The organism is Chitinophaga deserti, from assembly GCF_003149455.1.
In the GTDB taxonomy this organism is placed as follows: Bacteria; Bacteroidota; Bacteroidia; order Chitinophagales; family Chitinophagaceae; genus Chitinophaga; species Chitinophaga deserti.
Genome location: NZ_QFFK01000003.1, coordinates 576716 through 634386, shown reverse-complemented (window position 1 = coordinate 634386; position 57671 = coordinate 576716). Strand labels below are relative to the sequence as shown.

General features: G+C 50.0%; 45 protein-coding genes (2 of these 45 running past the window's edge). 26 read left to right on the top strand and 19 right to left on the bottom strand.

Going from position 1 to position 57671, the window contains the following annotated elements; all coding sequences use genetic code 11:
* Both DEV76_RS09795 and DEV76_RS09790 read left to right on the top strand, forming a co-directional pair.
* Positions 1–466, top strand: partial view of a sodium/sugar symporter gene (locus DEV76_RS09795; RefSeq protein ID WP_109697693.1) — the final stretch only. The gene continues 1163 nt to the left of window position 1, outside the view; 466 of the gene's 1629 nt are visible here — the last part of the coding sequence; its start codon lies off the left edge, out of view; its stop codon occupies positions 464–466.
* Between the two features lie 193 nt (positions 467–659).
* Positions 660–1565, top strand: a complete 906-nt coding sequence (locus DEV76_RS09790) for an OmpA family protein (protein ID WP_109697692.1) — start codon at positions 660–662, stop codon at positions 1563–1565.
* A gap of 93 nt (positions 1566–1658) precedes the next feature.
* Here the strand turns inward: DEV76_RS09790 and DEV76_RS09785 are convergent, their stop codons facing one another.
* Positions 1659–2183, bottom strand: coding sequence for a GNAT family N-acetyltransferase (locus DEV76_RS09785; RefSeq protein ID WP_109697691.1), 525 nt, complete (start codon positions 2181–2183; stop codon positions 1659–1661).
* 209 nt (positions 2184–2392) lie between these two features.
* A complete protein-coding gene (locus DEV76_RS09780; RefSeq protein WP_109697690.1) occupies positions 2393–4177 on the bottom strand; it encodes a hypothetical protein in 1785 nt (594 codons plus the stop codon).
* A gap of 145 nt (positions 4178–4322) precedes the next feature.
* Here DEV76_RS09780 and DEV76_RS09775 point away from each other — a divergent pair, with 145 nt between their 5' ends.
* Together DEV76_RS09775 and DEV76_RS09770 are read left to right on the top strand one after the other, a co-directional pair.
* Positions 4323–4748, top strand: a complete 426-nt coding sequence (locus DEV76_RS09775) for a 6-pyruvoyl trahydropterin synthase family protein (protein ID WP_109697689.1) — start codon at positions 4323–4325, stop codon at positions 4746–4748.
* A gap of 28 nt (positions 4749–4776) precedes the next feature.
* Positions 4777–5229, top strand: coding sequence for an RrF2 family transcriptional regulator (locus tag DEV76_RS09770; RefSeq protein ID WP_157962803.1), 453 nt, complete (start codon positions 4777–4779; stop codon positions 5227–5229).
* Between the two features lie 8 nt (positions 5230–5237).
* On the opposite strand, the gene DEV76_RS09765 is transcribed toward DEV76_RS09770, so the two are convergent.
* The 8 genes from DEV76_RS09765 to ric all read right to left on the bottom strand — a co-directional run bounded on the left by DEV76_RS09765 (position 5238) and on the right by ric (position 12556).
* Positions 5238–6005, bottom strand: coding sequence for an ABC transporter permease subunit (locus DEV76_RS09765; protein ID WP_109697687.1), 768 nt, complete (start codon positions 6003–6005; stop codon positions 5238–5240).
* Positions 5974–6711, bottom strand: coding sequence for an ABC transporter ATP-binding protein (locus DEV76_RS09760; protein ID WP_232826917.1), 738 nt, complete (start codon positions 6709–6711; stop codon positions 5974–5976). The genes DEV76_RS09765 and DEV76_RS09760 overlap by 32 nt, the downstream gene beginning before the upstream one ends.
* On the bottom strand, positions 6699–7925 hold the full coding sequence (nosD, locus tag DEV76_RS09755; protein ID WP_109697686.1) for a nitrous oxide reductase family maturation protein NosD: 1227 nt from the start codon (positions 7923–7925) through the stop codon (positions 6699–6701). The genes DEV76_RS09760 and nosD overlap by 13 nt, the downstream gene beginning before the upstream one ends.
* Positions 7922–8335: a nitrous oxide reductase accessory protein NosL gene (locus DEV76_RS09750; RefSeq protein ID WP_157962802.1), complete on the bottom strand. Its 414-nt coding sequence runs from the start codon at positions 8333–8335 to the stop codon at positions 7922–7924. Before DEV76_RS09750 ends, nosD begins: the two co-directional genes overlap by 4 nt.
* Complete coding sequence (locus tag DEV76_RS09745; protein ID WP_109697684.1) at positions 8332–8919, bottom strand: hypothetical protein; 588 nt, start codon at positions 8917–8919, stop codon at positions 8332–8334. The genes DEV76_RS09750 and DEV76_RS09745 overlap by 4 nt, the downstream gene beginning before the upstream one ends.
* 59 nt (positions 8920–8978) lie before the next feature.
* Complete coding sequence (gene nosZ, locus DEV76_RS09740; protein WP_109697683.1) at positions 8979–10958, bottom strand: Sec-dependent nitrous-oxide reductase; 1980 nt, start codon at positions 10956–10958, stop codon at positions 8979–8981.
* 29 nt (positions 10959–10987) lie between these two features.
* Positions 10988–11488: a cytochrome c gene (locus DEV76_RS09735; protein WP_109697682.1), complete on the bottom strand. Its 501-nt coding sequence runs from the start codon at positions 11486–11488 to the stop codon at positions 10988–10990.
* Between the two features lie 324 nt (positions 11489–11812).
* Positions 11813–12556 (bottom strand): iron-sulfur cluster repair di-iron protein, encoded by a 744-nt coding sequence (gene ric / locus DEV76_RS09730; RefSeq protein WP_109697681.1) that lies wholly within the window; start codon positions 12554–12556, stop codon positions 11813–11815.
* A gap of 650 nt (positions 12557–13206) precedes the next feature.
* On the opposite strand from ric, the gene DEV76_RS09720 reads away from it, so the two are divergent.
* The 7 genes from DEV76_RS09720 (at position 13207) to dapA (ending at position 20039) form a co-directional block, all read left to right on the top strand.
* Positions 13207–13770: a Crp/Fnr family transcriptional regulator gene (locus DEV76_RS09720; RefSeq protein WP_157962801.1), complete on the top strand. Its 564-nt coding sequence runs from the start codon at positions 13207–13209 to the stop codon at positions 13768–13770.
* A gap of 68 nt (positions 13771–13838) precedes the next feature.
* Positions 13839–14684 (top strand): acyl-CoA thioester hydrolase/BAAT C-terminal domain-containing protein, encoded by an 846-nt coding sequence (locus DEV76_RS09715; RefSeq protein WP_109697678.1) that lies wholly within the window; start codon positions 13839–13841, stop codon positions 14682–14684.
* 61 nt (positions 14685–14745) lie between these two features.
* Positions 14746–16050, top strand: coding sequence for a hypothetical protein (locus DEV76_RS09710; protein WP_109697677.1), 1305 nt, complete (start codon positions 14746–14748; stop codon positions 16048–16050).
* A 30-nt stretch (positions 16051–16080) separates the two neighbouring features.
* Positions 16081–17343 carry a kynureninase gene (kynU, locus tag DEV76_RS09705; RefSeq protein ID WP_109697676.1) on the top strand — a complete coding sequence of 421 codons (1263 nt, stop codon included), beginning with the start codon at positions 16081–16083 and terminating at the stop codon, positions 17341–17343.
* Complete coding sequence (locus tag DEV76_RS09700) at positions 17340–17963, top strand: SGNH/GDSL hydrolase family protein (protein WP_109697675.1); 624 nt, start codon at positions 17340–17342, stop codon at positions 17961–17963. The genes kynU and DEV76_RS09700 overlap by 4 nt, the downstream gene beginning before the upstream one ends.
* Positions 17964–18111: 148 nt before the next feature.
* A complete protein-coding gene (locus tag DEV76_RS09695; RefSeq protein WP_109697674.1) occupies positions 18112–19065 on the top strand; it encodes an acetyl-CoA carboxylase carboxyltransferase subunit alpha in 954 nt (317 codons plus the stop codon).
* Positions 19066–19157: 92 nt separating this feature from the next.
* Positions 19158–20039, top strand: a complete 882-nt coding sequence (gene dapA, locus DEV76_RS09690) for a 4-hydroxy-tetrahydrodipicolinate synthase (protein ID WP_109697673.1) — start codon at positions 19158–19160, stop codon at positions 20037–20039.
* A 534-nt stretch (positions 20040–20573) separates the two neighbouring features.
* Here the strand turns inward: dapA and DEV76_RS09685 are convergent.
* The 3 genes from DEV76_RS09685 to DEV76_RS09675 form a co-directional block, all read right to left on the bottom strand.
* Positions 20574–21395 carry a DUF3575 domain-containing protein gene (locus tag DEV76_RS09685; RefSeq protein WP_157962799.1) on the bottom strand — a complete coding sequence of 274 codons (822 nt, stop codon included), beginning with the start codon at positions 21393–21395 and terminating at the stop codon, positions 20574–20576.
* A 111-nt stretch (positions 21396–21506) separates the two neighbouring features.
* Positions 21507–22415, bottom strand: a complete 909-nt coding sequence (locus DEV76_RS09680) for a ribonuclease Z (protein ID WP_109697671.1) — start codon at positions 22413–22415, stop codon at positions 21507–21509.
* Between the two features lie 17 nt (positions 22416–22432).
* Positions 22433–22807, bottom strand: coding sequence for a hypothetical protein (locus tag DEV76_RS09675; protein WP_157962798.1), 375 nt, complete (start codon positions 22805–22807; stop codon positions 22433–22435).
* Between the two features lie 257 nt (positions 22808–23064).
* Here DEV76_RS09675 and DEV76_RS09670 point away from each other — a divergent pair, with 257 nt between their 5' ends.
* The 7 genes from DEV76_RS09670 to DEV76_RS09640 all read left to right on the top strand — a co-directional run bounded on the left by DEV76_RS09670 (position 23065) and on the right by DEV76_RS09640 (position 35038).
* Entirely contained in the window at positions 23065–25596 is a 2532-nt protein-coding gene (locus tag DEV76_RS09670; RefSeq protein WP_109697669.1) for an ATP-dependent Clp protease ATP-binding subunit, read from the top strand.
* 278 nt (positions 25597–25874) lie between these two features.
* Entirely contained in the window at positions 25875–27677 is a 1803-nt protein-coding gene (locus DEV76_RS09665; protein WP_109697668.1) for a hypothetical protein, read from the top strand.
* 65 nt (positions 27678–27742) lie between these two features.
* Positions 27743–29353 carry a hypothetical protein gene (locus DEV76_RS09660; RefSeq protein ID WP_109697667.1) on the top strand — a complete coding sequence of 537 codons (1611 nt, stop codon included), beginning with the start codon at positions 27743–27745 and terminating at the stop codon, positions 29351–29353.
* Between the two features lie 13 nt (positions 29354–29366).
* Entirely contained in the window at positions 29367–30959 is a 1593-nt protein-coding gene (locus DEV76_RS09655) for a T9SS type A sorting domain-containing protein (protein ID WP_109697666.1), read from the top strand.
* A gap of 88 nt (positions 30960–31047) precedes the next feature.
* Positions 31048–31737 carry a (d)CMP kinase gene (gene cmk / locus DEV76_RS09650; RefSeq protein ID WP_109697665.1) on the top strand — a complete coding sequence of 230 codons (690 nt, stop codon included), beginning with the start codon at positions 31048–31050 and terminating at the stop codon, positions 31735–31737.
* A 573-nt stretch (positions 31738–32310) separates the two neighbouring features.
* The gene (locus DEV76_RS09645) at positions 32311–34260 is read left to right on the top strand and encodes a tetratricopeptide repeat-containing sensor histidine kinase (RefSeq protein ID WP_109697664.1); all 1950 of its coding nucleotides are present in this window, start codon (positions 32311–32313) and stop codon (positions 34258–34260) included.
* A gap of 16 nt (positions 34261–34276) precedes the next feature.
* Entirely contained in the window at positions 34277–35038 is a 762-nt protein-coding gene (locus DEV76_RS09640) for a LytR/AlgR family response regulator transcription factor (RefSeq protein ID WP_109697663.1), read from the top strand.
* Between the two features lie 255 nt (positions 35039–35293).
* Here the strand turns inward: DEV76_RS09640 and DEV76_RS09635 are convergent, their stop codons facing one another.
* From DEV76_RS09635 to DEV76_RS09625, 3 genes are all read right to left on the bottom strand, one after another.
* Positions 35294–36520: a 4-hydroxy-3-methylbut-2-enyl diphosphate reductase gene (locus tag DEV76_RS09635; RefSeq protein ID WP_109697662.1), complete on the bottom strand. Its 1227-nt coding sequence runs from the start codon at positions 36518–36520 to the stop codon at positions 35294–35296.
* 278 nt (positions 36521–36798) lie between these two features.
* A complete protein-coding gene (locus DEV76_RS09630; RefSeq protein ID WP_109697661.1) occupies positions 36799–38487 on the bottom strand; it encodes an ATP-binding response regulator in 1689 nt (562 codons plus the stop codon).
* Between the two features lie 72 nt (positions 38488–38559).
* Positions 38560–39459, bottom strand: a complete 900-nt coding sequence (locus DEV76_RS09625) for a rhomboid family intramembrane serine protease (protein ID WP_109697660.1) — start codon at positions 39457–39459, stop codon at positions 38560–38562.
* Positions 39460–39644: 185 nt separating this feature from the next.
* Here DEV76_RS09625 and rpsA point away from each other — a divergent pair, with 185 nt between their 5' ends.
* The 5 genes from rpsA (at position 39645) to DEV76_RS09600 (ending at position 50694) form a co-directional block, all read left to right on the top strand.
* Positions 39645–41543, top strand: coding sequence for a 30S ribosomal protein S1 (rpsA, locus tag DEV76_RS09620; protein ID WP_109697659.1), 1899 nt, complete (start codon positions 39645–39647; stop codon positions 41541–41543).
* A gap of 1041 nt (positions 41544–42584) precedes the next feature.
* Positions 42585–45764: a SusC/RagA family TonB-linked outer membrane protein gene (locus tag DEV76_RS09615; protein WP_109697658.1), complete on the top strand. Its 3180-nt coding sequence runs from the start codon at positions 42585–42587 to the stop codon at positions 45762–45764.
* A gap of 15 nt (positions 45765–45779) precedes the next feature.
* Positions 45780–47315 (top strand): SusD/RagB family nutrient-binding outer membrane lipoprotein, encoded by a 1536-nt coding sequence (locus tag DEV76_RS09610; RefSeq protein ID WP_198652000.1) that lies wholly within the window; start codon positions 45780–45782, stop codon positions 47313–47315.
* Positions 47316–47605: 290 nt separating this feature from the next.
* The gene (locus DEV76_RS09605; protein ID WP_109697656.1) at positions 47606–50032 is read left to right on the top strand and encodes a TonB-dependent receptor; all 2427 of its coding nucleotides are present in this window, start codon (positions 47606–47608) and stop codon (positions 50030–50032) included.
* Between the two features lie 200 nt (positions 50033–50232).
* Positions 50233–50694 (top strand): hypothetical protein, encoded by a 462-nt coding sequence (locus tag DEV76_RS09600; protein WP_109697655.1) that lies wholly within the window; start codon positions 50233–50235, stop codon positions 50692–50694.
* A gap of 402 nt (positions 50695–51096) precedes the next feature.
* Here the strand turns inward: DEV76_RS09600 and hxpB are convergent, their stop codons facing one another.
* Positions 51097–51756 (bottom strand): hexitol phosphatase HxpB, encoded by a 660-nt coding sequence (gene hxpB / locus DEV76_RS09590; protein ID WP_109697653.1) that lies wholly within the window; start codon positions 51754–51756, stop codon positions 51097–51099.
* Between the two features lie 1148 nt (positions 51757–52904).
* On the opposite strand from hxpB, the gene DEV76_RS09585 reads away from it, so the two are divergent.
* From DEV76_RS09585 to DEV76_RS09575, 3 genes are read left to right on the top strand one after another with little or no spacing between them, the layout of a single operon-like run.
* Positions 52905–55022 (top strand): HEPN domain-containing protein, encoded by a 2118-nt coding sequence (locus tag DEV76_RS09585; protein WP_109697652.1) that lies wholly within the window; start codon positions 52905–52907, stop codon positions 55020–55022.
* Between the two features lie 30 nt (positions 55023–55052).
* Positions 55053–55829, top strand: a complete 777-nt coding sequence (cobA, locus tag DEV76_RS09580) for a uroporphyrinogen-III C-methyltransferase (RefSeq protein ID WP_109697651.1) — start codon at positions 55053–55055, stop codon at positions 55827–55829.
* 17 nt (positions 55830–55846) lie between these two features.
* Positions 55847–56431: a precorrin-2 dehydrogenase/sirohydrochlorin ferrochelatase family protein gene (locus DEV76_RS09575; protein ID WP_109697650.1), complete on the top strand. Its 585-nt coding sequence runs from the start codon at positions 55847–55849 to the stop codon at positions 56429–56431.
* 54 nt (positions 56432–56485) lie between these two features.
* Here DEV76_RS09575 and DEV76_RS09570 read toward each other — a convergent pair whose 3' ends face one another.
* Together DEV76_RS09570 and DEV76_RS09565 are read right to left on the bottom strand one after the other, a co-directional pair.
* A complete protein-coding gene (locus DEV76_RS09570) occupies positions 56486–57103 on the bottom strand; it encodes a DUF4386 domain-containing protein (RefSeq protein ID WP_109697649.1) in 618 nt (205 codons plus the stop codon).
* Positions 57104–57197: 94 nt separating this feature from the next.
* On the bottom strand, positions 57198–57671 hold the 3' portion of the coding sequence (locus tag DEV76_RS09565; protein ID WP_109697648.1) for an acyl-CoA thioesterase. It continues 48 nt past the right edge of the window; 474 of the gene's 522 nt are visible here — the last part of the coding sequence; the start codon falls outside the window, past its right edge — the gene reads right to left on this strand; the stop codon is at positions 57198–57200.

Below are 57671 nucleotides of genomic sequence, written 5' to 3'. Positions count from 1 at the left end.
GGTGCGTGCGGGTAAATGGGCGGTGATTGTTTCCATGCTCATTGCGGCTGTGGTAACCCCGGCCCTGCGATCGCTCGATCAGGCATACCAGTTTATTCAGGAGTATGTAGGATTTATTTCTCCGGGTGTGCTGGCCATTTTCCTGCTGGGCTTTTTCTGGAAACGCACCACGGCTGCTGCAGCACTTACGGGCGCATTGCTTACCATTCCCATTTCAACCATATTGAAATTCCTCCCGGTATGGACCAGCGGAGCTTTCCCCGATTACCCTTTCCTCGATCGGATGTCGATCACATTCGGATTGCTGCTAGTGGTGATGGTGGTGATGAGCCTTTTACAGCCTAAATCAGTAGCGCGGCCCACAATCGAGATAGACAAGGAGATGTTCCGGACCACCACCGGCTTTAAAGTGGCGGCGCTGATTATTATAGGTATACTGGCTGCACTGTACACGGTGTTCTGGTAGGGTGGCAGGTGCTCATTACCTGACAAAAGTCATGTTTAAGACGATTACTGTTGCTATATAGCGTTGTATCACGGAGTGTGGTAACACATTACCACGGTTGAACATTTCTTTAGCATTGATTGTTAGTATCATAGGTGCCGGAATTATTCTGGTACAACCTTTGTAACAGTATGAGTCTTAATACTTTTGTTATATGAGAACGATAGCTATATTATCATCAGTTTTTGCATTGGCCGTATTAGGAACAGGCTGCGTAAGCAATAAAAAATTTGCTGCGCTGCAAACCAGTTATGGTGAATTGCAAAACGAGCACAGGGCATTGGATGGGAAGTATCAGACAGCTCAACGTGAATTGACAGGCGCTACCACGCGTGTAAGTAGTTTGGAAGAGCAGATCGCCTCTCAGAAAGCAGGCCTTCGGTCACTGCAGGCCGCCCTTGATAAATGTCTGAACTCTACCAGTCAGGGTAATGTAAACATCTCCAAACTGGTAGATGAAATCAATGCCTCCAACAAGTACATACAGCATCTGGTGAACACCAAGAACAAGAGCGACTCGCTCAACATGGTGCTGACCAACAACCTGACCCGTTCCCTTAGCCGCGAAGAGCTGCGTGATGTGGACGTACAGGTACTGAAAGGGGTGGTGTATATCTCCCTTTCCGACAAGATGCTGTACAAATCCGGCAGCTATGAGATTTCCCCGGTTGCGGGTGAAACCCTCAGTAAGATTGCCAAGATCATTAAAGACTACCGCGATTACGATGTGCTGATCGAAGGTAACACAGACAATGTGCCCATCAGTCAGAAGAACATCCGCAACAACTGGGACCTCAGCGCCCTGCGTGCTTCTTCCGTGGTACAGTCGCTGCAAACGACCTATGGTGTAGATCCTAAACGTTTGACCGCTGGCGGCCGTGGTGAGTACAATCCCATTGCTTCCAACGACAGCGATGATGGTAAGGCACGTAACCGCCGTACCCAAATCATCATCACACCGAAGCTCGACCAGTTCATGGAGCTGATCGATAAAGCTCCGGAAAGTACAGAAGCCCCTGCCGGCCAGCCCGCGCAACCTGCGCAGCCTGCCCAGCAGTAAGCAAACTTCACTTAAGAAATTAAAAGCCTGTGCGTGATGCACAGGCTTTTTTTATGGTAAGAATTAATATGGATTGTTGTACATGCCATTAGGCTATAACAAGAGCCGGAACCCAAACACAGGCAGGCTGCCCTGCAGGAAATCAAGATCCTCTGACCGCCGGAAGTCCATTTTCTCATACATCTTCCAGGCGGTTTTCATGGACTGCGTTGAGTGTATAATAACCTGGCTGCGTCCCTGTTCCCGCGCTCTGGAGATACAGGATTCCACCAGCAGCTTTCCTATGCCCAGTCCACGGTATTCGTGATCCACGGCAAGGAGGCGGAAACCAGCGGCATCAGTTTCCATTGTGGCGCTGCCCCCGGAGCCATATTGCTTCATATCCCCGAAGTAAACAACAGCCCCGCCAATCTGCCCTTCTGCATCGAGTGCCAGTATCAAGGAGGCGCCGGGCCGTGAACAGAATTCGCCCACATTCACCAGCATGGCATAATAGGCCGGCTGCTCAGAAATGCCGGGGAAGCCTTCGAGCGATGAATAGACTGATACCATGAGTTGTCCGGCAGCTTTCTCCTCTCCGGGACGGGCATCTCTGACGGTGAATATTTCTTCCTGCATAACTGGGAATTATTATCTGTATGCAATTTGCGCTTTGTTTTCCGGAAACAGCACAGGGGGCAGACCGGGTGGCCGAATTTGGGACTGAAATGTAAATCTATTTAATTCAGGAAGCTTAAGCCCTGCATAGTAGGATGACAGGAAGGGGAAGGCCTTGCTGCACTGGCGGCAAGGCCTTTTTTCATGGTATAGGGATCATAGGCAGGTAATCACAGGATAGCAGCAGGTATGGTGCATTTTATTTCTTCCAGTTGAGATTCGGCCTCGTTCAGCATTGGAGCGAAGTTTTCGTCGCGGATAATGCCTTTGTTGTGCATGTCACGGTAATAGGCTATGCCTTGCAGGAGGTTACTGTGAAAGCCGTCCAGCTGCCTGGATGTTTTGACATCATTACAGTTTCGCCGTTGTTCTGCGAGGTAAGTGATGTACAGGCGCAGCTCATTGATGAACATGTGCGGACGGTTGGGTGCTTCAATCACATTGGTTCGCCCGTAAATGTGATCCGTCATTTCCTGCAGGGAAACCACTTTACTGAAAAAGGCAATATTAGGACCAGGGCATATGGTAATGGAACGCTGGTTTTTAACGAGCGTGGTATTGTAGACGTGCGCGGCTGCATTGCTGAGGCCGGTGCAGAGGCATTCTTTGCTGAAAAGCAGCTTTGTCTGTGCATTGTATTCTGCTTCGGGGAGCTGTGCCTTCTGCAGCTGGTTGAGCTTCAGGCGCTGGTATTGAATGGAGGCGGTGCAGATGGGGTGTTCGGTAAACTCTGTGTTGAAAGACAGGTGTTTTTCCGTACAGGGGCTGCCCGGTTTGCCATCACGGATACGCTGGAGGCGTTCTGTTTCGCCATCCAGGCCTTTGAGGTAATGGAACCTAACACCCATGGGAGAGTTATTACTCAGCTCCACATCTTCCGCTTTGGCTTTACTGAGCTTTTCAAGGGTGCTGTCATCTACCGTGGTAGCTTCCGGCACGAGAAGGAAAGGGGTACCCCAGCCCGTGGTGCTAAGTTGATAGTATTCCCGGAGCATGGTGTGCTCGGCAAAGGTGCCGATACCGCCCTGTGCGGAAATTAACATCGCCGGTGGTTCTGCAGGAACAGGAGCGCCCCGCTTACCAAGTGCATCGCTATAAAGCTGGAACAGTGCGCTGGTAAGTTCATTCTTTCCGGCGCGGAACTCTTCGAGTATTGGGCCCATCAGCATACCATCAGTTGCAAATGCATGTCCACCGCAGTTAAGGCCCGATTCAATGCGGAACTCACTTACCCAGATGCCCTTCTTGGCAAGGAACTTACCCTGTATAAGTGCGGATCGGTAATCACTGACCTTCACGATCACCTTTTTACGGAGCACGCCGTTCTCGTCTGCATCAAAGTCCCGGCACTTTTCAAGGTAACTGTATAAGCGGGGATTCATACCTGCGGAGAATACAATGGAGGAGCCTGTAAGATTACTGTTGGCATAGCCACGCAATGCTGCCACAGCATCGGAACCATCTTCCAGCAGGTTGCCATCAGCACCGTAGTTATTCTTATCGGTTTTGGTCATGATGTTCACATCAATGCTTCCCGGTTGTATGAGGCTGCGCAGCTTCGCTTCGATAGTCGACCGCGAGTCTGCATTATTTGTGGAGGTAAACTGCAGGTATAGCTGCTTCAGTGTACTTTCTTCCGGCAGCATTTCAAAATATTTAACGATTTCCGACCCTGTTTCAAAAGCCGCAGAACGTAACTTTTCGACCTGCTCCTGTACCATGCGGTTCACCAGGTTGAGGTAATCAGTGATGCGCCGGGCGCGGTAGTCTTCTTCTTTGGTAGAAATCGGTTCATAAGGCTCGTTGCGCTCCGTGTAGTAATGTTTGCGCATCATCTCGATCAGGCGGTCTTCAATGATGGATATTACTGAGGAAATACCGAAACGGGCCACTTTAACCGGACTGTCGATTGTGTAAGCCAGCCCCATTACAGGGATGTGAAATTGATGCACCATAAAATCGGATTGTTGAAGGAATGCAGCCTGCCGCCTGTGTTTGGACGAATGCTGCTGAATGATGTTTGCTTCGGTTTGGCAGTGTAAAGTTATTGAAAAAAGATAAAATAGTCTTTATTTATTTAACTTTGCAGAAAGAAAATAAATGATACAGGTAACTAAGATTTTCCGCTTTGAAACGGCACATGCCTTACATGGTTATAACGGTGCCTGCAGGCATATTCATGGGCATTCGTACCAACTGCATGTTACGGTTCGGGCGGAGGCGGAGCCGGAGCGGTATTTCCCGGCGCCGGGCATTTTATTAGACTTCCGTGATCTGAAAGAACTGGTGAACAACGCCGTCATCCGCCGTCTCGATCACCGGCTGGTAGTGTCTCCTGATTTCCTGGCTGCACATCCGGCAGAGTCTGAAGAGGAGAACCTGGTGGTGATGGATGCCGAGCCTTCTGCCGAGAATCTGCTTATTTTCATCCGCAACAGCATCCGTGAAAAGCTGCCTGCAGGTGTTTTATTGGCCCGGCTCCAGCTGTTTGAAACTGCCGATTCGTATGCGGAATGGGTTTTATGATTATTTTGCAGTCAAATCGCAACTATTTATGCTTTCAAAATCTGCGGAATATGCGCTCCGGGCTACCATTTACATTGCGTTGAAAGGCTCGGAAGACAATAAGCTCGGGATAGATGAGATCGCTACTGCGATTGATTCTCCCCAATCTTTTACCGCTAAGATCCTGCAGCTGCTGACAAAGAACAACGGCGTGGTGAGCTCCGTACGTGGCCCTAACGGCGGGTTTTACCTGACAGACGCCGCCCGTAAACTCCCCGTACGCGCTGTGCTGGAAGCGGTAGGGGAAGATGGTATTATCACTAAATGTGTGCTGGGCCTTAAAGAATGCTCAGAATCGAGGCCATGCCCCATGCATGAACAATACCGCTATATCAAGGCCCAACTACGTCAGATGTTTGAGAAAACCACCATCCAGGATCTTGCCAACGAATCCGGTAAAGGAAAGATCGTTATCAATAACCGGCAGATCAAAACCAAATAATACAGCGGTTACAGGTCTTTCTTCCGGAATATCCGCAATGCCAGCATTAAGGGGGCCACTATCCACAACAGCATACATACCACGGAGTAGATACTGCCCGCAGATGATCCCAGGAAATCTTTGAACAATGCCCCGGAATATCCCATCAGCACCGCCACATCCAGCTGCAGCAGCATAAGGATGCGAGCCAGATCTACCGGGTTCAGGCTTATCATACCCACCACCGCTTTCTCAATCGGGTAATCACTGAAGGAGAAAATGAATGCCATCATCAATCCGTCGAACAGCAGGGTAAAGAACAGCGAAACAATAATGGCTGCCCCAATGCCACGGGTCTTATCCCGGGAAATGACGAATATCAGTAGGCCGATGGAGGTAAAGATGAAAGTCAGCAATACACCGGTCAATATCAGTACAAAAGAAGCCCCTATAGGTAACAACACCATCAGCGGAGCGCCCACCCCCACTACAAATGCGGCGGAAAGCGATAATGCCATCCCGGCATATTCTGAAAGCAGGATGCCTGTACGCTTCACCGGCTGTGATAACAGCAGTTCAATGAACTCCAGCGAGTTAAAAAAGTAAATGGCGGAAAACAAGGTGGTAATCACCGGAACAAACAATAATGTGATGTTCAGCAGGCTCAGCAAGCCTTTGGCACTGTTCCCATCCAGCCCCAGCAGGGTGAAAGACAGAATAGCCAATACCGCGGTGTATACGAGTATAGACCTGTTTTTCAGCAGATCAAGAAATACATATTTGCTTACTGTCAGCATTGGTCAGAATATTAGCGATGATTTTATTCAGTTTCTTTTCTCCGGTGCGTTCCTGTAATTGCCCGATGCTTTCATGGAACATCAGCTTCCCGTCCTGCAGGTAAATGATGTGGCTGGTCAGCCCGTCGAGGTCGCTTAGTACGTGTGAGGTAATCAGCACCAGTTTGCCCCGTTCACATTCCGCGGCGATCTTATCTTTCAACAACTCGTTAGCCACCGGGTCCAGCCCTGCGGTAGGCTCGTCGAGGATGTAGATGTCGGGGGAGAAGAGGAATGCGATGCACGCGCTCACCTTCTGGCGCGTTCCGCCGGAAAGGGTGCGCATCTTCTTCTGTTTGATTTTGTCTATCCCGAAGCTATGGTACAGCTCTTCGTCGTAGTTCGTTTGCTCTTTCCGGATGTCTTTGATCATATGTATCACCTGCTCAATGGTCATATTATCCGGGTAACGCCCTATCTGGGGCATATAGCCGATGTTGGCGCGATAGGCCGGATTATTACGGATGAGCTGGCCGTTGATAGTGATAGACCCTTTCTCGGGGATCACCAGGCCAAGGATGGATTTAATAAGGGTGGTTTTTCCTGAGCCATTGGGGCCGAGAAGCGAAACAGCCTGTCCTTTTTCCAGATGAAGGTCTATTCCGTCGAGCGCTCTGAACTTGCCAAACGATTTGGTAAGATTATCTATCTGGATCATAGTTTCCATTTTTTCATTTTAGGTGTGTCGTCCCGCAGCTGGTCGGGGATGATGGACGGCATTATTTTTTCGGCTTGATCGATAATGTTGGTCAGGAAGCTCCGGTAAAGGATCATGGAAGTGGGGATCTTTTCCGAAAGGATGGAATAGACGCTTACGGGGTGGTAAGGCACATCACCTGTACCATCTTTGTTAAGGTCGTATCCTTCGTATTTATCCCAGTAATTGTTGCGGTAAGTGTTCAGCATCAATGTGCCGTTGGTAGCCACATCAAAAGAATTCTCCCGGAAGTTGTTGTTTTCGATGGTATTGGATTCGCAGCTGGCCTGTACGCGCATGGCCCAGCCGTTGGCGGTAAAGGCATTGGCCATAATATGAATCCGGTTACTGCCTTCCATGAAAATGCCGATGGTGTTGTGGGCAAAACGGTTGAATTCGATCCTGCTGTCGGAGATATCTTTCAGCAATATTCCGTATGAGGCATCTCCCCAGTGTTCTTCAAAGTTGTTACTGACCATCACCACATGTTTGGAGTACATCACCGCAACGCCTGCCCCATTGTGCCGGAAAGTATTGCGGATGTAAGTGTCGTTGTGGGAAAACATGAAGTGCAGGCCATAACGCACGTTGTTTTGGGAATTGTTACCGGTGATAACTGACCCGGTTACGAATTCGAAATAGATACCGTCGCGGTGCCCGGAGATGTTATTAGCCCTGATTAGCAGGGAGTCCGACTTCCAGGCATGTACACCATTGCCGGATTGCAGCTCGTCTGTAGCGGAAGACTTTATCTCGTTATTGGTAATGATACAATTCCTGCTGTTCTGGAGATAGATGCCGTAGGTGGTGTTGATGACGCGGCAATTAATGACCGTAACCCGGGAAACATTCTGGAGGCGGATGCCTGCCATATCTACCATGCTGCTGCGGCCTGTCTGCTGAACGGTAATGCCGGATATACTGACCCGGTCTGCCGCTATGATGAACAGCTGGTGTTTGTCTTCCCCGTCGAATACGGGATAGTTTTCCCCGATAATGGTAACGGAGGTGCGCACAACGATGTCGTGCTGCTTGTAAATACCCGGGGCGATAAGTATCGTATCGCCGGGGCGTGCCCTGTCCAGGACATGCTGCAGGAGGCTGTCTGGCCCGGTGCGGATCACCGTGGCAGAAACGGCCGCCGGCAGCATGAGGAAGGACAATATGGTGAGGATGCGTATCATGGCAGGGTTTCCCAGGTGAGCAATTCGAGGCCGAGACTGTCTTTAAGCGCAGCGGCATCTTCCACCCCTGCAAATGCAGGGAGGTTACCCGCCATGGGACTTTTAAAATTTTCGTGGTGAAGGAAAACGGCAGTAGTGGCGTTCAACGGCTCCGCTTGCTTACCGGTATAATCATTCACGAAGATCATACTGCCGGGGATCTCCTGAGTGAATGCCCTGAGGCATACGATATCGTCAAACTTGAATACACGGCCTTTCTGATTTACAATCTCTGCGGAAAAGCGCTTGTCCATAATGGTCATCTTACAATGTGCGCAGGCATCTTTCCCGTAGGCGATGGGTTCGTACCCGCGTTTGCAGGAGGCTGCTGCGAAGAGTAAGAGCATCAGCCCCGTTATATAGATCTTCATAATTTGTATTTTGCCGCACGACGCCATTCGTAGACAGTCATGCCGGTGAGCAATAAAGCCGCTACAATAAAGAACCATCCGCCGATATCGGGTTGAGACAGGGCTTCGAAATTCAGCATCTTTTTATAACCGATCAGTGGTGGCTGATAAGCCATGCCGGGTACTTTGATGGGAGCGGTGGGGTCCAGGTTATGCCCGTAGTCATATTCCCATTTCCAGAAATCGTACATGGATACTGCGGCGATGAGCAGCAGCAGGCCGGTCCACATATAGAAGAGAGACCTGCGGTTGAAGATCAGCACCAGTATTCCCAGCCCGCAAAAGATCCCCAGGGCTATGGGCATGTATACAAATTCCTTAAAATCGTTTTTGTGGATGGTTTTCATGCCGATATAGTGGTTCAGGCCGTTGATGATTTCTACATCGCCTTTCACATCGTTGATCCAGATATTCATGGAAATACCTTCCGGGTATTGCGGCGCTGCAAGATCGATCCGCCACATGGGCACAAACCAGAGCATCAGAATACAGCCGATGGCTACTACGATACTCACTTTAGCGATTGCGCTTAATTTTCTGTTCATAACTGCAGGTAATAAAGAAAGCAGCACGCCCCGTAGGACGTACTGCTTCGGGTATAGAATTACTTAGCTGCCACCGCCCTGGTGGTATCCTCGCCGCCGGTGTGCCATTTCAGGGGCACATTGCTGCCTTTGGGAGAAACTCTCATGTAGCCCTGCATCTCCTGGTGGAGTGCGGAGCAGAAGTCGGTACAGTAGAATGGATAAATACCGGGAGTTTTGGGAGAGAACTTCAGGGTAGAAGTTTCGCCCGGCATGATCAGCAGTTCTGCTGTGGGAGCATGCTTGATAGCGAACCCGTGCGGGATGTCCCAGTCCTGCTCAAGGTTGGTTACGTGGAAGTACACATCATCGCCCACCTGGATGCCTTCGATATTATCAGGGGTAAGGTGGGAGCGGATGGCGGTCATGTACACGTGTACCTCGTTGCCTTTACGTTCCACTTTGGTAGCCTTTTCGCCTGCGGCTACGTAGGGGTGCTTGTTTTTGTTGATGTCAAAGAACTTCACACTCTGGTCTTTGATCTTTTCTGCCGGGATAGCCTGCGCATAGTGAGGCTCACCGATGGTAGGGAAGTCGAGCAGCAGCTGCATCTTATCTCCGTCAATAGAGTAGAGCTGTGCAGACTGTGCCAGTTCGGGACCTGTAGGCAGGAAGCGGTCTTTGGTGATTTTGTTGTAAGCCACTACGTATTTACCATAAGGCTTCCTGGTGTCGCCACCGGGAACCATGAGGTGGCCGATGGAGTAGTAAGTAGGCACACGGTCGAGCACTTTCAGATCTTTCAGGCTCCATTTCACGATTTCGGAAGACACGAAGAAGGAAGTGTAAGCATTACCATTAGCATCGAACTCAGTGTGCAGGGGGCCGAGGCCGGGTTTCTGTACTTCGCCGTGGAGGGCAGCTTCATATTTGATAACGGGGATACCGTTGTACTCACCTTCAAAGGCCTTGTCTTCGATCGCTTTCACGAATTTCTGGTAAGCGAAAACAGGGATGAGTGCTGCCAGTTTACCGCTGCCCACGATGTATTCACCGGAAGGGTCAACATCGCAGCCGTGAGGGGATTTGGGACAGGGGATGAGGTACACGAAGTCTTTCAGTTCCGTAGGGTCAAGCGTCAGCACTTCTTTGATGACTTCGGTGGTAGCGGAGTGGGTTTCTTCGTGGAAGGTATTGCGAACGTATTCGGTAGCCATCTTTTTGGCTTTACCGGCTTTCACATACTCTTCTGCTTTTTTCCAGTTAACGGCAACGATGAAGTCTTTGTCTTTCTGGGAAGCATTCACCTCCAGCAGGGTGCTGGCCTGTTCGGTGTTGTAGGTGGAGAAGAAGAACCATCCGTGAGACGGGCCTTTACCGGCGCGGCTCAGGTCGAGGTCCATACCGGGGAGGATGATCTGGAAGGATACATCCATTTTACCGGTGTTTTTGTCGATACCGATGAAGGACGCGGTGCTTTTAAAGTTCTTTTTAAAAGATTCGTTGTCCAGCGCAGATTCCTGGTTGCCTACAGGAATCGCGAAGCGGGTGCCGGCGATCACGTACTCGGTGTTTTCGGTAAGGAAAGGAGAGGAGTGGTTACCGCCACTGTTGGGCAGTTCGATGATCTCCATGGTCTTGAACGCCTTCAGATCGATGCGGGCTACACGGGGAGAGTTGTTGGCGTTGGCAAAAAGCCAGCGGCCGTCGTGCTCACCGTTTGTCTGGGAAAGTGCAAGGTGGTGCTGGTCGTCCCAGGGTACGAAACCGTGAGAAGTGTTGAGCATAGCCTTGGTTTCTTCGCTGTAGCCATAACCGTTTTCAGGGTTTACAGAGAACACGGGCAGTACTTTTAACAGTCTGCCGGAGGGGATGCCGTAAACGGCTACCTGTCCGCTGAAACCACCTGAAACGAAGTTGTAAAGCTCATCGTATTTGCCTGGAGCAACGTACGTCCGCGCAGCAGCGTCGCCGCCTACAGCCGATTCGGTGCTCTTCATCTTGCAACTCTGCACGGCAAGCGCTACGGTAGCCGTCAGGAGTAAGTGAGAAATTTTCATGCAAAGTGTATTAACGGGAATGAATATGCTTAGTTTTTACCATCGATTTTGCGCATGTATTCAAGAACAGCCCTTGCTTCTTCATCTTTCAGATTCTGGTTGGGCATCCTTACCATACACAGTTCGAGCATTGCCTGGGCTTCGGGGTCTTTGTCCAGCATTTCATCCACATTGGTCACGAAGTTCATGATCCATTCGGGAGTTCTGCGGTCGGTAACACCTTTCCAGCCGGGCCCTACCAGCTTTTCTTCCGTCAGTTTATGGCAGGATGTACATTTCACTTCAGAAATTTCCTGTCCTTTCTTAACCATGGCTTCGTCGAGCGGGTGTGTCAGTTCAACGGTTTTGAACTTACCGATGCCTTTAGGGTCAACAGCACCGGCAGGTTTATCTGCAACAAGGCTGTTGTCTGCTGGTGTTTCGGATGCCGGCGTCTTTTCATCACCGGTTTTTTCCTGTCCGCCACCGCAACCCGCCACTGCGATAGAAGTGGCCAGGGCGAAAATGAAGAGGTGCCTGAGATTTTTCATATTGTTTTATTTAGATCAAAGTTCTATTTCAGTGTATGGATCCTTCATGACCACCGTCATGGGTATTGATGACAGTAAACAACAGCGGTTATTGGTGGGTGCTGGCAATAGCAGCAGCCCGGCGCTTGTGGTGCCGCTGGCGTGGTAATCCCACGTTGGATCTTAAAGAATGTAGTGAATGGGGGAGATTATCCCGGAATGTAACCGGCGTCTGTAAATGATGCTGTCTGATGCTGCCTCAGGCTGAGCTAAGGTTATTTACTGCGTGGTTACATGGTGCCTGCCTGGCTGCGTTTTTATTAACTGTATTTTACTGTCAGCTACTTAAAGTGCAGCTGCTTCCGTATTTGAAAAGCTGCTTTCCAGTGCCGCCGCTTTGGGAAATAGTATGTTGTTCTCGAGGTGGATGTGGAGGTGAAGGTCGTCCTGGAACTCTTTCAGCAGGGCATACGTTACGCGGTAAGTGTTACAGCCTTCTGGAGGTACCGTGTAATCATCACTCAGGGCCTGTATCTTACGGAAGCGCTCGCCTTCCTGGTCGTGTTCCTGCATCATGGCAGTTATGGGATTGGATACCTCTGAGAAAGAAGGGGCGTGTGGTTTGGTGTCATTCTCCTTTGCCACTACCATTTGCCGGATATAGGGAAACAGATTGGTCTCCTCTTTTTTCATGTGGGCAGTCAGCTCTGCCGCACATCCATTAAACAGGGAGTATATTTCGATCAGTTCAGGGTGAGATGAACCATGCACGTTAGCCAGTTTGTGGAGGTATGCCTGCAGAACGGGGATCTGAGTGGCTACATAGCTATGATGCCTGTCTACGATATGGATTGCCAGTACATCGGGCTGCCAGGTATTGAAATCTGTCCCTTCTTCGGGTTTGGTTTCGAGGACGGTTTCCAGTTCACCGGTTACTGTAGACAGGTCGATTTTCTTCTGGGAACAGGCTTCTTCCACCGTCCGGTTGCCATTGCAGCAGAAATCAATACGGTGTTTCCTGAATACGGCAGCGGTGCGGTAATTGTCTGATACCAGCTGCCCGATAACTGCTTTTTCTAAGTTTTCCATGATGTTGTTTTTAGCGTTGTTATAATTAAATACAAAAATGTCTTTAATGGGGAATTGAGAAACACCGCAAAGCTAAGTGATATTTAGATTAAAAAGGATAAAATAGTCCTTATTTAAGTATGACTTTGCTCAGGCTCCTCAGGTATGGCACATAACCTACGCTGGTTTATATAAAAACCTTCCTTTATGTTTTATGTCAAATCGTTGATAATTAATTGTATATGAGTGTGTGGGCTGCGTATTGAGTAAGCGGATTCAATAGGGGGAAGGGGAAGGCGGGTGGGGAAGGCCTTAAAAAGAAAAGCCGCCTCGTAACATGAGGCGGCTTTTTAGTCTTGTCACCAAATCGGCAACTTCCTGTGCCTGTTCTGCGGAACGGGACAATTTCCCGAAGCGCAGGGGCTGGCATTCAGCAGTGCCATCAGTGCGAACGCCCCGCCAAATATTGCCAGAGGCCATTCTTTCATAAGCATACTGTAAGTAAACATGGTCAACCCGGCGCCCAGTCTTATGAGCCTGCCGGCTGTCCATTGTGAAAATAACCTTTTCATGTTGCAAATATCCGTTCCCTGTTTGGGAGATGCTGTGACTTAGGTCACAACTCCACAGGAAATCCTATATTCGGGAAGCAACCTATAAACCTTACCTCCTTGGATACCGTATTCGCTCATTTCTCCCGATACATCACCCTCAGCGATACCCTTAAGGCAGAACTGGCAGCCGTGCTAGAGCCGGTACATTTCAGCAAAGGGGAACTGGTGCTGGATGCGGAAAGGACCTGCACCCGGAGTTATTTCATCATAGAGGGTATGCTAAGGGCCTATTTCCTGAAAGACGGGAAGGAGATTACTGACTTCTTTTCAGCCGAGGAAGAATGGTGCAACTCACCCAAAAGCTTTTACACCCAGCAGCCAGGTGAATATTACCTCGATGCCATCGAGCCTACCGACGCCATGGCTATTTCGGCCCGCGATCTGGTCTCCCTGTTCGACCGCTTCCCTGAAATGGAGCGCTATGCCCGGCTGAGTATGGGCACGGTTTTCGGTCACCTGATGGAAAGGATTGCCTCTCTGCGGTTTACCTCTGCCAAAGAGAAATACGACCATTTCCTGCAAACCTATGAAGGTATTCATCACCGCATCCCCCTCGGAATGGTAGCATCCTATCTCGGCATTACGCAGGAAACCCTGAGCCGGTTACGGGCCGGGAAGTGATTATTTGATCCAGATCAAATTTTAACCGGAGCAGACAGCGCACTTTTACAATCAAAACACACCCTGTTATGATGCGTCTCCTTCTTTTTCCATTATCACTTTTTTTGATCCCTTTCATTGCTTCCGGGCAGGATACACTTACTTCCCCTAATACCCATGCCATCCTCTACCATGCTGCCGCAAAGCAGCCCTTGCTGGTGGTAGGACTGGGTGGTTCCGAAGGGGGCAATGCCTGGGCTTCCGGCCGGTGGAAAGCGGTGCGGGAACAGTTCTTGGCGGAAGGGTATGCTTTCCTTGCGGTAGGGTATTTCGGTTGTAAAGACACCCCAAAGCTGCTGGATAAAATAGCGATCGATGACGTGTATGCCGCCATAGTAGCGGCAAAGACGAAACTCGGTTTGCAAAATATGCGGGTCGCGGTAATTGGAGGTTCCCGCGGGGGCGATCTGGCACTGCTGCTGGGTAGCTATTATCCGGATATCAATTGCGTTGTGGGGCTTTCTGCCAGTCATGCCGTGTTCCCCGGGCATACACAGGAGTTTACCACCTCCTGCTGGACCAAAAGTGGAGCTGAACTTCCCTTTATACCGGTAAATGATGCAGCCGTACCATTTCTTATGCAGCGTAACCTGCGTAAAACCTTTGAAGCCATGCTTACAGATACCGCTGCAGAACGCCGCTCGCTCATCCCTGTGGAACGTATCCGGGGTGCCGTACTGCTGATGTCGGCAAAAGGAGATGAAATAATTCCGGCAGTGGAGATGGGAGAGAAGATGATGGCACGGATGGAGAAGGCGGGTTTTGCATACCCGCACCAGCACCTTATATATGAAGGCGGTCATGCTGAACCAATAAAGCACTTCGATGAGGTGATGGTATTTCTCCGGCAACATTTCCGTACAGGGTCAGAATAATTGTAAAGCGCTGCAAATCCGGATATTATGCCTTACTTTGTGGCCTTTGTAACCCGTAGATATGATATACACTTTTAGATTTCAGCACCCTAAAGCCATGCGATATCTGTGGCTGGTGGTACTTGCGCCGGTCCTTGTAGTATTCCTTTTTATATGGTTTGCTGTTACCTCAGCTGGTGTACTGATTACCGGCTTGTTATTGTCTATAGCTATCGGTTTTTATTTCCTCTTCACCAGGGGCAAGGCTAACGATGAAATTACACTGGACAGGAACAGCTTTACTTCCGCATTTTTCGGGCGGGTTGAGTTTGATGAAATTAAAAGTGTAACCGGCCGCTCACTCTCCATGGAACCGCCATCTATGCGGATTACCCTGCATTCGGGCAGGAAGCTGACGTGGCGGATCACCATAAAAGGCAGCGTATATAATTCTGTTGCCGATGCGGAAACGTTTATGCGCTTTACCAACGATCTGTCTGCCCGGATGGATGCCTGGGCGGCGAAGCGCAATCATCCATATCAACCCGCCACTGAATCAGTGAGCGAAACCCCTGATCCGGCGGAGCAACTGCGTAAAGTAGCATCCGGAAACAGTAAAGCCGTGTGGGCGGTTCCGGTAGGACTGGCATTTGCCGTGATAGCACTTTTCAAAACCTGTGGCAAAGAATGGTTTGGTAAAAATGAACCTGATTTCGCGAAAATGGCTCAGCAGAGTGAATTGCGGTATGAGGATAATATTGAATCCGCAAAGGCAGTGATGCAGGAATACCTCAAAACGCAGGGCGCTTATTTCCTTTATACCAACGATACTGCCGCCCGTGCAGAGTTGCTGCCTGATATAGACGACAGCAACCCCACCGGTATCCGTGCTTTTCAACATACCAACGCGAATAGTGAACTGCAGGCTTTCATTGAACATCCGGATTCTTTCGAAATACGGACTGTAATTGTGGCAGGGGATGAAACGATAAGCCCGATGCGTGAAAGTATCCTTAACCTGAACGATAGTGCCGCCATCAGGCTCTTCATCCGATTCTACGATCCTGAACAGCGCATTGTGCCGGCAGGTATGCGGCGTGGGGAAGTGACCGACTCTTCCGCATTACCTGTGTTCGATGTATTTACGGCTATCCCTTTGTATGATACGCTTAATATCCGCAGCCCCGTTTCAGAAACGTTCCCGGGCATGAACATGATGCTGGCGCAGGTACGCCACCGCCCGTCCTTCAGGGTATACCTTACCGGACGGGAGAAAGACGGCATTTCGGAAAGTCTTTTCCGTAAAGTGGTAACCGAACTGAACCGCCAGATGCATGCAGTGAAGGCCGATACGGCAGGGTTTGTGATCAGGGCATACAACAGATGACCGCGATGGGTTTTTCGTTATATTGCTGTCATGAATACCGCATTTGAACCAACCATCGCATTCGCCACCGCCCGTGACCAGCAAGACGGGCTGGCCGGCTTTAAATCCCGATTCCACTTCCCGCAACACGCGGGGAAAGACGCTATTTATTTTTGTGGAAACTCCCTCGGCCTGCAGCCCCGCTCTGTTGCCGCCGCTATTCAGCAGGAGCTGGAAGACTGGCAGAACATGGCCGTGGAAGGATATTTCCGCGCAAAGAACCCCTGGCTTTTCTATCAATATAATTTCAGCGAAACGCTGGGGGAAATGATGGGCAGCTCTCCCGACGAGGTTACCGTCATGAACACCCTCACCGTAAACCTGCATCTCATCCTCCAGAGCTTTTACCGGCCCACCAAAGAGCGTTACCGCATCGTTATGGAAGCCGGGGCCTTCCCTTCCGACCAATATGCACTAGAAACACTGGTGCGCCTCCATGGTTTTGATCCGGATGATGCACTGGTTGAAGTGAAGCCCCGCGAAGGGGAGAAGCTGTTGCGGACAGAGGATATTACCGATGTGATCGCACAGCAAGGCAACAGTCTGGCGCTCGTACTCATGGGCGGGATCAATTATTATACAGGACAATTTTACGATATGCCCGCAATCACAGCCGCCGCACATAAAACGGGTGCTTATGCAGGCTGGGATCTGGCACATGTGGCTGGTAATATTCCATTGCAGCTCCACGACTGGAAGGTGGACTTTGCTGTATGGTGCTCCTATAAATACCTGAATGGCGGGCCAGGTGCGGCAGGCGGCCTTTTTGTGCATGAAAAGCATGGAAACGATCCTGCCTTTCCGCGGCTTGGTGGCTGGTGGGGTAATGATGAGAAGACGCGTTTCCGCATGGAAAAAGGTTTTATCCCGAAGGCTGGTGCTGCAGGATGGCAGATCAGCACTGCGCAGGTCTTTAACATGGTAGCGCTGAAAGCTTCTCTTGAAATGTTTAAAGAAGCAGGATTAGGCGCACTTCGTAAAAAGAGCCTGGATCTTACCGCTTATCTCGAATTCCTGTTAGGGCAAACATCACTGCCCTGTGAGATCATTACGCCGCGTAACCCGGAGGAGCGCGGAGCGCAGTTATCACTCTTCTTCCCGAAAGATGGTAAAGCCATTCATACCCGTATGATGGAAAGCGGTATCATCTGCGATTACCGCGAGCCCGGCGTTATCCGCCTTGCACCGGCGCCTTTGTATTGCTCTTATTCCGATGTGCTGCGATTCCACGACGTATTAAAAACTTTAGCATGACCGCTCTGACTAAAAACTGGCTCGCTCTTGGCGATTCTTATACCATTGGGGAAGGCGTTCAGCTGTACGACAGCTACCCTTATCAAACCCTGCAACTCCTTCGTGCCGGCGGCATGCAGATCAATGCACCGGAAATTGTGGCCCAAACCGGGTGGACCACCGGGGAGCTGATCCAACATCTTGAACACCGTACCCGGTTGTTACCCCGGTACGATTTCGTAACCCTGTTAATCGGCGTCAATAATCAATACCGCGGGCTCCCGGAAAACGAATACGCAGAAGAGTTTACCCTACTGGCAAATAAAGCTATAGCATTGGCAGAGGGCGGGAAGGTTGCCGTAATCAGTATCCCGGACTGGGGGGTAACCCCCTTTGCTGCCGGGCGTGATACAGCAGTTATTTGCGAACAAATAGACGAGTATAATGGCATCAACCGTGAGATCAGCGGGAAGCTGGGCCTGCCTTACATAAATATCACTGAAACATACCGGCTTACGGGAGGTCGGCCGGAAGGTGTGGTGGAAGATAAACTGCATCCTTCCGCGGCTATTTACGCCGGCTGGGCGGAGAAACTGGCGGCGGTGTTTAACCCTGCCCCTGCGGCGGGGATTTTGATATAGTGAGAATTATCCTACATTTGCACCCCTGACCCACCGGCAAACACCCGGAAAGGTCATTTTATGCAAGTCCCTGTACGAAACAGCCCATTGGGTGCAATACAGGGTTTACTATCTTTATGAAGTACTTTAACCTTTTTTAAAACTGTTTATGCAATTTCTGGATTTTGAAAAGCCGATTGCGGATCTGTACGAACAACTGGAAAAACTGAAGGAAAACGGGGAGAAATCCGGCGTGGACGTATCCGCTACCGTTAAGGAGTACGAGCAGAAAATCAACGACACCAAGCAACAGGTCTATAACAATCTAACCAGCTGGCAGAAAGTACAGCTGAGCCGTCATCCCGAACGCCCATACACACTGGAGTATATCGAGCGTATGACAGAGAACTTCGTGGAGATGCATGGCGACCGCAATGTGAAGGATGACAAGGCGATGGTTGGCGGATTTGCGGATCTGGATGGTGAAACCGTAATGTTCATCGGCCAGCAGAAAGGTATCAATACCAAAATGCGCCAGGTGCGTAATTTCGGTATGGCCAATCCTGAAGGTTACCGTAAGGCGCTGCGCCTGATGAAGCTCGCAGAGCGTTTCAATAAGCCCATTATTACCCTGATCGATACTCCCGGTGCATATCCCGGCCTGGAAGCGGAAGAGCGTGGACAGGGCGAAGCCATTGCCCGGAACCTTTTCGAAATGGTAAAGCTCCGCGTACCCGTTATCTGTGTGATTATCGGTGAAGGTGCTTCCGGCGGTGCATTAGGCATCGGTATCGGCGACCGCATCTTTATGCTGGAAAACAGCTGGTATACCGTTATTTCTCCTGAAAACTGCTCTACCATCCTCTGGAGAAGCTGGAATTTCAAAGAGAAGGCAGCGGAAGAACTGAAACTGACTTCAGGATATATGAGCCAGTTCGGACTGGTAGACGGGGTGATTTCCGAACCTATTGGCGGCGCACATTCCAATCACGAAGAAATGGCAGCCATTCTGAAAGCGCGGTTAAAGGAAACACTTGCCGAGCTGAAGAAGATTGATCCGGATACGCGTATCGAACAACGGATTGATAAATTCTCCAATATGGGCTTTTTTGAAGAGCGCTAGCCAAAAAACAGGCTGGCCGTATTGCGGGAATCAATTCAATTGACAATCTTTGCATTTTTAAGGCAGCATTGCGGCCATTGACCATTTGATATATGTTACAGGAACAATTAAGGGGCACCGGCGTGGCATTGGTGACGCCCTTTGCCACCAACGAAGCGATTGACTGGAACGCCCTCGAAAGGCTCATCGATCATGTGATTACCGGCGGCGTAGATTACGTTGTAACGCTCGGTACAACCGGCGAAACACCTACGCTTACTTCCGAAGAGAAGCTGGACCTGATAAAGTTCACTTTTGAGAAGGTGAATAAGCGGGTACCGGTGGTAGTAGGAGTAGGGGATTACGATACCCGCGATGTGGTGAAGCGGCTGGAAAGCTGCCCGCTCGACGAAGCGGCTGCCGTTCTCAGTGTGGCTCCTTATTACAGCAAACCTACACAGGAAGGCATCTTCCAGCACTATAAGGCCATTGCCGCCGCATCTCCCAAACCCATCATTCTGTACAATGTACCAGGCCGTACCGGGCGCAATATGACGGCAGAAACCACCCTGCGCCTGGCGCATGAAGTGGAGAATATCGCCGCCATGAAGGAAGCTTCGGGCGATATGGCGCAGTGTATGCAAATCATCCGGGATAAGCCGGAAGGTTTCCTCGTTATCAGTGGCGATGATGGCGTTGCCATGCCGCAGCTTGCCTGTGGGATGGATGGTGTGATCTCCGTTGCTGCCAACTATTTCGCGAAAGATTTCCCTGCCATGGTGAAAGCCGCCCTCGCGGGTGACTTTGTAACCGCACGGAGCCTGCATTACCGCATGCTCCAGGGCTTCGATCTCATGTTTGCGGAAAACAACCCTGCCGGCATCAAAGCATTCCTGCACGAAGCCGGTATCGTTGAAAATGTATTCCGCCTGCCGGTATTACCCGTAACAGACGGACTGCAACAGCAGATTAAAACATATATTTCCACCTTGTAATATTCCGGCTACCGGATAACACAAAAAAGCTGACGCCTGGCAATGTGCCGGCCGTCAGCTTTTTTTATGTCGGTTATCCCAACTAACGTTTTGTTACCGGTACTAAAAAAGCTCTCCCATCATCCCCAATGGCAATAGAATGGATTTATTACTGTAACAATGCTATATACTGGCTAAGCCAATACTACAGGATTACCACATTAATGCTGTTTTAATACGGTTACAGTACAATTACAGCGCTATTACAGTACGGTAACAGTACGATTACAGCGCGATTACAGCGCGATTAGCGCGCTGTTGCAGTGCGATTACAGCGCGATTAGAGTACGATTACAAGGCGATTAGTGCGCGATTAGGGGCACTGTCTCCCAAACTGTGTAAATGTATAAGCCGGTAGCAGTTGTCTGCATAAAAATCATGCTATTTTGGCATGAAATAGTTTGGTTGGTGATAATTGCTGTTAAAATATTAAAAAGGGCCATCTCTTTATGCGAGATGGCCCGGGAGGTATAGGGTTTTACAGGTAAGTGCTGATCAAAAGGCGAAACCTATGGTAAGTCCGAGGCCGCGAACGCCAAGGAAGGGCATTTTGATGTCTGCCCTAACACCATCATTCCTTACATCGGCAGTGATGTTTTTTTCACCTCCGATTTCAATTAGTTCTTCCAGCTCATTTTTCAGCTCCGTACGGTCGGCTTCATCCAGGTCACTGAGGTCGGTGAGACCTTCCACCTTGCCGGTCATTTTACCATAATGGGCACCGATGATGTAGAGGTCTACCACCACACGTTTGGCGATCATGAATTGTCCGCCGAGGATAAGTCCGCCGCCGATACCGCTGCTTTTACCGTTGAGGGGTACAAGGGTGGTGGTGTTATCGGGCTTCTCGAAATCGTAGGGGAAATTGTACTTAAAGTTGCTGTAACGGCCATAAATGCCCGCATAGAAGCCCTTAGCACCCGGACGGCTGCCGGTGTAGATGCGGAACTCGGCAGTGAGGGCGCCGCCGCTCATCTCCAGCTTGTCCAGCTGGTTTTGCAGGTCATCATCCCCGTCTTCCTTCACATAATCCATTACTTTCTCTCCCAGCATGCTTTTTGAAAGTGCGCCTTTAGGCATGTAGCGGTAACCCAGGGATGCGGAGATCTTGCGGGTAAGCATGCGCTCATAGGTAAGGCTGTAATTGTTGAGTGCAATACTGGAGAGGTTGGTTTTCAGAATGTTGCGATACATTCCTGCTTCTTTTTGACGAGGCTTGTCAACGATGGCGGTGCTGTCGGTTACATTGCTGTACTGCTGTGCCATTGCAGTGGAACCAAGGCACAGGGACAATACGATTAGTGCTGCGTGTTTCATGTTATAGGAAAAATTATTAATGCTTAAAGATACCAGCATGTAATTTCCCCTGCAATACACCATTTTAGGTATTGACTATATCATTATATTATATTTTAATGTATTGCTTATCTAGATGATATAAGTGGTTCCTTCCAGGGCCAGTTCGGTTTGGGGGAATACGGGAATGCATTCGTCGAGGAAAGGCTGTAGTTCAGTGTATTTAGATGAGAAGTGCCCGATCAGCAATCTTCTGGCAGCAGCTTTACATGCAAGGGTAGCAGCCTGCACGGTGGTGCTGTGGAAGCGGTCTGCCGCGCGCTGTACCAGGTCGTGGAGGTAGGTGGTTTCGTGATAAACCATATCGGCATCCTGCATATGGGGGATGAGGTCTTCGTCGTAAATGCTGTCGGCACAGTATACGTATTTCCGGGCGCGGAGAGGAGGCAGGGTTACCCAGTCGTTGCGTACGATGGTACCGTCTTTCCGTTCATAGTCGTCGCCTTCGGAGAGGCGGGTGAAGAAAGCGGAAGGTATTTCATATGCACGGGCCTGTTCCGGGATGATCCGGCGTTTGCGGCGTTGAATGCTGAAAGAAAAGCCGTAGCAGGGGATGCGGTGTCGGGTAGGGAAACAGCTAACTTCCATGTCTTTATCGCGCAGGATGACTCCGGCGGATTCCGGCGTGAGGGGGATGAACTGCAGTTCGAACCGCAGGGTGGTAGCGGCATGGAGCAGCTGGAGTTCGATGATTTCCCATAGGCCGGGAGGGCCAAACAGGGTGAGCGGCTCTGTACGACCGAGGAGGCTCATGCTGTTAATGAGCCCGATAAGGCCGAAATAATGGTCGCCATGGAGGTGGCTGATGAAAATATAGCGGATTTTACCCCGGCGGACTTTATATCTGGCCAGCTGGGTTTGGGTGCCTTCGCCACAATCGATCAGCATGAGCTGATCGTTGTAGGTGAGCACCTGGGCGGTGGGATGCCGCTCTGGTGTGGGGATGGCCGAGTTATTGCCAAGTATGGTGACCGCAAACATATTCCGAAAATAGTGAATTATAAATCGCCAAGGTCCAGCTCGCGTTCGAAGCTTTCCATCATCACCATGTCTATGGCTTCGGCCTCTGTGGGTACGATGTTGAGCATTTCGGGGTATTGGGCGGAGAGTTCGGCTGTTAAAACCTTGTTAAGTCCGGTAACGGCGGCAGACAGGCCATTGTCGTACCGGTGCTGGTACACTGTAAATATGGCTTTGAGCGCTTCGGGGCCGGCGGATTGGAGGGAATGCAGGTCCAGTATGAGGTTGAGACCATCCAGGCCAGGGGTGCGGAGTACTTCATTTTCAAGCTCCGCTGCCATTTTAGCATCCAGATTGGCTTCTTCCAGCCTAAAAATCAGTATTTTTTCTTTGGTATCAATTTTGAATTGCATAAGGCGGATGTTATCATTCAAAAACATTATAAAAAAAAGGATTCGGCAAAAAGGAAACCCGTCGAAGAACATAACTGGGGAAGTAAAAAATACAATCGTAAACATCCCTCTTCTCGTAGATATATTCAGCACACAAGGCCCTTCAGCGCAAAAGTAAATCTTAACCAATAATGTGCAAGGATAAAAACTAAATCCAATTTAATTTGGTAATATTGTATAAGCATGCCCCCGTAAGGGTTTAACAAAATCAACAAACAATGGATCAGAATTTTTCACCGCAAGTAAAGGAGATCATTACGTTCAGCAGGGAGGAGGCTTTACGCTTGGGTAATGATTTTATCGGTACGGAACACCTGCTTCTGGGTATTATACGTGAGGGTGAGGGAACGGCTGTAAAGATCTTACAGGCGCTGAATGTTGATCTGTATGAGTTACGCAAGGAAGTGGAGTTGGCGATAAAAGATAAGACGGGCAAGAACATTGCGAACATCAACAGTCTACCCCTGACCCGCCAGGCAGAGAAAGTGATCCGGGTAACCGTGCTGGAGGCAAAGGCACTGAAAAGTCCCACCGTGGAAACAGAGCACCTGATGCTATCCATCCTCAAGAATAAAGAAAACGTTTGTACGCAAATCCTTCAACAATTTGACGTGGACTACGATACTTTTAAAAACGAACTGGGCTTCGTAAAATCTGCAGATCCGAAAGCGGAATTCGATGACCCCGGAGAAGAGGAGTTCGAAGACGAACGCAAAAGCTATGCTTCCAAACAGAAGCAAACTAATACCAAGTCGAAAACTCCCGTTCTCGATAACTTCGGCCGCGACATTACGAAGCTCGCCGAAAGCAACAGCCTCGATCCTATCGTAGGCCGTGAAAAGGAAATTGAACGCGTTTCGCAGATTCTTTCCCGCCGTAAAAAGAACAACCCCATCCTTATCGGTGAGCCGGGTGTTGGTAAAACCGCCATCGTGGAAGGCCTCGCCCTCCGCATCGTTCAGCGCAAAGTTTCCCGCGTGCTGTTCGACAAACGTGTGGTTAGCCTCGACCTTGCTGCCCTCGTGGCCGGTACCAAATACCGTGGCCAGTTCGAGGAAAGGATGAAGGCCATCATGAACGAGCTGGAAAAGAACCGTGATGTAATCCTGTTCATCGACGAGATTCACACAATCGTTGGCGCAGGTGGTGCTTCAGGTTCGCTGGACGCTTCCAATATCTTCAAACCAGCCCTCGCAAGAGGCGAGCTCCAATGCATCGGTGCATCCACCCTGGATGAATACCGTATGTACATCGAAAAAGATGGTGCGCTCGACCGCCGGTTCCAGAAGGTAATGGTAGATCCTCCAACCGTGGAAGAAACCATCCAGATCCTCAACAACATCAAACCGCGTTACGAAGAATACCACAACGTATCCTACACCGATGACGCGATCGATGCATGTGTGAAACTCAGCGACCGGTATATGACCGACCGCCTGCTGCCCGACAAAGCCATCGACGTGCTCGATGAAGTTGGCGCACGCGTCCATCTTAAAAACATCAACGTTCCGCAAAATATCCTCGACCTGGAAAAACAGATCGAAGACATCAAGCAGGAAAAGAATAAAGTCGTAAAAAGCCAGCGCTTCGAAGAGGCTGCAGCACTCCGCGATACTGAAAAGAAACTCGGTGAAGACCTCGAAAAGGCCAAAGCCGTGTGGGAAGAAGAAGTAAAGCATAAGCGCTACCCGATCGACGAAGAGGCTATCGCTGAAGTGGTGAGCATGATGACCGGCATCCCCGTTAAACGGATGGTGCAGGCCGAAAACGAAAAGCTCCGCCGCATGGGCGAAGATCTGAAGTCTGCCGTAGTAGGACAGGCCGAAGCTATCTCCAAGGTCACCAAGGCCATCCAGCGTAACCGCGTAGGCCTGAAAGACCCGAAGAAGCCTATCGGTACCTTCATCTTCCTGGGCCCCACCGGTGTCGGTAAAACCGAGCTGGCTAAAGCCCTTGCCCGTTACATGTTTGATTCGGAAGACGCGCTCATCCGTATCGATATGTCGGAATACATGGAGAAATTCTCTGTAAGCCGCCTGATCGGTGCGCCTCCGGGATATGTGGGATATGAAGAAGGCGGACAGCTCACTGAGAAAGTGCGCCGCAAACCTTACTCCGTGATCCTGCTCGACGAAATCGAGAAAGCGCATCCGGATATCTATAATATCCTCCTGCAGGTGCTGGACGACGGTATCCTTACAGACGGTCTGGGACGTAAAGTAGACTTCAAGAACACGCTGATTATCATGACCTCCAATATTGGGGTGCGCCAGTTGAAAGACTTCGGAGCAGGCGTGGGCTTCACTACCGGTAACCGTGTGGTGAATGAAGAAGAGAACACCAAAGCGGTAATTGAAAAAGCACTGAAACGTACGTTCTCTCCCGAGTTCCTGAACCGTATCGATGATGTGATCATCTTCAACTCCCTCAGCAAAGATGATATCTACACCATTATTGATATCACCATGAAAGGAGTACTGGCCCGTCTGCAGAACCTGGGCTTCAGCCTGGAACTGACCGACGAAGCCAAAGGCTTCCTTGCAGAGAAAGGTTATGATCAACAGTTTGGTGCCCGTCCGCTGCACAGGGCCATCCAGAAATACCTGGAAGATCCCCTGGCGGAAGAAATCCTCAACATGAGCATCCACAATGGGGATATCCTCATCGCGGATCTCGATAAGGAAAATCAGAAACTGGTCTTCTCCCTGAAGAATCCTTCTAAAAGCAAATCAGAAAAGTCTGAAGCTTAACGAATAAAAAAATAGTCTTTATACAAGCTGCCGGCCACAAGCCGGCAGCTTTTTTTATGCCATAAGCTGATAATCAACCAGCTATTATTTATTCATCTCACATTACATATTTATTAAATAAAAAACATTATAGATTAAACGTATTAATCAAAAACTATATGTATGTTTGTGGCAGATTAGCAATTTGTCCATTTTATCATGGATCGTATCACACATTACCGGACTTGTTTTTTCAAATTCATCTCTATAAACGTATATTTTATTTAACCTTTTTACCTATGAGAAAGTCGCTACGTATAGCGGGCTTTACGCTCGTATTATTTCTTTCTTACGAAAGTGTGAAAGCACAGGTCAAGATTGGTGGAGATCCGGCAACAGTGAATGCCAACGCCATCCTTGAACTGGAGAGTAACCGCAAGGGCCTTTTGCTGCCCCGCCTCGATGCCGCAGGTTTTACAATCCTCAAGAATCGCAATGCTACCCCCGGTATGGTGGTATATCTGAAATCAGGTGCTGATCCCAGAGGAGAAGGTTTTTATGTGAAAACTGCAGTGGGTACTACCGATGCAAACTGGACCAAAATGGCCGGAGACGCTGGTGGTAACGGCCCCTGGAAAATCAATGGTAACGACGGGCTTGCTGCTACCGACTGGTTTGGTACCATAGGCAACGTTCCCCTGTCGCTGCGTGCCAACAGCAACCCTGTAATGCAGTTCAGTGCTACGAACGGTAACATCACCATCCCCTACGCGAACGTTCCTGTTGCTGCAGTCGGCGTGAATGATGTGGTGATGATTGGTGCAGATGGTCTTATCCAGAAGAAAAATCTCTCTCTGACTTCAGTAACCGCCCTGAATAACCTGAAAGGTGATGTAACGCTGACGGTTACCCCTGATAATACAGCGCTGGTAGCGTCGCTGGTAGCTCCTCCCACTGCTCCTGCAGGAACACTGGATGTGAAACTTCCGGTTATGACTGGTGCTGTTGGACAGCAATATGGTTTTATGACCATTGCTGACTGGAATAAACTGCAGACTATTACTTCCGCAACCGGGATCACAATCGGTGACGTAGTTACGGGGGCAGTAGGTGGCGCTAAAGGTGCCTATATCGAGCGCCTGACTGGTGCCGATGAAGGTAAACTGGTACTTCACCTCGTAGAAGCTTCAGAAACACACGGCGGTATCGTTACTATCGGGAATCAGACGTTCAAAGGCAATAAGACCTTTGCTGACAATCTGAATGTAACCGGTGATGCGGCAATTACAGGTAATACTACAGTTACCGGTAATACAACCGTTAACGGAACTTCTACCCTTAAAGGTAACACTACGCTGGAAGCTGCACTGACTTTTGCAAACCCTGTAGCCTACAGCACAGCAGCACCTGCTACTTACCATTTAGCAGTGTTGAACCCGGACAACAACTATAACCTGGAAACTTTGGAGCTGCCGGCTCATGGCCTGAAAGGTATCGGTGGTATTGCGCTCCCCGGAGTACCTACCCCGGTAACTGCAGAAACTACCACGGGTAACGTAACCTTTGCTACAGGGAAAACCGGTGATGGCTTTAGCATTGTGTCTTCACCCAATACCGTAACTTTCAATGTTCCGGATGCAAGCGCAACTGCTGGTGGTATTATCACTACTTTGCCTCAGACAATCAATGGTACTAAAACCATCGATGATACGCTGAACATTGGTGGCAGTGCAGTATCTACCTCCAAACTGAACCTTAACGGTTCTATGTCCGTTCCGTTCAAAGTAGCGCCTATCGGCACCTATACGCTGGATGCGAACGATTATATGGTGATCGTTAAATGTGCTACTTCCGGCGACGGTAGTGCACCAGACCCGATCACTGAGATCTTCCTGCCCGCTGCTTCAACCGTGAAAAACCGTATCTACCACATCAGAAGGGTAGAGCGCGTTGCCGGAGAATTTGCCATCATCGCTATTAAAGCAACCGGTGGCGGAACCATCAGTGGCCGTGCTGCGGTAGAGATCGGTGAACCCAACTCAACTGTAACTGTAATTTCCGATGGTACCGAATGGCACGCTGTAGCCAGGTCTATCATGTAATAGATATTTGATTGAAAGGAACGGTGGCTACCGCTGCCGTTCCTTTATAATCTAATCCTGCCGTTATGAAGTTATCTTTCTCTCTTTGCAGCATCACCGCATCACTCTTCTTCGCCACACTTCTTTCGTGGCACGATGCACAAGCCCAGGCTAAACTCGGTGGTAACCCCGTAGTTACCCGTGGAGATGCGATACTGGAACTTGAAAGTTCCCGCAAGGGCCTGCTGCTGCCCCGCGTCACATCTATGGCGCTTACCGCCAAACCTCTCGACACTGCATCGCAGGGGATGATGGTATATAATCTCACAGAAAATAAAGTTTACATCCGCTCTAACGGCGCATGGAAAGCAATGCGCGATACCGACTCCGATGGTTGGCAGACGACCGGCAATTTATCCATCAACCCCGCTATACATTATTTGGGTACCAACAATGCCCAGCCGCTCATCTTCAAAACCAACGGAACTGAAGCCGCCCGCATCGCTGCCGATCGTAAGATCGGTATCAACACAACTTTGCCGCATTCGCACCTGCATGTAAACGGATCAACCGCTACCAACGTGGTGGTGGGAACAGGGAACTTTACAATGGCAGATACCAACAGTGTGGTTATTATGAACAATACCACAGCTGCCAACTTCGTACTACAGAATCCTGCCACTTATAAAGGACGGGCGATTGAAGTGGTGGCATATGGTACGGCGAATGTAAATTTCACTGCCTATACCGTACGTGGTCAGAACAGTGCCTCGCCTACATTGTCCATTGCACCGGGCTACAGTTTACGCCTGGTCAGTAATGGAGCGGAATGGATCATAACCGGAAAGCAACGCAGCGGGTTACCGATGTACTATGCAACCACCTTAGGTGCCGGAGAAGGTGAGGTAATACGTGATTATAATGGTTACTTAAGCCAGGGCAGCGGAGTTTTTCAAACCGACGTACTGGGAGCTCCCACTAACCCCATCCCCAATGAGGGCGCATGGTTCAGCATGATGCTGCAAACTGTAGGCGGCGGATACTTCGGGCAGTTTAACCTGAATGATCATAACGCATACTTCCGGGGAAACTCTATGGCTAATCTCCCTGTGGCGGAATGGCAGAAGTTTATCAGTCACCCGGCTACTATTCAGTTCGGAGGACAGATGATCGGAACGGATAGTTTGAACTTTAACATGATCAACAACCGGAACCTTGTATTCAGTACGAACAATGTAGCCAGACTACGACTTCATGGTGATGGAAATATCAGTGCGCACGGACCTGTCACTATCGATGGAACACTTCGAGGTACAAGCACAGCTACTTTTGAGAAAGATGCGGCAGTGAAAGACTCTATGCGGGTGGAAGGAAGGTTGCGTATGCAGGGAATGGTGATTGCGAACATCAAATCTATTACTGGTGCATATACTATACTGGCGAATGATTATACAATTTCCGGTATCAGTGATGCCGCATTTACGCTAACATTAACAACCGGTGTAAATCAGATCGGAAGAATTATCATTTTCAAGGTTAGACGTGCCACGGTGGGCATCGCGCGTACCTATACGGTTAATGCTTCCGGAGGTACAATTGATGGCGCTGCCAGTGTCACATTGTCGGCCACAGAAACTGGTGCATTCTGTATGTTGCAGCAGGCTACAGCCACCAACTGGATTGTAATCAGCAAATAGAACTATTGAACCCATGAAACGCCATTTAACCATCATCGCTTTACTTCTTCTGCCTTTCCTCTCGAAAGCGCAACAGGGTGTGTACGTCGCACCGGGAGAGCGTTTGCAGGTAAATCCCGAAGAATCTTTCAGTATTTATGGGAATGTGTTAAACAACGGGGCAATTGGTTCAAAGCCAAATGCAGTCATTAACTTCTTCGGCAAATCATGGAACAATGGTTCCGGGGCTTCCATGCCCGACGAAAGTGCCAACGGACTTACCGGCAAGGGCGGAGTTTTCCGGTTTACGGGGATCAATCCACTATACGGCGATCAGGGTTCGCAACAGGTGTTCGGCGGCTTTAATGCCGTGAGCAAAATGGGCGCATCTTTTCCAAACATCGATATCAATAATCCGCTGGGGCTGCTCATGTCCGACCTCACGGATCTTAAAATACGCCATACCCTTAATTTCACTACCGGCCACTTGTTCCTCAACGGGTGGAACCTTGTGGTAGGGAATGGTAACCCCGGACAGATTACAGGCTATAGCGAACGGTCTTTTATTATCACGGGGGCTGCCATTGCGGGTGGTTTCCTGTACCGTGAGCAGGTGAAAGGATCAGATGGTAAGGTGGTATTCCCCATCGGTTCATCCGTGACGGGATATGCACCTTTCCAGGTAGAGTATAATGGTCCGGCAGATGATTTCCGCGCCCGGGTGTTTGACAGTGTTTATCAATATGCTATTTCGGGTACGGTAAATAAACTGGACTTTACGAATAAGACCTGGAACATTGCCCGCGGGCGTACGGATGCTGCGGACACGCGCCTCACCCTCCAGCACATGGATAAAGACGAGGGCCGTGATTACAGCACCTGGCGTTCCACCTCCTACGTAACCCGCTTCCTGAACAATGCCTGGGATTATGTGGAGCCGGAAGCTTTCCCCACTGCGGGCAACATCACTACTACGGGCACACTGAGAAATGCAACCATGCACGTACGCCGGTTCAATACCGGTATCAGGAATAACGAATACTTTACCAAGGCTTCTGTGTTGTATGGGCCGTATGCACCTGCTGTTTTTATTGTATTTAACGCTTACCGCATCAACGAATCGCTCGTGCAGCTGGAGTGGTCGGTAGCGCGTGAGCTGAATAATGAGAAGTTCATTATAGAGCGGCGATTGGATAAGGATACGGGCTTTGTGAAAGTGGGAGAGCTGTTTTCCATGGCACCCGGCGGTAATATTAACACGCGGCTGGATTACAAGTATGTGGATCCTAACAATTACGATGGCTGGAGTTATTACCGCATCAGGGCAGTGTCCCGCAACGGGCGTGAGAGCGTATCGGAGATTCGTGAAGTGCCGCCATTCCTTAAGCTGGAAGTATTCCCCAACCCCAACTACGGTACCTTCCAGGTGAGGGTACGGGGTGTACAGTCGAACCTCCTGATGCAGATTGTAAGCTCGGTAGGGCAGGTGATGAACCAGTATAACATTGAAGGAGAACGTACGATTCATGTGAATAACCTGGCGAAGGGGCAATATGTTCTCGTGTTCTACGACCGGTCAACAGGCAGGCTGGTACGCACCTTCAAGATCATAGTGCTGGACAGGTAACAACAAAATCCTTTGTAAATTCCCGGAATTGAAGCAAATTTGCAGTGTCTGACAAGACCTACACCTACGCTTAATTAAATACCGGGCATTGAAAAAGATCATCATCACTATAGACGGATATTCTTCCTGCGGGAAAAGCACGCTGGCCAAGCAACTGGCTGCGAAGCTGAACTATCTGTATATCGATAGTGGTGCCATGTACCGTGCTATTACCCTGTATTTTATCCAGCACCGGATAGATTGGGCGGATCCTTACCAGGTAAAAACCGCGTTAGACAGCATTCATCTCGAATTTGTTTACAACCAGCTGACAGGGCAGAGCGATATGTATCTCAATGAAGAGAACGTGGAGCCAATGATCCGTGAGATGCTGGTAGCGGAGAAAGTGAGTGAAGTGGCAGCTATCCGGGAAGTGCGTACGTTTGCCGTTGCCCAGCAGCAGAAGATGGGAGATGCACGTGGTATTGTGATGGATGGAAGGGATATCGGAACCGTGGTGTTCCCCCATGCAGAACTGAAGATATTTATGACGGCAGATCCTGCCATACGTGTACAGCGCCGCTTCAAGGAACTGTATGCCAAGAACCCCAATATTACCCTACATGAGGTGAAGGAAAACCTCGAACTCCGCGATTATATCGACTCCAACCGTGAAGTTAGCCCCCTCCGCAGAGCAGACGATGCCATTATCCTCGATAACAGCCAGCTGACTATGGACGAGCAGCTCGATCTGGTGAGCCAGTGGGTGGAAGATGCAATCATGGCACATTCGTCCTGATTTTTTTTGTATATCAAAAAAACGTTATTACCTTTAGGGTACTATACTATACCTCATTAGCCTCATCCTCCGAAATTCCTGCATTATTTATTGGTCTTGGCGTAGATTTTCCCAATAGGGAAACATGTGTGTTACATGCCGCCCCGATATTTTTGGACCTGTGACTTATTCCTGGAAAAAAACCTGCTACTTTGTTGCCAGTCAACTTGTTGACACATGTTCCCGGACGCCGCGCTGCGCCGCCGGCAACCTGCCATCTGCAGCAATCAGCGGTTTTTGTGATTGTCCAAAGGCTTTGAGCCATATCCGGACTGCATCCAGTTAAAAGACCAATCTATTAACCGTATAACAATGAACTCTGAAATATATTACGCACCGCCATGCCACACCGGCTGGCGAGCTTGCAAACGCAATGTGATCCGGCGGCGTAAACCGCCCCGTTTCATATTTTCAGTAGGTGTATTCGGTTAATAGGAAAGGGGCGAATTCTTTCGCCCCTTCATCATTTAACCCCGGATAACGCCGTTTCACACTTTTATTTTAACTTGTGGAAGCTGTTTGCTCCATTAACGCATGTTTCTAAGAAGGTCCATTTTCCTGCTCTCGCTGCAGTTATTCTTCATGGTATGTGCATCTGCACAGGATTCCGTGCGGGTTTTCCGCACCCTGGATTCCATCCGGGCCCTCCCCGACGATACAGCTAAAGTAAATGCATACCTCTCCAAATCACGGGGTTTGTACCGGTATTTCGATAAAAGCGGGAGAGAGAACCCCTTTCTGCAGGAAGCCCTGGCACTGTCAGGCCGCCTCCGTTACCCGAAAGGCCGTGCGGAAGCCTATAACGACATCGGCACCTCCCGCCGCAACAAATCCCAGTACATCCTGGCCACCGAATACCACGAGCAGGCACTCAAAGCAGCCATTGAAAGCAAGAATGAGCTCCTTATAGCCGTGTCTCACAACAATGCGGGGGTAGACTACCGCAGGCGGGAAATGCTGGAGAAAGCCTTCGAACACCACTTCCAGGCGCTCAAGATCGCGGAGAAGATCAATGAGCCCCGCGCCCTCACGGTTGCCATCAATTCCATCGGTAACATTTACCTTTCCGATGGCAAATACGACGCCGCCATCCGGGAATTCACCCGTGCCCTTGAACTGGAAGAGAAAGGCAATAACCCCCTTGGGGTAGCCATTAACCTTGGTAACCTGGGATACGCCTACGAAGGGCTTAACCAGCTGGACCGCGCCATCGATTACTACGAGCGCTCCCTCGCTGTGAACCAGCAGCTCAATAACCACACGGGTATGGCCATCTGCTATACCTGCCTCGGCACGGCGTATCAGAAAAAAGGGAATAAGGAAGCTGCCATGGTATACCTTCAGAAAGCCCTCGAAGCCAACGAGCAGGTGGAAGATAAGGTGCACCTGGCGGAGAACTACATTTCTATCGGCAGGCTCCTTAATGAAGAAGGGAAGCTCCCTGAAGCCCGCAAATACATCCAGCAGGCGCTGGACCTCGGGCATAAATGGACCTTCAACTACATCCTCCAGGAAGGCTATAAAGCCATGGCCGACAACTTCAAACGGTCGGGGGATTTTGAAAAGTCGTTCGATAACACACAGCGTTCCCTCCAGTATAAGGACAGTATCCTTGAAGAAAGGACCAGTACAGAGTTTGCCCAGATGAAAGCGCTGCATGAAGTACACAAGAAAGATAACCAGATCAAAGTGCTGCAGCAGGATCAGGAAATCAACCAGCTGCGCATCCGCCGTAACCTGGCGCTGGTGATTGCCCTTGCCGGATTCCTTTTCATGCTGATAGTAGGCGGTTTCTTTTACATCCGCCACCGAAACCTGCAGGCTAACCGGCAAACGCTTCAGCTGGAGCTGCGCTCGCTCCGCTCGCAGATGAACCCCCACTTCATTTTTAACTCCCTCAACTCCATCCACCGATATATCTGGAGCAATAACCAGGAAGAAGCATCTGAGTACCTCACGAAGTTTTCCAAACTGATGCGGATGATCCTGGATAATAGCCAGCATACTTTTATCCCGCTGAATAAGGAACTGGATTCTTTGCGGCTGTACCTCGATCTGGAGGCGCTACGCTGCAATCATATGTTTGATTATCAAATCATTGTAGATGATGAGATCAATGAAGAGGAAGTACTTATCCCGCCTATGATCATCCAGCCGTATGTGGAAAACGCTATCTGGCACGGCCTCGTTCACAGGAAAGAGAAAGGAAAGCTCGATATTACGGTTACCCTTTCCGGAAGAATCCTCGAGGTGACGGTAACCGATAACGGGATAGGGCGGAAGCTGGCGATGGAAATCAGGGAAAAGAAAGACCGGCTGCACAATTCCATGGGTATGAAAGTAACGGAAGGAAGGATTGCGCTGATCCGTAAAATCAATAATACGAAAGACGCCAATGTAGAGATCACCGACCTCCACGGGCCGGAAGGCGAAGCCGCAGGAACGAAAGTACGCATCGTACTGCCGGCTGAGTTTTTATTTTAAAAGTAAATATTCCGTCATGAGCGAAATCAGAACCATTATCGTAGACGATGAGCAACATTGTATCGATGCATTGCAAACGATGCTGTCTAAAAAGTGTCCGGAAGTTACTGTGCTGGCAGGAGTCAAAAGCGTACAGGATGCCCGCCGTATCATCGATGAAATGCACCCCGATCTTGTATTCCTTGATGTGGAAATGCCACACCAGAATGGGTTTGAACTCCTCAAACAATTCGACCGCATACCGTTCGACGTTATTTTTACCACCGCATACGAACAATACGCACTTAAAGCTATCAAGTTTAACGCACTCGATTATTTACTCAAACCTTTCAGTGTACAGGAGCTGCAGGATGCGCTCCGCAAATTCCAGGAACGCCGGCAAAACCGCCCGGAGCCCGGCATGGCACCCCTTGAAATGTTTCTGCAGAATATGAAAACATTGCAGCAGACAAACAAAAAGATAGCGCTGCCAACCATCAACGGACTGGTATTTATGCCCGTGCAACAGATCGTACGTTGTGAATCTACGGGTAACTACACGAAATTATTTTTTACCGACCGCAAGCAGCTCCTTGTTTCCAAGCCGCTAAAGGAGTTTGAAGAGTTACTGACCGATGTGGACTTCTTCCGCGTCCATAACTCCCATCTTATCAACCTCCAGCAGATGGATAGTTATATTCAGGGTGAGGGCGGATTTGCGCTGATGAGCGATGGTACACAGGTAGAAGTGTCACGCAGGCGTAAGGCAGACTTCCTCAAAAAGGCCATGCACTTCTAAATAGCCCTTTCACCACTCCGATTTTCACTTTTCAACCGCCACTTATATGGTAATCGATACCGGATATTAATTCCCGGTTGCGGGCATATGCCTGCGATAGTACTTTTGTACCAGCAATTATCACTTGTTTGTTATCTGGCCCCAAAATTAATTTTCTCTGCATTACTAGCGTTTGATTACCCCCAAAGAAAAAAAGCACCGTTCAGCGGTGCTTTTTTCATATCTGCAAGATTGTTAGTCAGTGTAGTTGTCTAATTAAGACCATGCCTCGGCAGTTTCGTCTACCATATGCGCCTGTCCGTAGAAACCGGCCAGTTTACGGATAACGCCTTCCACGATAGCATCGGGGCAGGAAGCGCCACTTGTCAGCAACAGGGTTACCTTTTCTTTGGCAGGGAGGTAGCCGGTGCTGTGGAGTTCCTGCTGGTGGTGAAAATCGTAATGCAGCAGCTCGTTCTGAGAGATGAGCTTTTCTTCGGATGATATAAAGTAAGTGGGAAGTTTTTCTTCACAAAGCTCTACGAGGTGCGAGGTGTTAGAGCTGTTGTAGCCGCCTACCACAATGGCGAGATCGGCTGCTTCGTCGAGCATACCGGTTACGGCAGTCTGATTATCGTTGGTAGCATAGCAAAGCGTATCGCGTGTATCGGCAAAGCGTTCGGCAATACGGTCGTCTGGCAGCTGATAATGTTCCTGGATAGCCTGGCGCACATAGTCTGCGATGGCCTGTGTTTCGGAAGCGAGCATGGTGGTCTGGTTCACGACGCCAACACGCTGGAGGTGTTTGGTAACATCGAAGCCTTCGCTGTACTGGCCTTTGAACTCTTCATAAAAACCTTCGGCAGGCACCTGCTCACGGATGTACGCTGCCAGCCTGTGGGTTTGCTCCATATCCTTCACCACAATGGTGGGGGTGTGGGAGCGGCTGTGGGAGAAGGTGGCACGGGTTTCCTCATGCTTAGGTTTACCATGTACAATCACGGTATATTCCTTGGCGCCAATTTGTTCGGCCTTATTCCATACACGCTCAACGAATGGACAGGTGGTATTGTATTTCAGCGGGGCAATCCCCAGTGATTCGAGGTGTGATTCAATTTCCAGTGTGGTGCCAAAGGCGGGTATGATCACGATATCATCGGCATGCAGCGATTCCCAGGGAATGAGCTGTTTACCGGAAGTATCCATAAGAAACTGTACCCCGCGGGAAAGGAGGTCGTTATTCACCTGCGGATTGTGGATCATCTCACTCAGCAGAAATATCCGCTTCCCTTCATTTTCTTCTACAGTCCGGAAGGCGATCTCGATTGCGTTTTCCACGCCATAGCAAAACCCGAAGTGCCGGGCCAGCAAAATCGTTAGCGGACCAAATTCCAGGCGGGTAGGGGTGAAGTCTTTTTTCATACGGTCCTGCTGCTTTCTTTGCTGTTTAATGGCAGAGATGAGCGGACTACGGTATATGATGGGTACGTTGAATGTTTTCATGGCTTATACGATAGGCAAAGATAGGCATTTCATAGCGGGATTCACCGCTGTTGCCTGACGTAAGGCAGACAATTCCCGCCGGTAAGCCGGAGAAAAATCTCCCATTGCGGTCTTTTGTGTGCAGCGGGGTATGATTCAGGAGGGAAGGCCTGTATCTTGTTGGGGCTGCTGATAAGTGCATGGGTTTAACCGTCCGTTGCCATGGCAGCAGATGAAAATTGGATTTTACGTTTACTGATAAATGATCTGAAGTAAGGTCCCGGTTCTCCGGGGCTTTTTTATTTCAGGCAGGCCTGGAGGGTTTGCTGCAGCATACCGAAGCTGATGGGTTTCTGGAGGAAGGCGGTGGCGCCGGCATCCATGAGCAGCTGGCGGGTGGAATGGTATGCATCGGCCGTGGCCATGATAACGGGGATATGTTTGAGGCTCGCTTCTTCCCTTACTTTTTCCAGCACTTCTTTCCCATCCATAACGGGCATGTGGTAATCGAGGATGATGACGTCGGGCGTGGCATGTGCTGCCTGGCGGAGTGCTTCCAGTCCGTTTACCGCCATGGATACCCTGCAGCCCATACGGCGCAGGAATTTAGCGAGGAGCAGGTTGTTCATGTCATTATCGTCTGCGATGAGCACATGGAGGTTCAGAGCTTCGTCTGCCGTTCCGGAATCGGGCAGGAGGCTGGGCGTGGTGCCGGGGGCAGTTGTGATGAGGGGGAGGGAAACGATGAAGGTGGTGCGCTCGCCCGGCTGGTTTTCCACATTAATGCGGCCACCCATGGAAAGGGTTTTGGCACGGGTGATGAACAGTCCTAGGCCGGTACCTTCCACCTGGAGGTTGCCCTGCGTAACGAATGGCTCAAACACATGCTCCAGTTGCTCATCGGTGATACCCGGCCCTGCGTTGCTGACGCGGATCTCCCAGCGGTCGCCCGCGCGGCGTACCAGCACGCCTACTTCACTGTTGCGGTCCGCAAACTGAATGGCATGGGCCAGCAGGTTGCCGGTGATAACATGCAGCTTGGCGGGGTCTGCTGAAATGAAGGGCGGCATATTTTCCACACTCAGGCGGAGAGACATGCTGCTGTATTGCGCGATCACGGCATGGAGCTGAACGATCTGGGAAAAGAACGGGAATACTTCGATGGAACATGCCTGTGAGGCATCGTGCCTGCCGGATTCACTGCGGGCGAGTTGAAGTACGTTGCCAAGGATATTATCGGCACTGTTACCCGCTGCCAGCAAATGGTCGGTTAATGCGGCAATACGCCGGGCATCGGGTTTAAAGGTGAGTTCCCTTTTGATAAGCTGCCCTGCCAGCATAACGGCATTGAGCGGTGTACGCAGCTCGTGGGTGATCTGGTAAAGGAAGATGCGGCGGAAATCGCTGCTGCGGACATAATGTTTGCCCGTTAATACGATCAGGGTAAGCATACCGGCCATGGAGCACCAGCGGAAGATGGCCGCGGTTTGGGGATCCAGGTAAATGAACTGGCCGATATGGAAGTAATGCCCTGCTTCGAGGGTAATGAGTACGGCAACGGCGGTAAGGAGGCAGAAGCGGCGGATGCGGGGCTTTTTAAAAATAAGGAAGGTGACAGCGATAAGGAAAACAACCATGAGCTGCAGGAGCAACACATCGCCCAAAGCAAGCCCGAAATACAGTACGGCGGAACATTGATTGAGGAAGGTGACGAGTGCGGCGGTGGTATGGCGGTTGGTGTAATTTAAATATAAAGGAAGAGCGGCAATGATGCATTCCGCAAGGGCAGGATATACGATGTAGGGGTTGCCGGTCAGCAAATAAAAGAAAGGACCTATCAATAGCACGAGCAGGCTAAGTGCTACGCTAAGGCTGTTGACTAACACGACGCTCTGGATGGCGGCTTCATCATGCAGGCCTCTGGTCCCCGTTTTTATTATCGTTTTTATCAGTTTGCCGGCCGATCGGACCATCGTCTGAACGGACATGGGACAACGGGATTTTTATTACCGGAATGTACGTATCTCCCGGGAACTACTGGTTAATCGGATGTTAAACGGTTACTTTTCGTTGCTGTACTGGCGGAGCCACTGCTTTTCTTCGGTGGTAAGACTATTATACCCTTTTTCCGAGATCTTATCCAGCAGCTGATCGAGCCGGGAGGCATGGGATGCGTCTGACGGGTTGCGGACAACGCGGAGGGGTGATTTTTTAGGTTTGAAGGACCGGGAGGGGGAGCTTTTGCTGCGGCTGAAGAGATTATTGAGATTATCGAACAGTTTCATGAGGGGGGCGCAAAGGTCGGTGCCGGAGGATTTGAGGATGCGGATGTATCCGAAGCCGAAGAGGGCGCCGCCGAAGTGGGCGAGGATGCCACCGACGTTGCCTTCGGGAACGGTAATAAGGTTAATGACCAGTACTGCGATAGCGAGCCATTTCAGTTTTACATGCCCTACGAGGATGCCGATTTCCATATTGGGCATAAGGGTGGCGCTGGCGATGAGGAATGCCATGGTGGCGCCCGATGCACCGATCATGGGGCCGCCGAGGTAGGGGGATTGCGGGAAGATGTTATAGGCGGCAACGTAGAGTAATCCCCCGAAGATGCCGGCAAGGAGGTAGAGGGGGAGTACGCGGCGGTTACCCAGTTCTGAACGGAAGAGGTTGCCGAACCAGAAGAAGGTCAGCATATTGAAGAGAATATGTATCCAGTGAACGTGGAAGAACATGTAGGTGATAAGCCCCCATGGTTTGTAAAGCAGGGTACCGTCTACATGCAGGGACAGGTTATTAACCATGAAATTGAAGGCCGGGGTGGCGAAGGGAGTGCCGAAGAAGGCGAACAGCCGTACTATGCTGACGATGAGGAATACGGCTATGTTAATGATCATCAGATGGTTAACCGTATTTTCCTGTTTCAGCCAGTATTTAATGTCCGCTTTGAATGTAGATCCGTTCATACCGGAAAATTAAGGAAAAAAAATGCTCGCCGGCCTTTCCCACAGCCAATTTTCCATTTTTTGGGAAGAAACGGATAATTGGGCATTGTATACATAAAGCCCTCATTTTCAATAACACTTTTGACCAAATAAAGTTGCCTCAAAGGGAGATTTATCGTATCTTTGCCCCCTTAAAACTTTATATTTTGGAAGAAAACAACATTATTAACGAACAAAACGCTGAGCAACAGGCTCCTGCAGCTGCGGCTGTGGCAGAAACAGCGACAAAAAAGGCCCCTGTTGTGGAAACCGCCCACGATGATTTCGACTGGAGCGTGGACAAACGTAACGTAACATCTTATTCTGCTGAAGAAAAAGCGAAATATGATGCTACTTACGACGGTACCTTCAAAGTGTTCGACGAGAACAGCCTGCTGATGGGTACTATCGTTGGTATGACCAAAACCGACGTGGTGATCAACATCGGATTCAAATCCGACGGTTTGATTTCCTTCAACGAATTCCGTGACCTTCCCGGCCTGAAAATCGGCGACGAAGTGGAAGTACTGGTAGTTGAGAAAGAAGACCGCGATGGCAACCTGCACCTGAGCCGCAAACAAGCGCGCATGCAACGTGCATGGGAACGTATCGTGGAAGTTTACAAAACCGGCGAAGTGGTTACTGGTACTGTTACCAGCAAAACCAAAGGCGGCCTGATCGTGGACGTTTACGGTATGGAAACATTCCTGCCGGGTTCTCAGATCGACGTGAAACCTGTTACCGATTACGACCAGTTCGTGGGCAAAACCATGGAATTCAAGGTTGTGAAAGTGAACGAGGCTATCCGCAACGCAGTGGTTTCTCACAAAGCGCTCATCGAATCCGATATCGAGCAGCAGCGTGTTGACATCATTAGCAAACTGGAAAAAGGCCAGGTGCTGGAAGGTACTATCAAGAACATCACCGATTTCGGTGCGTTCATCGACCTGGGCGGTCTGGACGGTCTGCTGTATATCACCGATATCAGCTGGGGCCGCATCAGCCATCCGAGCGAAGTACTGCAGATGGACCAGAAGATCAACGTGGTTGTTCTCGACTTCGACGACGAGAAGAAACGTATCTCCCTGGGTTACAAACAACTGACTCCCCATCCTTGGGATACCCTGCCTGCTACTATCTCCGAAGGAGCCAAAGTAAAAGGCAAAGTGGTAAACATCGAAGATTACGGTGCATTCCTGGAAATCCTCCCCGGTGTGGAAGGCCTGGTACACGTATCCGAGATCTCCTGGGCTTCTACCCCCATCAACGCGAAAGAATTCTTCAAATTGGGCGAAGAATACGAAGCAGTGGTGGTTACCCTCAGCAAAGACGAGCGTAAAATGTCGCTCTCTATCAAACAACTGACCGAAGATCCCTGGTCTACTATCGAAACCAAATTCCCGCTCGAAAGCCGTCATAAAGGTATCGTGAAAAACATCACTCCCTATGGCGTATTCGTAGAACTGGAAACCGGTATCGGCGGTATGATCCACATCTCCGACCTCAGCTGGATCAAACGCTTCAACCACCCCTCCGAGTACACGAAAGTGGGCAGCGAGATCGAAGTAGTAATCCTCGGTATCGATAAGGACAACCGTAAGCTCTCCCTCGGTCACAAACAGATCGAAGAAGATCCCTGGAACACCTTCGAAACCATCTTCCCGATCGGTTCTATCCACGAGGGTACCGTAGTGAAGAAAGATGACAAAGGCGCTACCGTGCAACTGCAATACGGCCTGGAAGCTTACGCTCCCGCCCGTCACCTGCGCACCGAAGATGAAAAACCAATCGCTGTTGAAGACGTGAAAGAATTCCAGATCATCGAATTCGATCGCAACGAAAAACGCATTCTGGTTTCTCATACCAAGGTTTGGGAACAAGTGAAAGCCGAAGAAAAAGATGCTATCATCAAAGAAAAACGTGCTGACGCTGAAAAAACCCGCAAGACTGTGAAAAACATCCAGTCTAAGGTAGAAAAAGCCACCCTGGGCGACCTGGGCGCGCTTGCTGAACTCAGAGAAAAACTGAAACAATCCGAAGGCGGCGAAGAAAAGAAAGCCGAGTAGTAGAATTGTTCTCATAAGATAAAATCCCTCCGGTGTATGCCGGAGGGATTTTTTTATACCCGCAACCTAACAGCAACTGCCCCTTACCACATTTCCTCATCCCCCTTCTATCAAGTCCATCCCCGTTCACCCTACATTCGGAATACCCGTCTTCCCACCTCCAAACCAGTCCTTCCTGACCCGCAGATTCCCGTCCTTCTATATCCATATCCGTCCCCGTTTCCCGGTTCCACGCATCCCTGCACTTCCCCCGCAAACCCGGAATTCCCGGCTGCCCCGTGAATACAACTGGGTAGCGTTATGTATATAGTAAGTGTACAAGTATGTATAGCCGCATATAAACCGTAGTTAATCCGGGGATAAGCCGGGGATAAGCCGCCTCTATATAGGGGCGGCTTATGGGCGGGATATGGGCGGCTTATAGGCGGCTTAAGGGCGGCTTATCTCCCCTGTATGTTCGGGTTAAATGTGCTTTAGCCCTGCATTTACCTGGTAGGGGCATGCATTACAGATGCCTCCAAAATCTTGACAAATGAGAAGGGATGTTGATAACAATTCCTGCTCAGGGAGAAGAGAATCAGGATGAGGTACTGAACCTGTAACCTTCAGGCCCTGACTTTTTACCCCAGGAGAACCTCTTCTGCGGAGTACAGCCTGTGGGCCCGATAGCATTACCCGCAATACGGGTTTATAATAAGAAAGCGACCTATACCGGGCCGTATTAAATAATAGGGGAGGCTCCAATCAGGAAGGAGGTCAGCGGATGTAGCAATGCGTGTACAGCTCAGGAGGTGATGACAATAACAAAATACCGTAAGGATTACTTACCAAATAGTGGTTTGCGATACATTCCGGACGCTAATCTTTCCAAAAGATGATTGCACAAATCCCGGGTGCTACAATTTTCTCCAGCGTGAAACCCACTGCCAACAGCCGTTTTAACTTATCTATATGCCCTATAACTAAAATTTATTAGGTTTTTCTTAACACATCCAATACCTTCGCACCCTATATAGTCTATAAAATTAATAGGGTAAAAACATGTCAAATTTATACAAGCTTACCCTGCTTATGCTGCTAACGAGCCTGACTACATTCGCACAAAGCAGGAAGATCTCCGGAAAAGTGAGTTCCGGTGATGGCCAGCCCCTCCCAGGGGTAACCGTTTTTATCGCTGGTACCTCCTCCGGCACCATGTCGGCTTCTGACGGTACTTACAGCTTATCCATCCCCGATACCGCCACCGCCGTATCGTTCCGCCTCATAGGCATGGAAACGGTGGTGCTGCCTATAGATGGAAGAAGCGTTATCAACGCCACTTTACACACGGCCGATAAACAACTCCAGGAAGTAGTGGTTACCGCACTGGGTATTTCGCGCGCCAAAAAAGCACTTGGGTACTCCGTACAGGAAGTGAAGAGCGCAGAGTTGCAAACCCGTCCTACCAACGCCATTGGCGCCCTTTCCGGTAAAGTGGCAGGCCTGCAGGTGATCTCCGTTGGCGGCAACATGGGCGGCTCCAATCGCGTTCTCCTTCGTGGTATCAACTCCATCTCCGGTAATAACCAGCCCCTCTTCGTGATCGACGGTATCACCATCGATAACTCCGATATGAACACCCGCACCACCGCTCAGGGTTCTGCCGGTAAGGATGTGGGCAACACCATCCAGGATCTGAACCCGGATGATATTGAGTCGGTGAACGTACTGAAAGGTCCTGCTGCTGCGGCACTCTACGGCACCCGCGCAGCCAACGGTGTTATCGTTATCACCACCAAAAAAGGTAAAGAAGGCAAGGGCCTAGATGTTACCATCAACTCCGGCGTGGAACTGGAGCGCGTGGTACGCCTCCCCGAACGCCAGAAGCTCTACGGTGGTGGTAAAGCCAACACTTTCCAGACGGCCACCATCAACGGTAAAACCTATAACCTCGTGGATTACGGTATGGACGAAAGCTGGGGCCCCAAGCTCGACGGCACTCCCGTATTGCACTGGTACAACCTCGATCCTGAGTTTCAGGCCGATTACCTGAACCCACAGCCCTGGGTATATCCCGAGCATGATGCAACCGACTTCTTCCGCACCGGCATCGCCACCACCAACAACGTGGCCGTGAGCGGCGGTAACGATAAGCAGACATTCCGCCTCTCATATACCAACAAACTGGTTCGCGGTACTGCTCCCAATTCAAAACTCCATCGTAACACCATCAATTTCTCCGGTTCCAACCGCTTCGGGAAATTCCTCGCAACAGGTAATTTCAACTATGTGAAGAACCAGAGCACAGGGCGGCCCTGGACCGGCGCCACCAACCGTGGCATTATGCTGGAAGCTTTCCAGTGGGGCCAGGTACAGGTGGATTATGATAAGCTGCGCGACTACAAACGTGCCGATGGTACTCCCCGTGCATGGAACCGCAACACCTGGGAGAATACTTCCGCAGGGCGTGCTACCAAATACATCGATAACCCCTTCTGGTCGGCCTACGAAAGCTATCTCGAAGAGAACCGCGACCGCTTTTACGGTAACGTAGGGCTGAACTACGAAGTAAACAGCTGGCTGAACCTCAGTTCCAAAGTGAATGCTGACCTGTATGGCTACGATTACCAGGACCGTATCGCCGTGTATTCCCGCTCACAGAGCAACTACATCGAATACAACAATAAATTCAGCGAGTTCAACTACGAGTTTCTCGCCAATGCAAATAAACGCTGGAATGATCTGTCGCTTTCCGCTTACGCAGGTGGTATCATCATGAACCAGAAGCGTACTATTTCCAACGCTACCACACAGGGCGGCCTTATCATCCCCCTGTATTACAACCTCAAGAACGCAAACAGCGTATTGATAGAATCGAACCGTTATCACAAAAGCATTTACTCGCTTTTCGGTAGCGTATCGCTGGGTTATAAGAACCTCCTCTTCCTCGATGGTACCATCCGGAACGACTGGAGTTCTACCCTTCCGCTGGATAAAAACTCCTTCGCCTACCCATCCGTATCATCCAGCTTCATCGTCAGTGAGCTGGAGGGTATCAAGAACGCATCCTGGCTCGATCTGTTGAAGGTTCGCCTCAGCTGGGCGCAGGTGGGTAATGATACAGACCCTTACCAGTTACAGCAGGTGTATGAAGCGGTGCAGTCGTTTAACGGCAACCCCGGTTATAAACTCCCCTCCGTACTGGCCAACAGCCGCCTGAAACCGGAGATCACTTCCTCACTGGAAGCAGGTGTGAGCTTCAGGATTCTGAAGAACAGACTGGGCCTGGATGTTACGGCATATACCAACGACAGCCGCAACCAGATCATCAACATCCCCACATCTACCGCATTCGGATACGACAGTAAGTTCATTAACGCAGGTAAGATCAATAACAAAGGCCTCGAAGTAACACTTACCGGGGTACCCATTAGCACCAAAGATTTTAACTGGGATGTGAACCTCAACTGGTCATCCAACAAGAACGAAGTGGTAGAGCTTACCCAGGGCGTTACCAGCTTCCCCATCAACGATGCCAACAGCCTTATTGCGCTGGTAGCACGTGAAGGAGAATCTTTCGGTCAGCTGATGGGCTATGATTTCGTGTACGATGCACAGGGTAATAAAGTGATTGCAGCCAACGGCGGTTACCTGCGTACAGAGCAGATGCGCCCCCTTGGAAGCGTACTTCCCAAGTGGCAGTTTGGTATCGGTAACCATTTCACTTACAAACGTTTTGATGCAGGCTTCCTGATCGACGGGCGCGTAGGTGGCAAGGTTTTCTCCCAGACTTACAGCGTAGGTGTTCGTACCGGTGTGCTGAAAGAATCTGCAGAGAACGGTATCCGCGAAAACGGGCTTGTGCTTGACGGCGTGAACGGTAATGTTACTTTCAATGCCGATGGCAGCTACACCGTTTCCAATACCAAAACCAACACCACCAGTATTTCCGCAGAGAACTGGGCGCTGGGTTATTCCAATGGTCCAACCACGCAAAGCATCTTCGATGCTACATACGTGAAGCTCCGTGAGATCACTGCAGGGTATACCATTCCTTTCCGCAATAAAACAATACAGCAGGTGCGTGTATCCGGCTACGGCCGTAACCTCTGGAACATTTACCAGCAGAACCGCAGTGTGGATCCCGAGCTTACCAGCAGCAGCGGAAACATTCAGGGCATCGAAGGGGGCAACATCCCGGTGCCGGCCACTTTTGGCGTAAACGTACAGGTGAAATTCTGATAAACCGACATGAACATGAAACAACTTACTTTTCTGAAATATACATTCGCCGCCATTGCCGCACTTTTGCTGGCAGCCTGCAGCGACGACAAGTTCAGGGATATCAATACCGATCCCAACCGTCCGGCCGATGTGCCTACGACGACTATTATTTCCGTAGCGCAGAAGCAGCTGGTAGACGCACTTCGCGGTTCCAACGCCAACTTCCGTGGCAGCATGCTGTTTGCACAGTACTTTTCCCAGAACCAGTACACGAACGAATCGCGGTATGACATCGGGCGTACCAATGCCGATGGCATCTGGGATAATACCTACAAGGCTCTGAACAACCTGGAGCAGATCATCCGCCTGAATACGGATCCTTTGACGAAAGAAAAAGTATCCGGAACGGTAGGGCCGAACGAGAACCAGATCGCCATTGCGCGTATTCTGAAATCGTTCGCTTTCCTTTCGCTGACAGATGTGTTTGGAGATATTCCTTACAGCTCCTACGGAAATACTGATCCTGATTTTCAGGCGCTGAAGATCAACCCGGAGATTCTGAAACCGAAATACGCATCTCAGGAAAAGATCTACCAGGATATCCTGAAAGAGCTGAAGGAAGCAGCAGCACAGCTGACAACCGCGAATACCTTCGCCGCTTATGACGGGATTTACAAAGGAAATACCGCACTCTGGAAGAAGTTTGCCAACTCACTGCGCCTCCGTGTGGCAGTACGCATCCGTGCCAAGCTGCCCCAGGTGGCAGTAGCACATATACAGGAAGCGATTGCCGGCGGGCTGATCACTACCAATGCAGAGAACGCCACCCTGAAATATGAGAACAAATCTCCCAATGAGGCGCCGCTGTTCCGTAATACGGTTACAGAAAACCGCCGCGACTTTTCGGTATCACACATCCTGATCAATGTATTGAAAGGACAGGTGGGACCGTTTACCGCAGCCGATCCCCGTTTGGCAGTGTATGCCCGCGTAAATAACAAAGGCGAGTACCGTGGCCAGCCTTATGGACTGCTGCCATCGGTAGCCAGTATCCTGAAGGCGGAAGATATCAGCTTGCCGGGAACCCTGGTGAACGCAGCCGATTATACGGAAGTGCTGATAGAGCTGGCGGAAGTGAATTTCCTGCTGAGCGAGGTGCGCAACTGGAGCCAGGCGGATTATGTGGCAGGGGTGCGTGCTTCCCTTGAAAAATGGGGCATAACCGGCGCTGCAGCAGACACTTATGTGAATGCCTTGCCGGCAGCCAGCCAGGCCAACGTATTATCCCAGAAGTACCTGGCGCTGTATATGCAGGGGATTGAAGCATGGTCTGAGATCCGCCGAACAGGGTACCCTGCATGGCTGATTAAACCAGGAGACGTGGTTTGGGCCGATGTACCCAGCGGTGAGCAGGATGCTTCTAAGTTTGTGCCCCTCGTAGGTACCGGCATCCCGGCACGGCTGTACTATCCGCAGAAAGAGCAGGCCGTGAACCTGGATAACTACCGTGCAGCGATTGGCGCACAGGGTGGAGACAACCTGGCTACTAAAGTTTGGTGGAATAAATAAAACCAGCCATAATTATTTTAAGATGGAGAAAGGCATCCCGGAAGGGGTGCCTTTCTGTTGTTTGTATAATCCTTCATCGTAATCGGATCGGGAATTGTCATGTAATTGTTTGATGGTTATTTTTCCCGATTGCGTAAATAGAATTCCTTTTTCGACGCTGTGCACCGGTGATCATGTGGCAACTTTGCGGCGGATTGGAGCACTGGTAAAGGTCATTTTTGTTCTCCAGTAACAGGCTTAATACTGCCGGTGTTTCTCTCCACCAATTTTTGCGATATCAATTAAAGACGATGAAACAATTTTTCTACTTAATTATACTAATGATCGGGTGCGCCAACGTGGCAAAGGCTGAAGAGCTGGCACCCGGTGATATAACCGGTATTGTGTATACGAACGATGGCCAGCCGGCTCCTATGGTGACCGTGCTGCTCAAAGGCAAGAACCGTGGGGATATGACCAACGAGAAAGGGGAGTTCACCATCCGCCGCGTGCAGGCTGGAACCTATACCCTACAGGTTTCCCTTATAGGTTTCGAAACATCAGAACAAACCGTAACTGTAGTAGCCAGCCAGACGGCCGATGTGAAAATCGATCTGAAATTATCCAATACCCAGCTCAGCGAAGTAATCGTAAAAGGCATCCAGCTGAAAGGGAAGCGCGAAAGCGATCATATTGCCCGCCTGCCTATCAAGAACCTGGAGAACCCGCAGGTGTATAACACCGTGGGCCTTGAGCTGATGAAAGAGCAGGTAGTTACCAATTTCGATGACGCACTCCGCAATGCTCCCGGCGTTAGCAGGCTGTGGACTTCCACCGGCCGTCCGAACGACGGAGCAGGATATTTCTCCATGCGCGGCTTTGCTGTACAGCCTTCCATGATCAATGGTATTGCGGGTATTTCCAACGGCTCCATTGATCCGGCAAACATCGAACATATCGAAACCATTAAAGGCCCCTCCGGAACTTTATTCGGCAGCAGCCTCATCTCTTTCGGCGGTCTGATCAATATCGTCACCAAAAAGCCGTATGACCATTTTGGCGGTGAAGTATCTTATACCGGCGGCAGCTACGATCTGCACCGTATTACTGCAGATATCAATGCTCCGCTGAACGCCGGCAAGTCGGTACTCTTCCGCCTGAATGCGGCATACCATCATGAAAACTCTTTCCAGGATGCGGGCTTCCGCAAGTCGGTATTCGTGGCTCCCAGCTTTACATTCAATCTGAGTGACAGGCTGAGCATTGATCTGAATGCAGAGATTTACAACGGAGAAGCTACCAACCCGCTGATGATATTCCTGAACAGAACGCGCCAGCTGAAATTCCGTACACCGGATGAACTGGGGATCGACTTCAACCGTTCCTTCACCAGCAACGATATTTCTTACCATACCCCCACCAATAACTTTTACGGTCAGGTAAAGTATAAGCTCTCAGGCAAATGGACTTCCCAGACCAACCTTTCTTATAGTCACCGTAAAAGCGATGGATATTACCAGTACGTGATGTTCCTGGATCAGGGAGTTACCAAACCGAACGATACACTCCTCAGCCGGTTTGTATATACTCAGAACTCTACTACAGAGGCTACCGGTATCCAGCAGAACTTCATTGGTGATTTCAAGATCGGATCCATGCGTAACCGCGTAGTGTTTGGTCTCGACTTCCTCAGCATTCAATCCAGAGCCGATAACTCACCTTATAACCGCTTCGATTCCGTATCGTCTGTGAATCTGAACGATCCCCGTTACCACCAGCTGAACCGGGAGTCGGTAGATGCAAGTCTTGCTAAGCTGAGCAGCGGCTTCACCCGTAACAAGCAATCGCAATACACCTATAGTGCTTATGTTTCCGATGTACTCAACATCACGGATCAGCTGATTGCCATGGCCAGCGTACGTGTGGATTACTTCGACAGCAAAGGCACACTGGACTTTATTTCCAATAAAAGAACAGGTAACTATAACCAGTTCGCTGTATCTCCCAAGTTCGGACTTGTTTACCAGGTGGTGAAAGACCAGGTGAGCCTGTTTGCCAACTACATGAACGGATTCAAGAACGTAGCTCCCAAAACCCAGCCACTGCCCGAACTGGATGGTAACTTCAAACCCCAGCAGGCTAACCAGTACGAAGGCGGTGTGAAACTGAACATGCTGAAGAACAAACTGAACTTCACCCTCAGCTATTATGATCTGAAGGTGAATAACCTTGCGCTCCCCGCCAGCATTATCAAAGAAGGTGTAACCTATAATTATGAAGTACAGGAAGGTACCCAGCGCAGCCGTGGTATCGAGGCAGATCTGAATACTTCACCTGTTAGTGGACTGAATATCATTTTCGGTTACGGATATAATAAAAGCGAGCTGGTGAAAGCGAATGCATTTACAGTAGGCCGCAGGCCGGTAAGTGCGGGTCCTGAGCACCTGGCTAACTTCTGGGCCAGCTATTCTTTACAGGGTGGAATGTTGAAAGGACTTGGTTTTGGTGCGGGTGGTAACTATGCCAGCGAGAACGTGATTACCAACGATTCCCGTACGGGCATCTTCACGCTTCCGGCTTACACGGTGTTCAATGCTTCTGCATTTTACACCTGGAAAGCATTCAGGCTGGCACTGAAAGTGGATAACATAGCCGATAAGGAATATTTCGGTGGCTGGACGACCGTAGAAAAACAAATGCCCCGTCGCGTGTCGGGCAACCTTACTTACAGGTTCTAGTTGATAGGTAACGATAATTGAAAAGGGCACCTCGGAGAGAGGTGCCCTTTTCTGTTTTTAGCATATTGACATCCTTTTTCTCATAGTGCGATGGTATATATTCCACCATTGAAAATGAACAGTTTGAACAGGGAAAAACAGGCGAAAGAAAAATTTTTCAGTTTGGTTTTTATTTAGATTGCCGGCATAAAATCAATGAAATGTTTACTGAAATTATTGAACCACTTCAATGGCGGCCAGGGCCTGCAGCTAAAAGGCGGAAGTTAAGTAATCTGCTTTTGCGCATTAAGATTGAGATGTTCGGAAAAGAGGCTCTACAGCCTGATTTTATTGTCGGAAAGGATGTACGTGAGATGAATATGAAATTGATCCGTGAGCTTATCCGTAGGATGCTTTCCCGGCATAATTCCTTCATAGAGAAGGTTTACCAGCCGGAGGAAGGTTCACTTTCGTTTTACATTCAAAATGTGTCTGATGCATTTGAATATAGATTAGCATTAAGTTCTTTGCTGGGTGACTATGAGATGCTGGATGTTGCAGAGCGCTATCCTGTTAGTTTCCAGTATGTGCCTTGTGAAATCAAGGAGAAATATGAGAATGAAAATTGGCCGATAATTTATAAACACACTGATGCAGGAATATATAAGACAGGCAAGGCATAATTTACGTTTGTATGCTGATTTGTGCAATAAACACCCGGATGAGTATGATGATTGGAAGATTACCCTGTTGTTTTATACGGCGCTACATTGGGTCAGAGCATTAGCAGACAAGAGGCAGATCTACATCGGGAAATCACATGCAGAAATAGAACGAAGTTGTAACCCTAAACTATGTGGTGCAATGCCTATTAACACAAAAGCCTGGGAGCACTATCATGATTTGCATAAAGGCAGCCAGGTTGCGAGGTATAAGGGCATTATAGACATTGAGAGTTTTCGAAAAGAGCAGAGAATAAATCTTGCTAACTGTAAACCTGGAATTGAATATCTCCGCAAATACATCCAGGGGCGGGGTATCGAACTCTGATACTGCCCGCCGTTTCTTATCCAAACTTTATGTTACTACATGGAGAGCTTCTCCAGTTCCGCTTCTCCAAATGCGAGGAGTGAGGGGAGCTGCATGTCTGCCAGTACGAAGCGCGGTTCGGTGCGTTTATGTGCTTCTGGAACTACCACTACTTTCATGCGCGCTGCTTTGGCGGCCGTCATGCCGGTAACGGAGTCCTCGAAAGCGAGGCAGTTGAGCGGATGGGTGTTAAGTTCGGCTGCGCAGGCGAGGTATACTGCCGGGTGGGGTTTGCCGTAAGCTTCAAACTCTGCGGAGGTTACGGCATCGAAGTAATCGCGGATGTGCAGATGATCCAGTACAGACTGGATGAGGCGCATGGGAGACGAAGAGGCGAGGCCTACACGGTAGTTGCGGGAGCGGAAGAAATCGAGGATATATTCGAGGCCTTCCATAGCCTGGCCATGACGGAGGATTTTAGCAGTAACGCTTTCGATGATCTCATCACTCACCTGCTCAGGACTTTTGGCGTCCCAACCGAAGTAATCATGCCAGTAACTGACAACTTCGCGGGTACGGAGGCCGGTAGTGAGGTGGGTGAGCTCGGGGGAGAGGGTTACGCCTACCGTGGAAAAGACTTCCCGCATCGCAACGCCCCAGAGGGGTTCGGAGTCAATAAGGAGTCCGTCCATGTCAAAAATCGCCGTCTGGATCATAAATAATGTCTCTTTTTGCGCCGCAAAGGTACGCGGTTTTTAGGGAATAGGGGAGGGAATTAGGCCGGTACTGGGTGGATGTTGGTGTATTATGTTGTAAATGAATTAATTAAGTAAGTGATGTAAAATGGAATGGGGCGGCTGGAGGCTATAGTCAATAACCAGATTCCAGATCCGGTTGCAGTTCCAGATGCAATTCGAAATTCAGTTCCATATCCTGAGTCTAATCCGTATCCTGGTGCCGTTGAAGTTGCTCCTGGTGTAACCGGATCCAGTTGCAGCTCCATATTCTGTTCCATATCCCGTGCCTGATCCGTATCCTGAGCTGTTTAATATACTGGTGCCATTGATATTGCTCCTGGTGCTACCTGATACCAGATCCTGTTTCCAATCCCGTGCCTTATCCATATCCATATCCAGAACCGTTTTTATTTCCTGATGCCGTTGAGGTTGCACCTGGTGTAACCTGTTCCATATCCCATGCCTGGTCCGAATGCTGAGCTGTTTAATATACCGGTGCCATTGATGTTGCTCCTGGTGCTACCTGTTACCAGATCCTGTTCCCAATCCCGTGCCTTATCCATATCCATTTCCTGAGCCGTTTTTATTTCCTGGTGCCATTGATGCCCCCTGGTTTAACTGCAGTGGGGCTGAAATCCAGTTAATCTGCGCAATTCCTGCCGGGAGACAGCAGTGGCAAGGCCCTTTCCCCCATAAATAATAGTTATGACCCATAACCGGAGGATTACAGCCCCGATTGCTGCTGCTGAGCTCAATCCCGCCGTAGCAGCGTGCGACGCAACGGCTGACCGGCCAGCGGACTACCCCTGACCCCCTACCTGTTAGATATTTTCTAAAAACACCCTGCCTTTTTTATGAAAAAAAGTTTTGCGTTGTGAGGGTGGACGGCTACCTTTGTATTACTCTACAAATTCTATAGGAATATGGGTTATGAAATAACAAAGGTGATGATGCATATGTGCGGGTGCTGTTGGGGAAACTCAACAGACTAGGGCGGAGCGCTTACATAGGAAATATCTGTTTACAGACACATACTACAAGCCTCCTTTGTTCAGGAGGCTTTTGTTTTTCCGGCACGGCGCCGCCAATGTTATGAATACCATTTTATCACGCGCAACTCTTTAAACATGCAAAGTTTCAGAACCGAACTGGAAAATCCGATCGTAGAAAAGGACATCATTGAGCTGGAGCAGAAGATCAGACTCTACCGCGAAGGCAAAATGACGGACGAAAAATTCCGCTCCCTCCGCCTGGCCCGTGGCGTATACGGCCAGCGCCAGCAAGGTGTGCAGATGGTCCGTATAAAGCTCCCTTATGGTAAAATGTCTCTCCAGCAATGGAAACGCATTTCCGATATCTCCGACGAATATTCCACCGGTAACCTGCACCTTACCACCCGGCAGGATATCCAGATACACTTCGTGTCGCTGGACCGCACCCCTGAACTGTGGGCTAAACTGGAGCTTGATGATATTACCCTACGCGAAGCTTGCGGTAATACCGTACGTAACATCACAGCGTCAGACACTGCAGGCATCGATCCTAACGAGCCTTTTGATGTTACGCCTTACGCAGATGCCGCGTTCCGTTACTTCCTCCGCAACCCCATCTGCCAGGATATGGGCCGTAAATTCAAAATGGCCTTCTCCTCCAGTGAAAAAGATACGGCACTCACCTTCATGCACGACCTCGGTGCCATCCCCAAGATCCGCATCGTAGACGGTAAGGAAGTGCGTGGATTTAAAATCCTCGTAGGCGGTGGCCTTGGTGCCCAGCCTTATCTGGCAAAAGTGGCCTTCGAGTTCCTGGAAACGGATCAGCTCATTCCTTATATCGAGAGCCTCCTCCGCGTATTCGACCGCCATGGCGAAAGATCTTCCCGCCACAAGGCCCGTCTGAAATTCCTCATCCAGAAAATAGGTATCGAAGAATTTGAGCGCCTCGTGAAAGAGGAACATAAAGCCCTCAAATCCAAGACTTTCCCGATAGATTATGCCGCTTTCCCGGAAACAGTGCCTCCTGCTGCCAATCCCGAACTGCCGGCATTCACTATCCGTGATCCCAAAGCCTTCGAAGCCTGGAAAAGAACCAACACCTTCGAGCAAAAGCAGTCGGGCTACTTTGGCGCATACATCCGGGTTCCCCTCGGCAATATCAGCTCAGTAACCTCCCGCGCCCTGTTAGAAAAACTGGCTCCTGTGGTGGCAGATGATGTTCGCGTAACCGTGAACCAGGGCCTGTTGCTGAAATTCATCCGTGCAGAGCATCTGGGTTATGTTTACCACCTGTTGGAAGAAAATAACCTTCAGGCAGCCGGTTTCGACTCTGTGGCCGACATTACCGCCTGCCCCGGCACCGATACCTGCAACCTCGGGATTTCAAGCTCCACAGGTATTGCCGCGGCACTGGAAGATGTGATCCGTGACGAATTCCCCGATCTGATCTATAACAACGATATCAAAATCAAAATATCCGGCTGTATGAACTCCTGCGGCCAGCACGGGCTTGCCCACATCGGCTTCCATGGCTCCTCCCTGAAGAGTGGTGGCCGGGTACTCCCTGCACTCCAGGTACTCCTCGGAGGCGGCATAGTAGGTGATGGTGAAGGCCGTGTATCTGACAAAGTATTGAAAGTACCCAGCCGTAAAGGTCCGGATGTACTTCGCGCCCTGCTGCACGATTATGAATCCAACCGCCAGTCTAACGAGCTGTTTAACGAATACTACGACCGTAATGGTGAGAAGTACTTCTATGAACTGCTGAAGCCTTTGGCAGATCTTACCGCGCTGAGCGATGGTGACTTCATCGACTGGGGACAGGCAGAAACATTCTCTACTGCCATTGGGGTAGGTGAGTGCGCCGGTGTAATGATCGACCTGATTGCCACCCTGTTGTTTGAAGCGGAAGAGAAACTGGACTGGGCTGCACAATCGTTCGCGAAAAACGCCTGGGCTGATGGAATTTATCATTCCTACGCCTGCCTCATCCAAACAGCCAAGAGCATCCTGCTCGACGAAAACGTGAACTGTAACACGCAGCACGGCATCATCAATGACTTCGACAAGCATTTCGTGGAAACCGGCAAGCTTCCTGTAGAAGGAACTTTCCGCGCCCTGGTACTGCAGATCAATCAGCACGAGCCCACAGAAAGCTTCGCAAAACAATATTTCCAACAGGCCAAAGCGTTTTACGACCGCGCGCAGCAGTATCGCACTGCCCGCCAGTCTGCCGCCGCCAATGCCTAATCATCAACCACCATTCTTAAAAACACGATCATGCAAACATTACATCCGAAAGTGACACTGGTAGGCGCCGGTCCCGGCGATCCGGAACTGATCACGGTGAAAGGGCTGAAGGCCATTCAACAGGCACGGGTGATCCTCTACGATGCGCTCTCCAACAACGAACTGCTGGACCATGCTCCGCAGAATTGCCTCAAACGCTTTGTAGGTAAACGCGCCGGTATGCATGTATACACCCAGGCGGAAATCAACCGCATGATCGTGAAATACGCTCTCACCTACGGTAGCGTGGTAAGACTGAAAGGAGGCGACTCCTTCGTGTTTGGACGTGGACAGGAAGAACTTGCCGCAGCACAGCAATATGGTATCGAAACCGAAGTAATTCCCGGTATCAGCAGCGCCATATCCGTGCCCGGGGTCAATAAAATACCCGTTACCGCGCGCAACGTGAGCGAAGGCTTCTGGGTGATCACGGGCACTACGCAGGACGGCAAGCTGAGCCGCGACCTGGAATTCGCTATCCAGGCCGATACCACGGTAGTAATACTCATGGGTATGAGCAAACTCTCCGAAATCGCTGCTGTATATGAAGCGAAAGGAAGAGGGGATGTTCCTGCTGCAATCATTCAGAACGGTACCCTGCCCGACCAGAAAGTAGGTGTGGGCAATGCTGCTAACCTGGCAGCCATTGCGGAAGAACAGGACCTGCGCAACCCGGCTATTATCGTTATCGGTGAAGTGGTTCGCTTCCACGAAGCGTTCCAGGCACTGCAAACGAAACTGGCAGACGACTATAAACTCGCCGTATAATTTTTTAACTTGTAGTCATGGAGCAAAACCATCTTTTCCCCATTTTTCTTAAACTCGACCAGCTGCAGGTTCTTGTAGTAGGCGGAGGAAACGTGGGCTGCGAGAAAGTGGGCGCTATCCTGAATAACTGTCCGAATGCAAGGGTGACTGTTGTGGCTACCTGGTTTGCCCCTGAAATGGCCGGTATTGTTGAAGGTTACTCCAACATTACACTGGTGGAGAAAGCTTTTTCCTGCGGGGATATTTTTGGGAAAGACCTGGTAATAGCCGCCACGGCCGATAAGGAACTGAACCACTGCATCTGGGAAAAAGCCAAAGCGGCCAAGGTACTGGTAAATGTTGCGGATACCCCTGCGCTGTGTGACTTTTATCTGAGCTCCGTAGTACAGAAAGGGAATCTGAAAATCGCTATCAGTACCAACGGTAAATCGCCCACCATTGCCAAAAGACTCAAAGAAGTGTTGAATGAAGCCATTCCTGAAGGACTGGAATCAGTTTTGCACCACCTGCACGCCATCCGCGACCGTTTGAAAGGAGACTTTTCCGAGAAAGTACGGAAGCTGAACGAACTGACCAGCGTGTTGGTGGGCAAAGGTGAATAAATTTATATCAGATTGATCCAATATAAGAGGAGCGTGGCAGCACGCTCCTTTTTTTTATGCAGTTTGCCTGCGCACGCCTATAATAAGGAGCCAAAGGCAGCTGCCGATCTCTCCGATGGTGGCAGGCAGCGTCAGATAACCTGCAACCGGGAGGTTCCCGAAATCCGGGATCATCAGCAGACCGGTAAACCTGGTGATGTACCCGATGCATCCAAGAATCAGGAAGTAACCCAGTACCCGCGGCAGCAACCGGCTTTTGATGACCAGCAATCCGAATGGCAGGAGCCATAACCCCCAGAAGATGGATACAATCCGGAGGCCGTAGCTGTACATTTCAAGGTGGTGTTTCACATTACCTCCATTCAGGAGGGCAAAGCGGTGTTGCAGGTTAACAAGGGCTATGGGAACGCTTACCACCGCCAGGATCACCATCAGGCGGGATAGTGGTTCATTAAAAGGGCTGAAAATGCGGTAAAGTATGAGGGGGAGCAGCAGGAAGGCCAGATAGCAGATGATGCTGGATAGAATGCCCCAGCGGAGGAGGATGTTGTTTTCATATGTACCGGATGCTTCCAGTTGTGAAGGGATATAGCCAAGGGAAAGGATGCCGGTTATCACTACGATCAGGTACAGGAAGCCGGCCAGGCGGGCATTGCTTTGGGTGTTTAACATAAAAAGATGATTATATGCTTAAATATAACGTAAACACGTAATAGAAAGGGCCGCCCGGTTGGGCGGCCCTTCAACTATTTTTCAGACTGGATAATTATGCTTCGGTAAAAAGTGCCTTCAGCTCGTTCGCGTCTGCAGGTTTCATTTTACCACCCAGGATGAGGCGGAGCTGTCGGCGGCGGAGGGCGCCTTCGTACAGTTTCTTCTCATCTTCCGACTCGGCGATGATTTGCGGAACGGGGCGTGATTTGCCATTGGGGTCAAGGGCTACGAAGGTCATGAACGCTTCGTTGGACTTGTACCGGTATTGCATCACGGGATCTTCCCCCCAAACCTTCATATGTACCTCTATGGAAGTAGTGAAAGCGCGGGTGACGATGGCCTCTATATGCACCACATTGCCCAGTTTAATGGGATTTTCGAAGGAAATATTGTCTACGGAGGCAGTTACTACCGGAGCGGCGCAATGTTTCATGCAGGCCAGGGCAGCGGCAATGTCCATCCAGTACATCAGGCGGCCACCCATCAGGTTACCGAAAGTGTTGGTATCGTTGGGCAATACCAGTTC

Excerpts from the sequence above, each read along its gene's own strand:
- DEV76_RS09790 (WP_109697692.1), top strand. The coding sequence starts at position 660 with ATGAGAACGATAGCTATATTATCATCAGTTTTTGCATTGGCCGTATTA.
- DEV76_RS09785 (WP_109697691.1), bottom strand. The coding sequence starts at position 2,183 with ATGCAGGAAGAAATATTCACCGTCAGAGATGCCCGTCCCGGAGAGGAG.
- DEV76_RS09780 (WP_109697690.1), bottom strand. The coding sequence starts at position 4,177 with ATGGTGCATCAATTTCACATCCCTGTAATGGGGCTGGCTTACACAATC.
- DEV76_RS09775 (WP_109697689.1), top strand. The coding sequence starts at position 4,323 with ATGATACAGGTAACTAAGATTTTCCGCTTTGAAACGGCACATGCCTTA.
- DEV76_RS09770 (WP_157962803.1), top strand. The coding sequence starts at position 4,777 with ATGCTTTCAAAATCTGCGGAATATGCGCTCCGGGCTACCATTTACATT.
- DEV76_RS09765 (WP_109697687.1), bottom strand. The coding sequence starts at position 6,005 with ATGCTGACAGTAAGCAAATATGTATTTCTTGATCTGCTGAAAAACAGG.
- DEV76_RS09760 (WP_232826917.1), bottom strand. The coding sequence starts at position 6,711 with ATGGAAACTATGATCCAGATAGATAATCTTACCAAATCGTTTGGCAAG.
- nosD (WP_109697686.1), bottom strand. The coding sequence starts at position 7,925 with ATGATACGCATCCTCACCATATTGTCCTTCCTCATGCTGCCGGCGGCC.
- DEV76_RS09750 (WP_157962802.1), bottom strand. The coding sequence starts at position 8,335 with ATGAAGATCTATATAACGGGGCTGATGCTCTTACTCTTCGCAGCAGCC.
- DEV76_RS09745 (WP_109697684.1), bottom strand. The coding sequence starts at position 8,919 with ATGAACAGAAAATTAAGCGCAATCGCTAAAGTGAGTATCGTAGTAGCC.
- nosZ (WP_109697683.1), bottom strand. The coding sequence starts at position 10,958 with ATGAAAATTTCTCACTTACTCCTGACGGCTACCGTAGCGCTTGCCGTG.
- DEV76_RS09735 (WP_109697682.1), bottom strand. The coding sequence starts at position 11,488 with ATGAAAAATCTCAGGCACCTCTTCATTTTCGCCCTGGCCACTTCTATC.
- ric (WP_109697681.1), bottom strand. The coding sequence starts at position 12,556 with ATGGAAAACTTAGAAAAAGCAGTTATCGGGCAGCTGGTATCAGACAAT.
- DEV76_RS09715 (WP_109697678.1), top strand. The coding sequence starts at position 13,839 with ATGATGCGTCTCCTTCTTTTTCCATTATCACTTTTTTTGATCCCTTTC.
- DEV76_RS09710 (WP_109697677.1), top strand. The coding sequence starts at position 14,746 with ATGATATACACTTTTAGATTTCAGCACCCTAAAGCCATGCGATATCTG.
- kynU (WP_109697676.1), top strand. The coding sequence starts at position 16,081 with ATGAATACCGCATTTGAACCAACCATCGCATTCGCCACCGCCCGTGAC.
- DEV76_RS09700 (WP_109697675.1), top strand. The coding sequence starts at position 17,340 with ATGACCGCTCTGACTAAAAACTGGCTCGCTCTTGGCGATTCTTATACC.
- DEV76_RS09695 (WP_109697674.1), top strand. The coding sequence starts at position 18,112 with ATGCAATTTCTGGATTTTGAAAAGCCGATTGCGGATCTGTACGAACAA.
- dapA (WP_109697673.1), top strand. The coding sequence starts at position 19,158 with ATGTTACAGGAACAATTAAGGGGCACCGGCGTGGCATTGGTGACGCCC.
- DEV76_RS09685 (WP_157962799.1), bottom strand. The coding sequence starts at position 21,395 with ATGAAACACGCAGCACTAATCGTATTGTCCCTGTGCCTTGGTTCCACT.
- DEV76_RS09680 (WP_109697671.1), bottom strand. The coding sequence starts at position 22,415 with ATGTTTGCGGTCACCATACTTGGCAATAACTCGGCCATCCCCACACCA.
- DEV76_RS09675 (WP_157962798.1), bottom strand. The coding sequence starts at position 22,807 with ATGCAATTCAAAATTGATACCAAAGAAAAAATACTGATTTTTAGGCTG.
- DEV76_RS09670 (WP_109697669.1), top strand. The coding sequence starts at position 23,065 with ATGGATCAGAATTTTTCACCGCAAGTAAAGGAGATCATTACGTTCAGC.
- DEV76_RS09665 (WP_109697668.1), top strand. The coding sequence starts at position 25,875 with ATGAGAAAGTCGCTACGTATAGCGGGCTTTACGCTCGTATTATTTCTT.
- DEV76_RS09660 (WP_109697667.1), top strand. The coding sequence starts at position 27,743 with ATGAAGTTATCTTTCTCTCTTTGCAGCATCACCGCATCACTCTTCTTC.
- DEV76_RS09655 (WP_109697666.1), top strand. The coding sequence starts at position 29,367 with ATGAAACGCCATTTAACCATCATCGCTTTACTTCTTCTGCCTTTCCTC.
- DEV76_RS09645 (WP_109697664.1), top strand. The coding sequence starts at position 32,311 with ATGTTTCTAAGAAGGTCCATTTTCCTGCTCTCGCTGCAGTTATTCTTC.
- DEV76_RS09640 (WP_109697663.1), top strand. The coding sequence starts at position 34,277 with ATGAGCGAAATCAGAACCATTATCGTAGACGATGAGCAACATTGTATC.
- DEV76_RS09635 (WP_109697662.1), bottom strand. The coding sequence starts at position 36,520 with ATGAAAACATTCAACGTACCCATCATATACCGTAGTCCGCTCATCTCT.
- DEV76_RS09630 (WP_109697661.1), bottom strand. The coding sequence starts at position 38,487 with ATGTCCGTTCAGACGATGGTCCGATCGGCCGGCAAACTGATAAAAACG.
- DEV76_RS09625 (WP_109697660.1), bottom strand. The coding sequence starts at position 39,459 with ATGAACGGATCTACATTCAAAGCGGACATTAAATACTGGCTGAAACAG.
- DEV76_RS09615 (WP_109697658.1), top strand. The coding sequence starts at position 42,585 with ATGTCAAATTTATACAAGCTTACCCTGCTTATGCTGCTAACGAGCCTG.
- DEV76_RS09610 (WP_198652000.1), top strand. The coding sequence starts at position 45,780 with ATGAAACAACTTACTTTTCTGAAATATACATTCGCCGCCATTGCCGCA.
- DEV76_RS09605 (WP_109697656.1), top strand. The coding sequence starts at position 47,606 with ATGAAACAATTTTTCTACTTAATTATACTAATGATCGGGTGCGCCAAC.
- DEV76_RS09600 (WP_109697655.1), top strand. The coding sequence starts at position 50,233 with ATGTTTACTGAAATTATTGAACCACTTCAATGGCGGCCAGGGCCTGCA.
- hxpB (WP_109697653.1), bottom strand. The coding sequence starts at position 51,756 with ATGATCCAGACGGCGATTTTTGACATGGACGGACTCCTTATTGACTCC.
- DEV76_RS09585 (WP_109697652.1), top strand. The coding sequence starts at position 52,905 with ATGCAAAGTTTCAGAACCGAACTGGAAAATCCGATCGTAGAAAAGGAC.
- cobA (WP_109697651.1), top strand. The coding sequence starts at position 55,053 with ATGCAAACATTACATCCGAAAGTGACACTGGTAGGCGCCGGTCCCGGC.
- DEV76_RS09575 (WP_109697650.1), top strand. The coding sequence starts at position 55,847 with ATGGAGCAAAACCATCTTTTCCCCATTTTTCTTAAACTCGACCAGCTG.
- DEV76_RS09570 (WP_109697649.1), bottom strand. The coding sequence starts at position 57,103 with ATGTTAAACACCCAAAGCAATGCCCGCCTGGCCGGCTTCCTGTACCTG.